We start from the raw sequence: 49,542 nt of genomic DNA, 5'->3' as shown, positions 1-49,542 counted from the left end.
TTACATTCCGAACCCGGAAGCTAAGCCTTTCAGCGCCGATGGTACTGCAGGGGGGACCCTGTGGGAGAGTAGGACGCCGCCGAACAATCATTGTGAATGAGCCCCGTGCCCTTGTGGCACGGGGCTCATTCGCGTATACGGACCCTGTCCCGGCTCCGCCGGGTCCTGCTGGCCGTCGGCCCTGAATCCCCGCTGGTGGGCGGGGCCGTGACGGTGCGACAGAGGGTTTTGCGCACCCCCTGATTCAGGGTATGCTTTAGCTCGTTGCCGCAGGGCAGCAAGGCCCCAATAGCTCAGTCGGTAGAGCGTCTCCATGGTAAGGAGAAGGTCTGCGGTTCGATTCCGCATTGGGGCTCAGACAGAAGGCCCCCGCCAAGAGGCGGGGGCCTTTCGCATGTCCCGGGGTCCTCCCGCGGCGCGTTGGCGCCGCACCGCCGGGAAGCGTCTCAGTCCGCCAGGGGCGGTTCGGGGACACGCATGGCCAGGATGGCCATGTCGTCCGAGGCCGGCTCGGCGGCGAACCGCTCCACGGCGCGCAGGATGCGTGCCGCCACGGCACCCGCCGTCAGGCCGGTGCAGTTGGCCAGGACCTCGGCCAGGCCGTCGTCGCCGAGCATGCGCGTGCCCTCACGGCGCTCCGTGACGCCGTCGGTGACGCAGAGCAGGACATCGCCGGGCTCCAGGGTGACCGACTGCTCGTACAGCTCCAGGTCCTCGATGACGCCCAGCAGCGGCTGGGGTTCGGCAGCCGCCTCGACCGAGCCGTCCTGGCGCAGCCGCAGCGGCAGGGGATGGCCGGCGCAAACCACCTTCAGGAGGGCGCTGCCGTCCTCCTGGGGCCACAGCTCGCCGTACAGGAGGGTGAGGAAGCGGCTGCGGGAGCCCTCGTCCAGGATCGCCGCGTTCAGGCGCTCCAGGACCGCCGGACCGCCGAAGCCCTCACGGGCCAGCAGGCGCAGCGCGTGGCGGGCCAGGCCCGTGACGGCCGCGGCCTCCGGCCCCGTACCGCAGACGTCGCCGATGGCGAAGCCGTAGGCGCCGTCGCGGATCGGGAAGACGTCGTAGAAGTCGCCGCCCACCTCGTTGCCCTCGCCGGCCGCGCGGTAGATGACCTCGATCTCGACGTTCGGGACGTCGGGCAGGCCCGGGGGCAGCAGGCTGCGCTGGAGGGACTGGCTGATGGCCATGCGCTCCGAGTACAGGCGGGCGTTGTCCAGAGCCAGGGCGGCCCGGCGGGACAGGTCCTCGGCCAGTTCCAGGATCTCCTGGCGGAAGTGGTCGTCGGAGGGTTTGCCGAGCGTGAGCATGCCGATCACGCGGTTGCGGGCGACGAGCGGGAGGACGACGGTTTCGCCGCCCACCGCGGCCGCCGTGGCCAGCGTCGTACGGATGCTCGCGCCGACCCCGCCCGTGTCGCCCAGGCCGAGTTCGCGCATCGAGGAGGTCAGGGCCGCCTGGTGCGCGGCCTCGGACGGGGCGGCCCAGACACGGGCGCCCGGGGTCGGGACCGGGTCCGGCGGGGCGATCTTGGAGAGCAGGGCCTTGAGGCCGTCGATGCGCTCCTCGTCCTCGTGCAGAACGTACGACAGGTACGGCTCCGACGCCTGGTCCGCGATCGTGTACACCGCACACCACGTGGCCAGTGTGGGCACCGTCATCTGTGCCATGAGGGCGAGCGTCTGGTCCCGGTCCAGCGTGCCGGCCAGCAGGTCGGACGCCTCCACGAGGAACGACAGCGAACCGCGGCGCAGCCGCTCCAGCTCGCCGAGCCGGGCCGACTCCACGGCCAGCGCGATCCGGTCCGCTGCGAACTGCAGCCGCAGCGCCTCCTCGTTCGAATACCGTCCGGCGGCCTCCGCGGCCACGCCCAGGGAGCCCGTCAGCCGGCCCTCGACCTTCAGCGGGACCGTGACGACGGAGCGCATGCCGGTGTCCGCGAGCAGCGGGACGGCGCCGGGGACCGCGTCGAGGTCCTCGTGGACGGCCGGCATCCGCGCGGAGCCGTACCGCCCCGTGCCGGCCTCCACGGGCACCCGGGCGAAGCGCTGACGGGCCGAGGGCAGGCCCGTGGTGGCCCGTACCTCCAGTTCCGTCTCGTCGTCCGTCGCCAGCAGCAGGAACGCCGCGTCCGCGTCGAGCATGTCGCGGGCCCGCTCGACCGTGCGCTGCAGCAGACCGTCGAGGTCGTCGGGGGCGGGGGAGCCGATGAAGACCTCGAAGGGGTCCGTCGAGCGGCTCTCGGCGGACGTGTCGGAAACCGGAGCGCGCACCGGCGACTGGAGGACCGCGCGCTCGTAGTCGCGCACCAGGAGGCAGACGGTCGACGGCTCGCCCTCGGGGTCGCGGACGCGCAGGTGCGAACCGTAGACCGGGATGATGCGCCCGTCCGCGCCGCGAACCCCGTAGCTGCCCTCCCAGCGGGACAGGCGCAGCGCGTCCGCGATCCCGGTGTTGGTGCCCGGTGTCTGCGGCCAGGCGGTGAAGTCCGTGAACGGTTTGCCGAGTACCTGTTCCGCGGTGTGCCCGAAGAGGTACGCGGCGTCGTCGTTCCACGCGGAGACGGCGCCGGCGCTGTCGGTCTGGACGACGGCGACCCTGACCCGGTCGTCGGCCACCGGGAGCAGACCCACGGGCAGCAGCGGGCCGGCCGAGCGGATGCCCACCGGGCGGTCGGGGAGGTCGAGCTGGAACCAGACGTGTTTGTGGGTCGGGGAGTACTCGACGCCCCAGCGGGAGGCCAGGGCCGCGCACAGCAGCAGACCCCGGCCGTTCTCGCGGTCGGGGCTGCCGATGTCCAGACCGGTGGACTGGAGCGGGATCTCCCGCTCCGGATAGTGGTCGGAGACCTCGACCCGGACGCCGTCCTCGGTGCGCAGGCAGAGCACGTTCGCCGCCGTACCGGCGTGGACGACGGCGTTGGTGACGAGTTCGCTGGTGAGGACGACGGCGTCGTCCACGACGTCCGTGTACCCCCAGCCCTGGAGGGTGTCCCGGACGAAGGCGCGGGCCGTCGCGACGGAGCGCCCCACCGGTTCGAAGGTGGCAGCCGCGCGCGCCGTGATCACAGCACTCCCCATTTGGTGTCTCGTCGCTTCCCCGAGTCCTGTGCCCGTTTCTCGCCGCTTCGATTCGCCTGCCAGGCTAGACGCTCGCTCCGGGTGCCGGATACACGAGGGGCGGGTTCGGGGCAAGGACGGGCAGGAAGGGGCCTGGGACCGGACAAGTGTGGGCTTCCTCATGCGGGGATGGGGGCCAACCCCGGGAGGTTCCACCCTGACCGGTTCCGGCCTGGTACGTTTCAACGATTTGACGTCCACATGGTCACCCGTCGACGGTGGGCGGTGGCGATGAGCTCCAGAGGAACTGGGCAAGCTCTCGGACAAGACCCGAGCGATTCGGTCAACCCCTGCGGGAGGGACACGGTGGAGTCTGACGTGGCGGCGCGGGGATCAGGTACGCGCAGTAAAGGCGGACAGTCCGTGAAGAAGCAGCGCAATGGAACGGTCGAGGTCGACGCCGCCGCACTGAACAGACTGCTGTCCGGTCTGGTGGCCATGCGCGACGGCAACTTCCGCAGGCGTGTGACCGTGTCGGGCGACGGGATCATGGCCGAGCTGGCGGCGGTCTTCAACGAGGTCGCGGACCGCAATGTGCACCTCACGGGCGAGCTGGCCCGGGTGCGGCGCGTGGTCGGCCGTGAGGGCAAGCTCACCGAGCGGCTGGAGACGGGGGCCTGCGAGGGGTCCTGGGCCGCCGCGATCGACGCGTCCAACGAACTGGTCGACGATCTCGCCCGCCCGGTATCGGAGGTCGGGAGGGTTCTGTCGGCGGTGGCCGACGGCGACCTGGAGCAGCGCATGGAGCTGCGCTCGCACACGGCGGACGAGACGGTACGGCCGCTGCGCGGCGAGTTCCTGAAGGTCGCCCGTACGGTCAACAACCTCGTCGACCAGCTCTCGGCCTTCACCGAGCAGGTGACGCGCGTCGCCGTCGAGGTCGGCACCGAGGGCAAGCTCGGCGGGCAGGCCCAGGTGCGGGGGATGTCCGGGTCCTGGAAGGACCTCACGGACTCCGTCAACACCATGGCGTACCGGCTGACCGCGCAGGTGCGCGACATCGCGCTGGTGACGACGGCGGTCGCCAAGGGAGACCTGTCGCGGAAGGTCACCGTCCATGTGGCCGGTGAGATGGCCCAGCTGAAGAACACCGTCAACACCATGGTCGACCAGCTGTCGTCGTTCTCGTCCGAGGTGACCCGCGTCGCCCGTGAGGTGGGCACCGAGGGCGAGCTGGGCGGTCAGGCGACCGTGCCGGGCGTCGCCGGGGTGTGGAAGGACCTCACGGACTCCGTCAACACGATGGCGGGCAACCTCACCTCCCAGGTGCGCGGCATCGCGGAGGTGACGACGGCCGTCGCCAACGGCGATCTGTCGCAGAAGGTGCGGGTGAGCGCGCGCGGCGAGGTCGCCCAGCTTGCCGAGACGATCAACCAGATGACCGAGACGCTGCGCACCTTCGCCGACGAGGTCACCCGGGTGGCCAGCGAGGTCGGTGGGCAGGGCGTGCTGGGCGGTCAGGCGCAGGTGCCGGGCGCGGCGGGGACCTGGAAGGACCTCACCGACTCGGTGAACACGGTCTTCCGGAACCTGACGATCCAGGTGCGTGACATCGCCCAGGTGACGACGGCGGTGGCCAGCGGTGACATGACGCAGAAGGTCACGGTGGACGTGGCCGGCGAGATGCTGGAGTTGAAGAACACCGTCAACACGATGGTCGACCAGCTTCAGTCCTTCGGGTCGGAAGTGACCCGGGTGGCGCGTGAGGTCGGTGTCGAGGGGCGGCTCGGCGGTCAGGCCGAGGTGCCCGGCGCGGCGGGTACGTGGAAGGACCTCACGGACTCCGTGAACACGGCGTTCCGCAACCTGACGGGTCAGGTGCGCGACATCGCCCAGGTGACCACCGCGGTCGCCAACGGCGATCTGTCCCAGAAGGTCACGGTGGACGTGGCCGGCGAGATGCTGGAACTGAAGAACACCGTCAACACGATGGTGGCGCAGCTGTCGTCGTTCGCCGACCAGGTGACGCGGATGGCGCGCGACGTGGGGACGGAGGGCCGGCTCGGCGGTCAGGCGCGGGTCGACGGCGTCTCCGGCACATGGAAGGAACTGACCGACTCCGTCAACTTCATGGCGGGGAACCTCACCTCTCAGGTCCGTCAGATCGCGCAGGTGACCACGGCGGTGGCCCGGGGCGATCTGTCGCAGAAGATCGACGTGGACGCGCGGGGCGAGATCCTGGAGCTGAAGAACACCATCAACACGATGGTGGACCAGCTCTCCGCCTTCGCGGAGCAGGTGACCCGGGTGGCCCGTGAGGTGGGCACCGACGGACGGCTCGGCGGCCAGGCCCAGGTGCCGGGCGTGGCCGGTGTGTGGCGTGATCTGACGGACTCGGTGAACGGCATGGCCGGCAATCTCACCGCGCAGGTCCGCAACATCGCGCAGGTCGCCACGGCGGTGGCGCGCGGTGACCTGTCGCAGAAGATCGACGTGGACGCGCGCGGCGAGATCCTGGAACTCAAGAACACGCTCAACACGATGGTCGACCAGCTGTCGAACTTCGCGGAGCAGGTCACGCGGGTGGCGCGCGAGGTGGGTACGGAGGGCATCCTCGGCGGTCAGGCCGAGGTGCAGGGCGTCTCCGGTACGTGGAAGGACCTCACGCAGTCCGTCAACGGCATGGCGAACAACCTCACCCTCCAGGTGCGCAACATCGCCGAGGTCACCACGGCCGTCGCCAACGGCGACCTCTCCAAGAAGATCACCGTCGACGCCCGGGGCGAGATCCTCGAACTGGTGACGACGGTCAACACGATGGTCGACCAGCTGCTGAACTTCGCCGACGAGGTGACCAGGGTCGCCCGCGAGGTGGGCACCGAGGGCATCCTGGGCGGTCAGGCCCGGGTGCGCGGTGCGACGGGCATCTGGAAGGACCTCAGCGACAACGTCAACCTGATGGCCAACAACCTGACCAGCCAGGTGCGGAACATCTCCCGTGTCTCGTCTGCGGTCGCCAACGGCGACCTCACGAAGAAGGTCACCGTCGAGGCGCGCGGCGAGGTCGCGGAGCTGGCCGACACCGTCAACACGATGGTGACGACGCTGTCGTCGTTCGCCGACGAGGTGACCCGTGTCGCCCGCGAGGTGGGCACGGAGGGCGAGCTGGGCGGTCAGGCCCGGGTGCCCGGCGTCTCGGGTACGTGGAAGGACCTCACCGAGTCCGTGAACTCGATGGCCTCCAATCTGACCGGTCAGGTCCGGCAGATCGCCACGGTCACCACGGCCATCGCCAAGGGCGATCTCACCAAGAAGATCGACATCGACGCCCGGGGCGAGATCCAGGAGCTGAAGAACACCATCAACACGATGGTCGACCGGCTCTCCTCGTTCGCCGAGGAGGTGACCCGGGTGGCCCGTGAGGTGGGCACCGAGGGGCAGCTGGGCGGTCAGGCGCGGGTGCGGGACGTGGACGGCACCTGGCGCGACCTCACCGAGTCGGTGAACGAGATGGCCGGGAACCTGACCCGCCAGGTGCGGGCCATCGCGGCCGTCGCCACGGCCGTGACCCGGGGCGACCTCAACCTGAAGATCGACGTCGACGCGGCGGGCGAGATCCAGGCCCTCCAGGACAACATCAACACGATGATCGCCAACCTGCGCGACACCACGGCGACCAACAAGGAGCAGGACTGGCTCAAGGGCAACCTCGCCCGGATCTCCGGCCTGATGCAGGGCCGGCGCGATCTGGACGACGTGGCCTCCCTGATCATGAGCGAGCTGACCCCGGTCGTCTCCGCGCAGCACGGGGCCTTCTTCCTGGCCACGGCGACCGGCGACACCGACGCGCTGGGCGCGGAGAGCGACAAGGACGGCTCGTACGAACTGCGGATGCGGGGCAGCTACGGCTACTCGGCCGGTTCCATGCCGACGTCCTTCCGGCCCGGTGAGACGCTCATCGGCACCGCGGCCGAGGAGAAGCGGACCATCCAGGTGGACAACGTGCCGCCGGGGTACCTGAAGATCTCCTCCGGGCTCGGCGAGGCGCCGCCCGCGCATGTGATCGTGCTGCCGGTGCTGTTCGAGGGCAAGGTCCTCGGCGTGATCGAACTGGCCTCGTTCCAGCCGTTCACCCACATCCAGCGGGACTTCCTCAACCAGCTCGCGGAGATGATCGCCACCAGCGTCAACACGATCAGTGTCAACACCACGACCGAGAAGCTGCTGGAGCAGTCGCAGGAGCTGACCGAGCAATTGCGCGACCGGTCGCAGGAGTTGGAGAACCGCCAGAAGGCCCTCCAGGCGTCCAACGCCGAACTGGAGGAGAAGGCCGAACTGCTCGCCCAGCAGAACCGCGACATCGAGGTCAAGAACACCGAGATCGAGGAGGCGCGCCAGGTCCTGGAGGAGCGCGCCGAACAGCTCGCGGTCTCGATGCGCTACAAGTCGGAGTTCCTGGCCAACATGTCCCACGAGTTGCGCACCCCGCTCAACTCCCTGCTCATTCTGGCCAAATTGCTCGCCGACAACGCGGAGGGCAATCTCTCGCCCAAGCAGGTCGAATTCGCCGAGACGATCCACGGGGCCGGATCCGACCTGCTCCAGCTGATCAACGACATCCTCGATCTGTCGAAGGTCGAGGCGGGCAAGATGGACGTCAGCCCGACCCGGATCGCCCTGGTCCAGCTGGTCGACTACGTGGAAGCGACGTTCCGGCCGCTCACCGCGGAAAAGGGGCTGGACTTCTCCGTACGGGTGTCGCCGGAGCTGCCGGCCACGCTGCACACGGACGAGCAGCGGCTGCTCCAGGTGCTGCGCAACCTGCTCTCCAACGCGGTGAAGTTCACCGACAGCGGCGCCGTGGAACTGGTGATCCGGCACGCGGGCGCCGAGGTGCCCGACGCCATCCGGGAGCAGCTGCTGGAGGCCGGTTCGCTGCGGGACGCGGACGGCGATCTGATCGCGTTCTCGGTGACCGACACGGGCATCGGGATCGCGTCGAGCAAGATGCTGGTCATCTTCGAGGCGTTCAAGCAGGCGGACGGGACGACCAGCCGCAAGTACGGCGGCACCGGCCTCGGGCTCTCCATCAGCCGCGAGATCGCCCGGCTGCTCGGTGGCGAGATCCACGCGGCGAGCGAACCCGGCCGCGGCTCCACGTTCACGCTGTACCTCCCGCTGCACCCGAGTGAACTCCCGCCTCAGGGCTACCCGCAGATCGCTCCCGGCCCGCTGGAGGTGCACGGTGCGCCGGTTGAGGGCGGCAGGCCGCCGGTGCCGGGCCAGACGCCGCCGCAGGGCCCTGCGGGAGGCGCACAGGGCTACGGACCGGGGTCCGGCGGGCCGGCGGCCGGCGGGGCGGACCAGGGCGGCGCGGCGGGCCTGCTGAGGCGCCGCCGCAAGGCACTGGGCGGTTCGGTGCAGCAGCCGGCGCTGCCGGCCCGCGCGGCCTCCCCGGAGTCCCCGCAGGCCCCGCAGGAGGCGTGGACGGCCGAGGGCCAGGAGGAGCCGGAGACCCGCAGGACGTTCCGGTTCAACGGGGAGAAGGTGCTGATCGTCGACGACGACATCCGCAACGTCTTCGCCCTCACCAGCGTGCTGGAGCAGCACGGACTCGCGGTGCTCTACGCGGAGAACGGGCGCGAGGGGATCGAGGTCCTGGAGCAGCACGACGACGTGGCGGTCGTCCTGATGGACATCATGATGCCCGAAATGGACGGGTACGCGACGACCACCGCGATCCGCCGGATGCCGCAGTTCGCGGGGCTGCCGATCATTGCGCTGACCGCGAAGGCGATGAAGGGCGACCGGGAGAAGGCGCTGGAGTCGGGCGCATCCGACTACGTGACCAAGCCGGTCGATTCCGATCATCTGTTTTCGGTTATGGAGCAGTGGATGCGCGGAGAGTGATCGTCGATTGGGCGAATCAATCGTGATTTGTTGACCGGCTGTGTCCGAAGGAGTGTGGGGAGGCGGATTCCGGGGAACCTTCTCGTCTCCCACCGCGTTTTCCCTGTGTGCACAGTGACATCGCGGTGACAGGGTGTGGTGACGGGCGGGGTGCGGCTACCATGACCGGCACAAGGACGGACGGCGTAAGGGAGTCGTCCCCTGGGGCGGCGCCCGGTGCAATTCCGGGGCGAGGAGGACGGGCCATGGTGCAGAAGGCCAAGATCCTCCTGGTCGATGACCGACCGGAGAATCTGCTGGCGCTGGAGGCCATCCTCTCTGCGCTCGATCAGACACTGGTCCGGGCATCGTCAGGGGAGGAGGCGCTCAAAGCGCTGCTCACGGACGACTTCGCGGTCATCCTGCTGGACGTCCAGATGCCGGGCATGGACGGATTCGAAACCGCGGCGCACATCAAGCGCCGCGAGCGGACCCGTGACATCCCGATCATTTTCCTCACCGCGATCAACCACGGCCCGCACCACACCTTCCGGGGGTACGCGGCCGGCGCGGTGGACTACATCTCGAAGCCGTTCGACCCGTGGGTGCTGCGGGCGAAGGTCTCGGTCTTCGTCGAGCTGTACATGAAGAACTGCCAGCTGCGCGAGCAGGCGTCGCTGCTGCGGCTGCAGTTGGAGGGCGGCCAGCCGGGCGCCGACCACGACAAGGAGCCCGCCGGTCTCCTCGCCGAACTCTCCGCGCGCCTCGCGGCCGTCGAGGAGCAGGCCGAGGCGCTCTCCAAGCAGCTCGACGACGAGTCGGCGGACGCCGCGGCCGTGGCCACCGCCGCCCATCTGGAGCGGAAGCTCACCGGGCTGCGCCGGGCGCTGGACGCGCTGGAGCCGGGCACCGGCGGCGGACCGGCACCCCTCACCACGTAACGGCCCGTCGGTTCCGACGGGCCGGGCGCCGCGCGCGGACCGGGTCCATGGCCTCAACTGACCGCCGGCCGACGCCGTTCGACAGCACCCTCGGCGGAACGGGCCGTGTCCTGGAGGCGTTTCGGTGCCGGAGCCGCCGTGAGGAGGCGTCAGTTCGCGTCCTTGGCAGGGCGACACGGTCGGGTGAACCACCACGCGCACGTGTTCACCGCAGCAGACACCGGTAACCTCGGCCCCATGGCCTCACGTACGTCCGGCAAGGGTTCCCAGGGCACGGCGGGCACCGCGAAGCGCGTCGGCGGTGGCCCGGGTGCGGCGAAGAAAGCCGCGCCCGCCAAGAAGACCGCGGCGAAGAAGGCCGCTCCCGCCAAGAAGGCGCCCGCGAAGAAGGCGGTGGCCAAGAAGGCCGCCCCGCCCAAACCGGCGCCCTCGCCCACCAGCGGCGTGGTGCGCCTGGTCCGCGCCGTCTGGCTCGGCGCGGCCCACGCCGTGGGCGCGGTGCTGCGCGGCATAGGGCGCGGTGCCAAGGGACTCGATCCCGCCCACCGCAAGGACGGCGTCGCGCTGCTGCTCCTCGGCCTCGCGCTGATCGTCGCCGCAGGCACCTGGTCCAATCTGCGCGGACCGGTCGGCGACCTCGTCGAGATGCTCGTCACCGGGGCCTTCGGCCGGCTCGACCTGCTCGTCCCGATACTGCTGGGCGCGGTCGCCGTGCGGCTGATCCTCTACCCGGAGAAGCCCGAGGCCAACGGCCGCATCGTCATCGGGCTCTCCGCACTCGTCGTCGGTGTGCTCGGACAGGTCCACATCGCCTGCGGGGCCCCCGGCCGCGAGGACGGCACCTCGGCCATGCAGGACGCCGGCGGGCTCATCGGCTGGGCCGCCTCCAAGCCGCTGATCTACACCATGGGCGAAGTGCTGGCCGTCCCGCTGCTCCTCCTGCTGACGGTCTTCGGGCTGCTGGTCGTCACCGCGACCCCGGTCAACGCCATCCCGCAGCGGCTGCGCCTGCTCGGTACGAGGCTCGGCCTGATCGATCCGGTGCCGGGCCCGGGGGAGTATGAGGAGGACGACGACGAGCGGTACGACGAGCAGTGGCGTGAGGCGCTGCCCGCCCGCTCCCGCAGGACCGCCGCCCGTGCGGCGGAGGCCACGGAGGTCTACGACCCCGAACGGGCCGAGGAGGACGCGCTCTCCAAGCGGCGCCGGCCGCGCCGGCCCTCCGTGCAGCCCGCGATGAACCGGACCATGGACGCGGTGGACGTCGCCGCCGCGGCGGCGGCCGCGCTCGACGGCGCGGTGCTCAACGGCATGCCGCCCTCGCCGGTCGTCGCCGACCTCACCCAGGGCGTCTCGGTCGACCGCGAGCGCGCGGGCACGCCGGTGCCGGGCGCCAGGGAGGCGGAGCCCGTCCGGCGGCCGGGGGAGCGGAGCGCCCCGCCCGCCGGCGGCGTACCCGACCTGACCAAGCCGGTCCCCGAGCGCGCGGAATCCACGCCGCTGCCGCCCCGGGCCGAGCAGCTCCAGCTCTCGGGCGACATCACCTACGCGCTGCCCTCGCTCGACCTGCTGGAGCGCGGCGGCCCCGGCAAGTCCCGCAGCGCCGCCAACGACGCGATCGTCGCGTCCCTGACCAACGTCTTCACCGAGTTCAAGGTCGACGCCGCCGTCACCGGCTTCACCCGGGGCCCCACGGTCACCCGCTACGAGGTGGAGCTGGGCCCGGCCGTGAAGGTCGAGCGGATCACGGCCCTCGCCAAGAACATCGCGTACGCCGTCGCCAGCCCCGACGTCCGGATCATCTCGCCGATCCCGGGGAAGTCCGCCGTCGGCATCGAGATCCCCAACTCCGACCGCGAGATGGTCAACCTCGGTGACGTGCTGCGGCTCGCGGACGCGGCGGAGGACGACCACCCCATGCTCGTCGCGCTCGGCAAGAACGTCGAGGGCGGCTACGAGATGGCCAACCTGGCGAAGATGCCGCACGTGCTGGTGGCGGGAGCCACCGGTTCCGGCAAGTCGTCCTGCATCAACTGCCTGATCACCTCGATCATGGTCCGGGCGACGCCCGAGGACGTCCGGATGGTCCTCGTCGACCCCAAGCGCGTCGAGCTGACCGCGTACGAGGGCATCCCGCATCTGATCACCCCGATCATCACCAACCCCAAGAAGGCCGCCGAGGCCCTTCAGTGGGTCGTGCGCGAGATGGACCTGCGCTACGACGACCTCGCCGCCTTCGGCTACCGCCACATCGACGACTTCAACCACGCGGTGCGCACCGGCAAGCTCAAGACGCCGGAGGGCAGTGAGCGCGAGCTGGCGCCGTATCCCTATCTGCTGGTGATCGTCGACGAGCTGGCCGACCTGATGATGGTGGCCCCCCGGGACGTCGAGGACTCGATCGTCCGGATCACCCAGCTGGCCCGCGCGGCCGGCATCCATCTGGTGCTGGCCACCCAGCGGCCCTCGGTCGATGTCGTCACCGGTCTGATCAAGGCGAACGTGCCCTCGCGGCTCGCCTTCGCGACCTCCTCGCTGGCCGACAGCCGCGTCATCCTCGACCAGCCCGGGGCCGAGAAGCTGATCGGCAAGGGCGACGGGCTCTTCCTGCCGATGGGCGCGAACAAGCCGACCCGCATGCAGGGCGCCTTCGTGACCGAGGACGAGGTCGCGGCGGTCGTCCAGCACTGCAAGGACCAGATGGCACCGGTCTTCCGCGACGACGTCGTGGCCGGCACCAAGCAGAAGAAGGAGATCGACGAGGAGATCGGCGACGACCTCGATCTGCTCTGCCAGGCGGCGGAACTGGTCGTGTCCACGCAGTTCGGCTCGACCTCGATGCTCCAGCGCAAGCTGAGGGTGGGTTTCGCCAAGGCGGGCCGGCTGATGGACCTCATGGAGTCGCGGAACATCGTGGGACCGAGCGAGGGCTCCAAGGCGCGCGATGTCCTCGTCAAACCGGACGAGCTCGACGGAGTGCTGGCACTGATCCGTGGGGATACGGGTTCGTAAGGATTTCGCGGGCAACCGTTTCGTCGAGCCGTACGTCAAGTTGAAGGGAAGGACAGCACGACGTCCCTCCCCGGGACGTTCCGGCGAAACCGACTCTGTTCGAGTCTGATGGCGTACAAAGTCGTGCTCCCGGTTGCCCCACTCTTTCGTACCCCCCCTAGACTGAACACCCAGCAGGTGGCTCACGCTCGAAAGGCGCCCCCGTGTCCATCGGCAACTCCCCCCAAGGCGACCGGCCTTCGATCGGTCGAGTGCTCCAGCAGGCCCGCATCCTCGCAGGTCTCACGGTCGAAGAGGTCAGCACGTCCACCCGGGTGCGCATCCCCATCGTGCACGCGATCGAGGAGGACGACTTCTCCCGCTGCGGCGGCGACGTGTACGCCCGCGGTCACATCCGCACGCTGGCACGAGCCGTGGGCATCGATCCGGAACCGCTGGTTTCGCAGTACGACGCCGAGCACGGCGGCCGTCCCGCACCCACCCCCGCGGCGCCCCTGTTCGAAGCCGAACGGATCCGTTCCGAACCCCGGCGGCCCAACTGGACCGCCGCCATGGTCGCGGCGATCGTCGCCGTGGTCGGCTTCGTCGGATTCACCTTCTTCAAGGGCGGCGACGACTCCCCGACCGCGGGCCGCGTCGCCGAGGGCCCGACCTCCGACAAGATCACTCCGAAACCGGCCGGCAGCAAGCACGCCGACCCCAAGCCCGCCCCCTCGGACAGCGCCATCGCCGCCGCTCCGCAGGACAAGGTCACGGTCCGGCTCAGCGCCACCCAGGGCAAGAGCTGGATCTCGGCCAAGGACCACAACGGCCGGTCGCTGTTCGACGGCACCCTCCAGCAGGGCGAGTCGAAGACCTTCCAGGACAAGGAGCGGGTCGACCTCGTCCTCGGCAACGCAGGCTCGATCGAGCTGTACGTCAACGGCAAGAAGGTCGAGGACCAGTTCCAGCCGGGACAGGTCGAACGGCTCTCTTACACCAAGGGCGACCCCGAGGTCGGCTGACCTCACCGACGCGGACGGACGGACGACGGCGGGCGCCGGCCTTCGGGCCGGCGCCCGCCGTCGTCACTCACGGTCACGGGCGAACCCTGCGCGGCGGGGCTGTCGTCGGGACAAAGTAGTCTTGAGCCCATGCCCGAACGCCGTACCGTCGCCCTTGTCACTCTTGGCTGCGCCCGTAACGAGGTGGACTCGGAGGAGCTCGCAGGCCGCCTGGCAGCGGACGGCTGGGAGCTCGTCGAGGATGCCTCCGATGCCGACGTCGCCGTGGTCAACACCTGTGGCTTCGTCGAGGCCGCCAAGAAGGACTCCGTCGATGCCCTGCTCGAAGCCAATGATCTGAAGGACCACGGCCGCACCCAGGCCGTCGTCGCCGTCGGCTGCATGGCCGAGCGCTACGGCAAGGACCTCGCCGAGGCCCTGCCGGAGGCGGACGGCGTCCTCGGATTCGATGACTACGCGGACATCTCCGACCGCCTTCAGACCATCCTCAGCGGAGGCGTCCACGCCTCCCACACGCCGCGCGACCGCCGCAAGCTCCTGCCGATCAGCCCGGCCGACCGGCAGGACGCCGCCGTGGCGCTGCCCGGACACGCCCAGCAGGCCGCCGCTCCCGTCCCCGCCGACCTTCCGGAGGGTGTCGCCCCGGTCTCCGGCCCGCGGGCACCGCTGCGCCGCAGACTGGGCACCAGCCCGGTCGCCTCCGTGAAGCTGGCCTCCGGCTGCGACCGGCGCTGCTCCTTCTGCGCCATCCCCTCCTTCCGCGGCTCCTTCATCTCCCGCCGCCCCTCCGACGTCCTCGGCGAGACCCGCTGGCTGGCCGAGCAGGGCGTCAAGGAGGTCATGCTGGTCTCGGAGAACAACACCTCCTACGGCAAGGACCTCGGGGACATCCGGCTCCTGGAGACGCTGCTGCCCGAGCTCGCGGAGGTCGACGGCATCGAGCGCATCCGGGTGAGCTACCTCCAGCCCGCCGAGATGCGCCCCGGACTGATCGACGTCCTCACCTCGACGCCGAAGGTCGCGCCCTACTTCGACCTCTCGTTCCAGCACTCCGCCCCCGGTGTGCTGCGCGCCATGAGGCGCTTCGGTGACACCGACAGCTTCCTGGAGCTCCTGGACACCATCCGGAGCAAGGCCCCGCAGGCCGGTGCCCGGTCCAACTTCATCGTCGGCTTCCCCGGGGAGACCGAGGCGGACCTCGCGGAGCTGGAACGGTTCCTCTCGCACGCCCGTCTCGACGCCATCGGCGTGTTCGGCTACTCGGACGAGGAGGGCACCGAAGCGGTCGGATACGACGGCAAGCTGGACGCCGACACGATCGCCGAGCGTCTGGCGCACATCTCGCAGCTGGCCGAGGAGCTGACCTCGCAGCGGGCCGAGGAGCGTGTCGGGGAGTCGCTCCAGGTGCTGGTCGAGTCGGTCGAACCGACCGAGGAGGAGTCGCGCGCCATCGGCCGCGCGGCCCACCAGGCGCCCGAAACGGACGGCCAGGTGCTCTTCACCGCACGCGAGGGGCTGGTCCCCGGCCGTATGGTCGAGGCAAAGGTCGTGGGCACCGAGGGCGTGGACCTGGTGGCCGAATGCTGTGAACTCGCGGAGGTAGCCAGATGACCGGAGTCCCGGCATCCGCGTCGGACGGGTCCGGCGCGACGCCGGTCCGCGGCGGAAAGCTGGGTGCTGCGGCCGTCAATCAGGCCAGTCTGTGGAACATCGCCAATCTGCTGACGATGGCCCGGCTGGTCCTGGTTCCCGGATTCGTCGTGCTCCTGCTCCACAACGGCGGATACGACCCGGCCTGGCGTTCCTTCGCCTGGGCGGCGTTCGCCGTCGCCATGATCACCGACCTGTTCGACGGGCATCTGGCGCGTACGTACAACCTGGTCACCGACTTCGGGAAGATCGCCGACCCGATCGCCGACAAGGCGATCATGGGGGCCGCGCTGATCTGCCTGTCATACCTCGGCGATCTTCCGTGGTGGGTCACGGGCGTGATCCTCTTCCGGGAGCTGGGGATCACGCTGATGCGGTTCTGGGTGATCAGGCACGGGGTGATTCCGGCCAGCCGCGGCGGGAAGATGAAGACGCTGGCCCAGGGGGTCGCCGTCGGAATGTACGTCCTGGCGCTCACGGGACCGCTGGCCACCCTGCGCTTCTGGGTCATGGCCGTGGCCGTCGTGCTGACGGTCGTCACCGGTCTGGACTACGTCCGCCAGGCGGTCGTGCTCCAGCGCCAGGGGATCGCGGCGGAGAGGGCCGCTGAGGCCGCCGCGGCCTCGGAAGGCTCCCCCGGCTCGCCCGTGTCCCGGGAGCCGTCCCAGGACGCGGCCCAGGCGCCCTCCGGGGACCCGGACAGGGACTCGGACCGGGGCGCCGCCTCCGGCGCCGCGGAGGCCGAGCGGTGACAGCCGCGGCCCGGGTGCTGCGGCTGCTCGTCGAGCGGGGGGAGACCCTCGCCGTCGCCGAGTCGCTGACCGGCGGTCTGGTGGCCGCGGAGCTGACGTCCGTCCCCGGGGCCTCCCGGGCCTTCCGCGGGTCGGTGACGGCCTATGCGACCCCCCTCAAGAGTGAAGTCCTGGGGGTGGACGCGGGTCTTCTCGCCGAGCGGGGGGCGGTGGACGCGGAGGTCGCGCGCCGGATGGCGGCCGGCGTACGCCGGGTGCTCGGCGCGGACTGGGGGCTGGCGACGACGGGTGTCGCGGGGCCGGAAGCCCAGGACGGACAGCCGGTGGGCACCGTCTTCGTCGCGGTCAGCGGACCCGCTGACGTCGGGAAAGTGGCCGGACTGCGGTTGAACGGCGGACGAGCGGACATCCGTAGAGAGAGTGTACGGAGCGTGCTCGAACTGCTCGCCGGCGAACTCGGCGGGTACGCGAGGGCACAGGATACGGAACACAACGGGGGGAATTGATGTTTGCAGCCCTGAGTGAACACGACATCGCTCCCCGCACGGCCGCAGCGCTAGGCGGTACGGTGGGGCGTGAAGGATGCGGCTACGCGGTCCGAGGAGGGAGCCACCGATGATTCTGCTCCGTCGCCTGCTTGGTGACGTGCTGCGTCGGCAGCGCCAGCGCCAAGGCCGTACTCTGCGCGAAGTCTCCTCGTCCGCCCGAGTTTCGCTCGGCTATCTCTCCGAGGTGGAGCGGGGGCAGAAGGAGGCATCCTCCGAACTGCTCTCCGCCATTTGCGACGCGCTTGACGTACGGATGTCCGAGCTCATGCGTGAAGTCAGCGATGAGCTGTCCCTGGCGGAGCTGGCCGAGTCGGCAGCGGCCAGCGATCCGGTACCTGTACCGGTGCGCCCCATGCTCAACTCCGTCTCTTCGGTGACGGGTGTACCGACGGGGCGGGTGACCATCAAGGCACCCGCGGAAGCGGTGGATGTCGTCGCCGCCTGACCCGTTCGGTCCGGTGTGAAGCCGGAAGCCCCGGCCTCCCTCACGGGTGGGCCGGGGTTTCCGCATGCCCGGACACAAAAATTCCTCGAATGACCGTTTTGCCTGATCTATGCCATCGTGGTGCCTGCCGGGCCGAGTCGTGTGCGCCGGGCCGACCGGAGCGGAGCGGGCGGCGCGAGGGAGTACGGCTGCGCCGTGCGCGCCGGTCCCGCACCGGTGCGCTCTCCCCTCGGGCGATCGCGCCGGTCTACGTTCGGTGGAGGAGGCGGCCATGGTGCGGCGATGGGTGCCGGCACTCGTGCTCGGCGGCGTGTGGTGGTGGGCCGTGCTGCGCCTCGTCCTGGAGCCCGCGCGCGCGGGAGTCGTCGAGGGCGCGGTGGCGGCGGGGGGCTGGGGACTCAGCCTGCTGCCCGTGCATGTGGCCGCGACGGCCCGGCCGATCGGGATATTCGACGCCGGGACGCGTCTGCTCAGGCGCTGCGCGGACAGCGCACGCGGGGTGGCTGGACGCTCCTGGCGCACGAGAGCGGCCACGGGGCGGTCCTGGGCCCCCGGGAAGGCGTGGCGGGCTGCTACCAGGGCATGGCGACGCCGCCGTTCGGGCGGAGGATCTGGCCGGTCATGAAGGACGAGGCGTCCGACGCCAGGTGCAGCACCGTGTGTGCGACCTCGTCGGGCTCGCCGACCCTGCCCAGAGGGGCGATACGCGCCATCGTCGCCTCCACCCGGTGCTGCTGCTCGGCGTCGTGGCGAGCGGTCATGGGGGTGCGGATCCAGCCCGGGGCGACCGCGTTGACGCGGATGCCGTGCGGGCCCAACTCGGTGGCCAGGGTCTTGGTCAGCTGGACCACGGCCGCCTTCGCCGCGCTGTAGCAGAACAGGCCGGGGCCGGCGGAGTCCATGGCGCCCGAGGCCATGGTGATCAGCGAGCCGGGCGCGCCCCGCGCCACCAAGGTGCGGGCCACCTCCTGGCAGGCGTACAGTACCCCCTTGAAATTGACGGCCAGCACCCGGTCGAGGTCCTCGTCCGCCGTCTCCAGCACGCTGCTGGTGTGCATGATCCCGGCCACAGCCGCCAGGACGTCCACCTCGCCCGCGGCCGCGACGGCGGACCGGACCTGGTCGCGGTCGGTGACATCGAGCGGATGGACGTGGGCTTCACCACCTGCCGAGATGATCAGCTCCAGGGTTTCCCCGAGGCCCTTCTCGTCCCGATCGGCACAGTGGACGGCGGCGCCCGCCTCCGCCAGGAGCACGGCGGTGGCGCGGCCGATACCGCCGGCGGCGCCGGTGACGAACGCGGAGCGGCCGGTGAGGTCGTACGCGGCGAGAGGCATGCTCGGACCGTACGACCGGATCTGACGGGTCGTCAACTGTGTGGGGCGGGTCCGGTCTGGCAGTGGGGGCACCAGTACGTGGGGCGGTTGTCCTGCTCCGCCGTGCGCACGGGGGTGCGGCAGCGCAGGCAGGGGCGGTGGGCGCGGCCGTAGACCCAGAGGTCGTCGACGGGGCGCCGGGGGCGCGGCGCGGGGCCGGTTCCGGTGCCGGACCGGACGGCGGCGGTGGTGATCCGGACGGGGCGGTCCCGGTTGGCTTCGAGGAGTTGCTTGGCCGTCGTCACGAGCAGGGCGGCCGTGCGCGGGGGCAGTTCGCCGACCGGCAGCCAGGGCGTGGCGCGGGCCAGGAAGCACAGCTCGCACTTGTAGACGTTGCCGATGCCGGCCAGGTTGCGCTGGTCCAGCAGGGCCTCGCCCAGCGGACGCTCGGGGGCGGCGAGCAGATTGCGCAGCGCGAGGTCCGGGTCCCAGCCGGGGCCCAGCAGATCCGGGCCGAGATGGCCGACGGCCTGTTCCTCGTCCTGGGTCCGCAGCAGTTCGAGGACCGGGAGGCGGTAGCCGACGGCCGTGTGCGTGGCGGTGGACAGGATCGCGCGGATCTGGTGCGCGGGGCCGCCGCGCCAGCGCTCGCCCTGCGCGAAGACCCGCCAGGCGCCGTCCATGCGCAGATGGCTGTGCAGCGTCAGACCGCCCTCGACCCGGGTCAGCAGATGCTTGCCGCGCGCGGCGACCTCCAGGACCTCGCGTCCGCTCAGATCGGCCGTGGCGAACCGGGGCACGCGCAGATCGGTCCGGGTGAGAACCTGACCGGCCAGCGCGCCGTGCAGCCGCTTCGCGGTCTGCAGAACGGTGTCTCCTTCGGGCATGCCTCCATGATGCGCGGGATGGGGGTGCGGGGGCGGGGAGTGGGCGTGGGTGGACGGGGGCCGGGTCGGAGGCTGGGGGGTGCGGCGCGGGTCGGTCAGCGGGTCCCGAGGGCTGGGGTGCTGCGCGGCGCGGTGAGGGGGGCGGAGGGCTGGGGGTGCGGCGCGGGTGGCGTGGGGCTGTTCGGTGGAGGCGGGTGCGGGCGCACCGGCTCGACGCGCGGAGGCGAGCGGGCGGCGGAGGTACCGGGGCGCCCGGTCCGGAGTCAGGCGCGCAGGCGCAGCCCTCTGGGGGTGGCGAGGAAGCCCGCTGTCTCCAGGGTGCGGCCCAGGGGGGAGGTGAGCGAGGAGACGCCGTTGACGCGCTCCACCGTGACCGTGCCGAGGGCGCCCGCGCGGGCCGCGGCGGCGAGTGCGGCGGCGGCCGCGCGGAGCGCGGGGTCGTCCGGATCGGCCGGCCAGGAGAGCAGGGTCTTGCCGCCGCGTTCCATGTACAGCGTCAGCGCGCCGTCGACGAGGACCACCAGGGCACCGGCCTTGCGCCCCGGCTTGTGCCCCGCACCGCTCGGCGGTTCGGGCCAGGGCAGGGCCGCCCCGTAGGCGTTGGCCGGGTCCGCAGCGGCGAGGACCAGGGCGCGCGCCTCGGCGTCCGGCTCCCGGCGGTCGAGCGCGGTGGAGACGGCGCGCAGCCGGTCGACCGCGCCGTCCATCGCGAACTGGGCCGCCCCCAGGCCCTCCACGACATAACCGCGGCGCGCCTGCCCGTTGTCCTCGAACGCGGACAGCACCCGATAGGCGGCGGAGAAGCCGCCCTCCACGCCCTCGGCCTGGACCGCGCCCCGGGTCACGACCCCGTGCCGGTCCAGCAGTGTGCGCGCCAGCGCGTGGGCCCGGTGCGTGGGCTCGGGGACGACGGGCGGCAGCAGCGACCAGCGGCCGGAGACCGTGGGAGGCCCGGTGCGCGAGACCGGGCGCGTGGCGGCGGTCAGCGAGCCGTAGCGACCGCGCGGCACCGAGCGTCTGGCGCGGTGCGCGGTCGAACCGGCGGTGCGCCCGGAGCCCAGAAACGCCCGCAGCGGAGCAAGGGTGTCGTTGGTGAGCCGGCCCGACCAGGCCAGGTCCCACAGGGCGTCCGCCAGGTGCGGGTCGGTGGCGTCCGGGTGGGTGGTCGCCCGGACCTGGTCGGCGATCTGGCGGAAGAACAGCCCGTATCCGCCGCTGAGCGCGGTCAGCACGGACTCGTGCAGGGCGGTGAGTTCGAGGGGATGCGGTGGCGGGAGCAACAGGGGTGCGCTGTCGGCGGGATAGAGGGCGAGCCAGCCGTCCTTGCCGGGAAGGGCGCCCGCTCCGGCCCAGACGACCTCGCCGGTCGTGGTGAGTTCGTCGAGGAGCGCCGGGGTGTAGCCGGCGACCCGGCCGGGCAGGACCAGCTTCTCCAGCGCGGACGCGGGGACGGGCGCGCCCTGCAACTGCTCGATCGTGCGGGCCAGTCCGTCGATGCCCCGCAGACCCCCGCTGCCCAGGTGCTGCCACTGGGGCAGGAAGCCCGCCAGGGCCGTCGCCGGCACGGGCTCCAACTCGTGCCTGAGCGCGGCGAGCGAGCGGCGCCGCAGCCGCCGGAGCACCGTGGCGTCGCACCACTCCTGGCCGATGCCCGCCGGGTGGAACTCGCCCTGGACGATCCGCCCGGCGGCGGCCAGCCGTTGCAGCGCTCCGTCGGTCACGGCCGTACCGAGTCCGAAGCGGGCGGCGGCCGTCGCGGACGTGAAGGGGCCGTGCGTCCGGGCGTAGCGGGCGAGGAGGTCGCCGAGGGGGTCCTTCAGCGGTTCGGTGAACGCCTCGGGGACCCCGACCGGAAGCGCCGTGCCCAGGGCGTCGCGCAACCGCCCCGCGTCCTCGATCGCCGCCCAGTGACCGGCGCCGGCGATGCGGACCCGGATGGCCCGGCGCGCGGACTCCAGCTCCGCCGCCCAGCTCTCCTGCGCGCCGCGCGCCGCCAGCTCCGCGTCGGTGAGCGGGCCGAGGACCCGCAGCAGATCGGCGACGCCCTCGACGTCCTTGATCCGCCGGTCCTCCGTCAGCCACTGGAGCTCCTGCTCCAGTTCGGTCAGGACATCGGCGTCGAGCAGCTCGCGCAGCTCCGCGCGGCCCAGCAGCTCGGCCAGCAGGCGGGAGTCGAGCGAGAGGGCGGCGGCCCGCCGCTCGGCCAGCGGTGAGTCGCCCTCGTACAGGAACTGCGCGACGTAGCCGAAGAGGAGGGAACGGGCGAAGGGGGACGGCTCCTGGGTGGTCACCTCCACCAGGCGGATCCGGCGGGCCTCCAGATCCCCCATCACCTCCGTGAGCCCGGGGACGTCGAAGACGTCCTGGAGGCATTCGCGGACCGCCTCCAGAACGATGGGGAACGAGCCGAACTCGGAGGCGACCTGGAGAAGCTGGGCGGCGCGCTGCCGCTGCTGCCACAGAGGGGTGCGCTTTCCGGGGCTGCGCCGGGGCAGCAGCAGCGCGCGGGCCGCGCATTCACGGAACCGGGAGGCGAACAGCGCGGAGCCGCCGACCTGGTCCGTGACGATCTGGGCGATCTCGCCCTGGTCGAAGGCCACGTCGGCGGCGGCCACCGGCGGCTGGTCGCTGTCGAAGGCCGCCCCGGCCGGCGGGGACGGGGCGGCTCCGTCCTCCGCCCCCGGGGTCTGCGCGGGGTCGAAGTCCAGGAGGTCCAGGCCCATCATGTCGGCGTCCGGCAGCCTCAGCACGATGCCGTCGTCGGCATGCATGACCTGGGCGTCCATCCCGTACCGCTCGGAGAGACGGGCGCCGAGGGCGAGGGCCCACGGGGCGTGCACCTGGGCGCCGAACGGGGAGTGCACCACGACGCGCCAGTCGCCCAGCTCGTCCCGGAAACGCTCCACGAGGACGGTCCGGTCGTCCGGCACATGACCGCAGGCGCGCCGCTGCTCGTCCAGATACGCCAGCACGTTGTCCACGGCCCAGGCGTCGAGCCCCGCCGCCAGCAGGCGGTGGCGGGCGTCCTCGTCGGACAGTCCGCCGAGCTCGCGCAGGAAGGCGCCGAGCGCACGGCCCAGCTCCAGCGGGCGGCCCAGCTGGTCGCCCTTCCAGAACGGCAGCCGTCCCGGGACGCCGGGGGCGGGCGAGACCAGCACCCGGTCACGGGTGATGTCCTCGATCCGCCAGGACGTCGTGCCCAGCGTGAAGACGTCGCCGACGCGCGACTCGTACACCATCTCCTCGTCCAGCTCACCGACCCGGCCGCCGCCCTTCTTGGGATCGGCGCCGGCGAGGAAGACCCCGAAGAGCCCCCGGTCGGGGATGGTGCCCCCGGAGGTGACGGCGAGGCGCTGGGCGCCGGGGCGGCCCGTGACCGTCCCGGCCACGCGGTCCCACACGACGCGCGGTCGCAGCTCGGCGAAGGCGTCCGACGGATAGCGGCCGGCGAGCATGTCGAGCACGGCGGTGAACGCCGATTCGGGCAGCGAGGCGAACGGGGCGGCCCGGCGGGTCACCGCCAGCAGATCGTCCACCTGCCAGCTGTCCAGGGCGACCATCGCGACCAGTTGCTGGGCCAGCACGTCCAGCGGATTGGACGGGATCCGCAGCGCCTCGATGGACCCCTCGCGCATCCGCTCGGTGACCACGGCCGCCTGCACCAGGTCGCCCCGGTACTTCGGGAAGACGACGCCGGTGGACACCGCGCCCACCTGGTGCCCGGCCCTGCCGACCCGTTGCAGTCCGGAGGCGACCGAGGGCGGTGACTCCACCTGGATCACCAGATCGACCGCGCCCATGTCGATGCCCAGCTCCAGGCTCGACGTGGCGACGACGGCGGGCAGCCGGCCCGCCTTCAGGTCCTCCTCGACCTGGGTGCGCTGCTCCTTGGAGACCGATCCGTGGTGCGCCCGCGCGAGCAGCGGTGGTGCGCCCTTCGCCGCGCCCGACTCCGCCATGATCTCGGCGGGGGAGTGGGCCTCGGGCATCGTCTCGCCCGTGGCGCGCTCGTAGGCGATCTCGTTGAGCCGGTTGCAGAGCCGCTCGGCGAGACGGCGCGAGTTGGCGAAGACGATCGTGGACCGGTGGGACTGGACGAGGTCCGCGATGCGCTCCTCCACATGCGGCCAGATCGACGGCTTCTCCGCCTGGGCCCCGGACTCCGGGTCGGTGGCCGGGGAGCCTCCCAGCTCGCCCAGGTCCTCCACGGGAACGACCACCGACAGGTCGAAGCGCTTGGCGGACGGCGGTTGGACGATCTCCACCTTTCGGCGCGGCGAGAGGAAACGCGCCACCTCGTCCACGGGGCGGACCGTGGCCGACAGTCCGATGCGGCGGGCCGGACGCGGCAGCAGCTCGTCTAGCCGCTCCAGGGACAGCGCGAGATGGGCGCCCCGCTTGGTCCCCGCGACGGCGTGCACCTCGTCGAGGATCACCGTCTCGACGCCGGCCAGGGCCTCCCGGGCGGAGGACGTCAGCATCAGGAAGAGGGACTCGGGGGTCGTGATCAGGATGTCCGGAGGCCGGGTCGCCATGGACCGGCGCTCGGCGGCCGGGGTGTCACCGGAGCGGATTCCCACCCGCACCTCGGGCTCGGGCAGCCCCAGACGCACCGACTCCTGGCGGATACCGGTCAGCGGCGAGCGCAGATTGCGCTCCACGTCGACGGCGAGCGCCTTGAGCGGGGACACGTACAGCACGCGGCAGCGCTTCTTCGCCTCGGCGGGCGGCGGGACGGCGGCCAGCCGGTCCAGCGCGGCGAGGAACGCGGCCAGGGTCTTGCCCGATCCGGTCGGCGCGACGACGAGGACGTCCGACCCCTCGCCGATCGCCCGCCAGGCACCCTCCTGCGCGGCGGTGGGCGCGCTGAAGGCCCCCGTGAACCAACCGCGGGTCGCGGGCGAGAACGTATCGAGAGCGGAGCCGGTCATGCTCCCCATCGTGCACCCCGCCACTGACAACGGCCCCGACGGCCGCGCCACGTGCGGGCCGGCGCGGTCCCGCCCGGCGCCCTGCCCCGGGCGGGCTGCGAGAATCGGCGCATGGCCGAGGCGGCGGGACCGACGGAGTGGGCGAGGCACTGGCAGTACGCCGAGCTGCCCGGCCTCGACCTGCTCAGGGCCCGCTACGTCCGGCACACCTTCCCGCGCCACAGCCACGAGGGCTATGTCATCGGCGCGGTCACCCAGGGCATCGAGGACGTCGCCCTGCCCGGCGGAACGGTCCACGCCGGCCCCGGCACCGTCGTCATGATCAACCCCGAGGTGCCGCACACCGCCAGGGCCGGTGTCCCCGAGGGCTGGGTCTACTCGACGCTCTATCCCTCCGAACGAGTGATCGAGACCGTCGCGGCCGACGTGACCGGCCTGCGCGGGACCGTCGGCTTCGGCGAGACCAGCGCGACCGACCCGTACGCCGCCCGGCTCGTCCGCGAGGTCCACCGGGCCGCGGAGGAGGGCAACGCGCTGGCCGCCGACAGCGTGCTCCGGGTCCTGGTCACCCGTCTGCTCACCCGGTACGGCAGCCCCCTGCCCGCCGTCGCCACCGCGCGGGCGGGCGCCCGGGACGTGGCGCTCGCACGGGCCGTCCTGGAGGAGCGGATGGCCGAGCCGCCGACCCTGGAGGCCCTGGCCGGTCAACTCGGCACCAGCCCCTTCGCCCTTTCGCGCGCCTTCAAGAAGCAGTACGGGATGCCCCCGCACGCCTGGCTCACGGACGCCCGCGTACGCCGGGCGCGCAAACTGCTCGACGCGGGCGCCCCGCCCGCCGCCGCGGCGGTTGCCGTCGGCTTCACCGACCAGCCCCATCTCAACCGTCATTTCACCCGGATCGTGGGAGTGCCACCCGGCGCGTACCAGCGTGCGCGCGGCGCAAGAACGTACAAGAACGCGCCGGACCGCCCCGGGTAGCGTGCCGGACGTGGCAGAACAAACAGCTCCCCCGCACCACGCGGCCGGGCCGGGCGGCCCGGCCCACCCCACCGCGGACAAGCCCGACGCGGCCGTCGTGCGCGACGCCCTCGGCGTCGGCGTGGCCGTCGGGCTCTCCGGCTTCGCCTTCGGCGTCACCTCGGCGGGCTCCGGACTCAGCCTGCTCCAGACCTGCGCGCTCAGCCTCCTCGTCTTCACCGGCGCCTCCCAGTTCGCCCTGGTCGGCGCCCTCGCCGCCGGAGGCAACCCGTACACGGCGGCGGCCGGCGCCTTCTTCCTCGGCGTACGCAACTCGTTCTACGGGCTGCGGCTGTCCCAGCTCCTCGCCCTTCCGCGCTCGGTGCGCCCCCTCGCCGCCCAGTGGGTCATCGACGAGACGACCGCCGTGACGCTGGCCCAGCCCACCCGCAGGGCCGCCCGGATCGGTTTCACCGTCACCGGGCTCACCCTCTACCTGCTGTGGAACCTCACCACGCTCGCCGGGGCCCTGGGCGCCGAGGCGCTCGGCGACACCGCGGCGTGGGGACTGGACGCGGCGGGCCCCGCCGTCTTCCTGGCGCTGCTCGCCCCGATGCTGCGGAGCACCACGGAACGCGTCACGGCCGCGCTCGCCGTGCTGCTCGCGCTCGGTCTGCTCCCCGTCCTGCCCGGGGGCGTCCCCGTGCTGCTGTCCGCGCTCGCCGCGCCCCTCGTCCTCTTCCTGGGCGGACGCGGCAGAGGAACGGAACAGGGCCCCACGGCCACCGCGGACACCGGACCGGAGGACGACCGATGAACGTCTGGATCGCGATCGCGCTGACCGCGGCCGGCTGCTACCTCACCAAACTCCTCGGCCTGCTGGTGCCCGCCGGCGCGCTGGAGAGGCCGCTGGTGCAGCGTCTCGCCGCCCTCCTGCCGGTGGCGCTGCTGGCCGCCCTGACCGCCCAGCAGACCTTCGCCGACGGAACGCACCTCGTCGTCGACGCGAGAGGCGCGGGCCTGGCCGCGGCGGCGGTCGCCTTGGTGCTGCGCGCCCCCTTCCTCGTCGTCGTGGGTGTGGCCGTGGTGGTGACGGCCGCAGTGCGCGCCCTCGGATAGGGCGCGCCGGGGCGTACGGGGCGCGCCCGCGTCAGTCCAGGCCGCGCCCGTACGCCCGCAGCGTGCGCAGCGCCCGGAGCGTGACCAGGGGGCGCCCCTCCAGGGCGGTTCCCGGGGCCCACTGGCGCCAGGTCACCGGCCAGCCGCCGTCCGGCTGCTGCTCGGCCGCCAGATGGTCCAGGGCGCGTTCCGTCTCGGTGTCCGTGAACCACCGGCGCGCGAGCGACTCGGGCGCGCGGGCGTAGTCGTACGGAAAGTGCTGCTCGCCCGGCGCGTACCCGGGCGCGACCGGGTAGTCGGCGCTCCGCTCCGGGTCCAGCACGACGAGCCGCTGGTCACGCACCAGCCGGCCGAGCCGGTCCGCGGCCGCCTCGGCGCGCGGCCGGTCCGGCGCACCGTCGAGGAAGGCGACCGCGGCCTCGATCTCGTAGGGGTGCGACACCTCCAGGGCTTCCACGGCGGCCCAGCAGAAGTCCGTGGCCCGGAAGAGCCAGGCATGCCAGACCGAGTTGCGGTGCAGCAGCCCGACGACCGGCCCGGTGGCCAGCAGCTCCGCCGGGGGATCGTCGACGACGGGGATGAACGGGGCGGCGGGGTAGCCGCGCTGCGAGGGAAGCAGTGCCGGTAAGGCACCCTCCTTGGTCGACACCTCGGTCAGATAGCGACAGACGCGTTCCACCCGCGGCCCGCCGCAGCGGTCGATGGAATCGAGGACGCTCAGCGCGTGCGCCGTGTGCAGCGGCTGACTCACGGGGCCGCGCAGATCGGGTTCGAGTGCGTGCCCGTATCCGCCGTCCTCATTGAGATAGGCGGCGAGCGCCGTTTCCACGGCGTCCGCGCTTCCGCCCAGGAAGTCGTGGGCGAACCGCCGCTGCTCAAGGACACGGGCCGTGAGCCAGATGAACTGCTCGGCGCGGGCGAGGGGACTTGTTCCGGTTCCAGCCATGGACCGACCGTAGGGCGGTAAGCGCTCTCGGCAAGGCCGGGCGGCCCGGCTGCACTCTCAGGAGCGGGATACTGAGGGCATGCGGTTGACGATTTTCTGGGAACGGATGGCCGACCACTTCGGCGCGGGGTACGCCGACTCCTTCGCGAGCGACCATGTGATGGCCGAACTCGGCGGACGCACGGTCCGCCAGGCGTTGGACGCCGGCTGGGAGGCCAAGGACGTGTGGCGTGCGGTCTGCGCGGCCATGGACGTCCCCGCCGACAAGCGCTGACGCACCGCCGCCGTCGCGGCGCGCGTCCTCCCGCCCGGGTCCAGGAACCGGCCCCGTCGGGGGTGAAGAGGGGGCGTGACCCGGCTCCCACCGAGTGCGGGGAGGGGAGCGTGGCCCAGCTCCCACCGGGGTGCGCGCCGGAGTGTCGCCGCGGTAGGCGAGACTTGCTCCGTGGCACCGACAGACGAGACAGCTCAGACCCAGACGCCCCTCGGCCCGCCCGTCCCGCCGGCTGCGCCACCGGTCTCCGCACCCGGCCCCGGACGCGCCCGCATGCCCGCCTGGCTGCCGCGCGCCATGGTGCTCGCGCTGGCCCTCTACGCCTGCTTCCGGCTCGGCAGCTGGGCGTTCGACCAGCTCATCGGGCTGCTGATCAACGTGCTGATCGCCTTCTTCCTGGCGCTCGCCATCGAACCCGCCGTGAGCCGGATGTCGGCGCGCGGTATGCGCCGCGGCTTCGCCACCTTCCTCGTCTTCCTCGGTGTGCTGATAGCGGGCGCGGGCTTCGTCGTCCTGCTCGGCTCGATGCTGGCCGGGCAGATCGTCGACATGGTCGAGGACTTCCCGGACTACCTCGACTCGGTGATCAACTGGATCAACCAGACCTTCCACACGGAGCTGTCGCGCGTCGAGGTGCAGGACAGCCTGCTGCACTCCGACTGGCTCCAGAAGTACGTCCAGAACAGCGCGACCGGTGTGCTCGACGTGTCCACGACCGTGCTCGGCGGACTGTTCCGGCTGCTCACGATCTTCCTGTTCTCGTTCTACTTCGCCGCGGACGGGCCCCGGCTGCGCCGCGCGCTCTGCTCCGTGCTGCCCCCCGCCCGCCAGGCCGAGGTGCTGCGCGCCTGGGAGATCGCGGTCGACAAGACCGGCGGTTACCTCTACTCGCGCGGCCTGATGGCACTCGTCTCCGGGATCGCCCACTACATCCTGCTGCTGGCCCTCGGAGTGCCCTACGCCCCGGCGCTCGCGGTCTGGGTCGGGCTGGTCTCGCAGTTCATCCCCACCATCGGCACGTATCTGGCGGGCGCCCTGCCGATGCTCATCGCGTTCACCGTCGACCCCTGGTACGCGTTGTGGGTGCTGGGCTTCGTCGTCGTGTACCAGCAGTTCGAGAACTACATGCTCCAGCCCAAGCTGACGTCGCGGACCGTCGACATCCATCCGGCCGTCGCCTTCGGCTCGGTCATCGCCGGCACGGCGCTCATGGGCGCGGTCGGCGCGCTGATCGCGATCCCGGCGGTGGCCACGCTGCAGGCATTCCTCGGCGCCTATGTGAAGCGGTACGACGTCACGGACGACCCCCGCGTGCAGGGGCGCCGCCAGGGACGCAGCGGCGAACCCCTGGCCGTGCGGCTGCGCCGGCTCTGGCACGCGCCGGAACCGGAGGACGGCGGGGATGCCCGGGGCGGCGGGAACGGCCCGGGGGAGGGGAACGGTCCGGGAGACGGGGACGGCAACGGTCCGGGAGAGGCGGACGGCAATGGTCCGGCGGGCTCGGGGACCGGCTCCTGAGGTCCGGTACGTCCGGGTTTACGGCGTTACGCTGGGGGCGACCCGGTGCGGCGTGGTGCGCTTGACACCAAAATCGAACATCCATTCTCATGGGATTCCGGCCGGGATTTCCCGGGCCCGACCGTGGAGTTGTCCACAGGCCGGGAGGACGTCGAGGCCCATTGTCAGTGGCAGGGGTTAGCGTCTTTGACGTGAAGCGATCGACTCAAGCAAATCGGGTGGAACCCATGGCAGGAACCGACCGCGAGAAGGCGCTGGACGCCGCACTCGCACAGATTGAACGGCAATTCGGCAAGGGCGCGGTGATGCGCCTGGGCGAGCGGCCGAACGAGCCCATCGAGGTGATTCCCACCGGGTCCACCGCGCTCGACGTCGCGCTCGGCGTCGGCGGACTGCCGCGCGGCCGTGTGGTGGAGGTGTACGGACCGGAGTCCTCCGGCAAGACGACCCTGACGCTCCACGCCGTGGCGAACGCGCAGCGCCAGGGCGGCTCGGTGGCCTTCATCGACGCGGAGCACGCGCTCGACCCGGAGTACGCGAAGAAGCTCGGCGTCGACATCGACAACCTGATCCTCTCCCAGCCGGACAACGGTGAGCAGGCCCTCGAGATCGTGGACATGCTCGTCCGCTCGGGCGCGCTCGACCTGATCGTCATCGACTCCGTGGCCGCGCTCGTCCCGCGTGCGGAGATCGAGGGCGAGATGGGCGACTCGCACGTGGGTCTCCAGGCCCGCCTCATGAGCCAGGCGCTCCGCAAGATCACCAGCGCGCTCAACCAGTCCAAGACCACCGCGATCTTCATCAACCAGCTCCGCGAGAAGATCGGTGTGATGTTCGGCTCGCCGGAGACCACCACCGGTGGTCGCGCGCTGAAGTTCTACGCCTCGGTGCGACTCGACATCCGCCGGATCGAGACGCTCAAGGACGGCACGGAGGCGGTCGGCAACCGCACCCGCGTCAAGGTCGTGAAGAACAAGGTCTCGCCGCCCTTCAAGCAGGCCGAGTTCGACATCCTCTACGGCCAGGGCATCAGCCGCGAGGGCGGTCTGATCGACATGGGTGTGGAGCACGGCTTCGTCCGCAAGGCCGGTGCCTGGTACACCTACGAAGGCGACCAGCTCGGCCAGGGCAAGGAGAACGCGCGCAACTTCCTCAAGGACAACCCCGATCTCGCCAACGAGATCGAGAAGAAGATCCTGGAGAAGCTGGGCGTCGGCGTCCGGCCCGACGCGGACCCGGCGGCGCCCGCCGCGGACGCGGCAGCGGCGGCCCCGGCCGACGCTGCGGCGAAGACCGCGCCGGCCACGACCGGCAAGGCCAAGCCGGCCAAGACGGCGGCGGCCAAGAGCTGACCCGGTGACGCGTCGCACGGAGTGGCCGGAGAGCGCCGACCCCGGCCGGGGCAACGGTCCCGCGTTCGCCGACGGACCTCCTTACGGGTCCGACGGCGAGCCCGGTTCCGCCCGAGAGCAGCGTCCCCGGGCCCGCCACGACACGGGGGCGGGCCAGGGGGCCGGGTTCGGCGAGGGGGCGGGGCGCCGTGCCCGCTCCCGGTCCAGGGACAGCGGCTCCCCCTCCTCGTCGAGGGCCGAGCGGGGGGAGCCGCGCGATCCGGTCGAGCAGGCGCGAGCGATCTGCCTGCGCCTGCTCACCGGGACGCCGAGGACCCGCAAACAGCTCGCGGACGCGCTGCGCAAACGGGAGATCCCGGACGAGGCGGCCGAGGAGGTGCTGTCGCGCTTCGAGGACGTGGGGCTGATCAACGACGCCGCGTTCGCCGGGGCCTGGGTGGAGTCCCGGCACCACGGTCGGGGTCTGGCGCGCCGGGCGCTGGTCCGGGAGCTGCGGACCAAGGGGGTGGACGCGACCCTGATCGACGAGGCCGTGGGACGGCTCGATTCCGAGCAGGAGGAGGAGACGGCCCGGGAGCTGGTCGCGCGCAAGCTCCGGTCCACACGGGGGCTGGACCGGGACAGACGACTGCGCCGCCTCGCGGGCATGCTCGCCCGCAAGGGGTACGGGGAGGGCATGGCCCTGCGCGTGGTGCGCAGAGCGCTGGAGGAAGAGGGCGAGGACACCGAGGGGCTGGACGAGCCGTTCTGACCGGCGGGGGAGAGTGAGGGGATGCGTACGGGGGTACAGGGCGCGGGGGATGGGGTGCGGTGGTGTCCGGCGCTGGGGACGCCGGGGCGTCGGGGCGTCGGCCCGTCCGCTGGTCTCTCGGGGGCTACTGTCCCGCGCGGGCCGCGCGGGCGATGGTGGCGTCGATCAGGGCGAGCGCGTCGGCGGCCGTGCGGTCGGGGTGACGGTTCCACGGGCCGATGAGCCCGGTCCAGCCCTGGGAGCGGAGTTCGGCGATCATCCAGGCCCCGGCCCGGTCGACGGTGTGCGCCGATCCGTGGCCGAGACGGTGCGCGGTGAGCATGGCCCCGCAGATGCAACGGGCGCCCCGGGCATTGCGGAGCCGGTAGGGGGTGTTCTGCCAGCCCCATTCGGTGAGGATGCGCCGGGCGTGCGCGAGGTGGACGGACGGGGGTACGTCCGGCTGCCCGATCCGCCGCCAGCTGTGCAGCCGATCCGGCAGCATCGCGCCGAGCCGTCCGGGCAGGGGGCGTGCGGGGGGAGCGGCGGGGGGAAGGGCGCGTTCGGCCTCGGCGACGAGCTGTTCCACAGGCACGGACAACAGGGAGCGCCAGTTCTCCGATGAGCCCGGTTGCCCTGCTGCGTCCTGAGGAGCGACGGGCTGCGGGGGCGGGCACAGGGCATCGGGGCGCGGGGGTTCGGGGTACCGGGGGCCGGAGTGTGAGGGGCCAGGTCGCGCCGATCCGGGGTGCGGGAGCTCGGGGGCCAGAGGGCCCGAGCCGGCGGGGGCGGGGCGGGAGGGGGAGGGAAAGGAAACCCCGTCCCCACCGATGGCACCGGTGACGAGCTGTTGCCAGGCCTCCGTGTCATGGAGACGGGCGGCCTGGGCATCGAGGTCCTCAGGGGTGAGGGCGGTGGTCGGCATGGGTGCGGGCTCCCCGTCGTCGCGGTCCGGTGGGAATCGGCCGGGTACGGCCGGCGGCGCGTCGCGCCCCCGGCCCCGTGCGGTCCCCGGCGTTGAGGCGAATGTCCGTCCGGTCCGCCGCCGGTTCCACCGGAGCGAGGCCATACGGGTGTGTCACGACGCGTTCCGGGGATCGTGGCCGGAGAGCCGGAGAGCCGGAGAGCCGGAGAGCCGGAGAGCCGGAGAGCCGGAGAGAGGGCGACCCCCGGACGCCCGGCTCCCGGGTCGGACGGACCGGCGCCCCGGGGGCCTTGGCGGTGCGGCGCGGAGGCCGGGATACGGGGGATAACCCCCGTACGCAGACGGCGGAGCACTCCAGTGCACAGACATCTGTGCACAGGGCAGTGTGTGGGGCATGCCAGAGAAGCCCGGTGGTACCGAGATCAGTGAGCTGGCGGCCCTGAAGGCCCTCGCCCAGCCGCGACGCCAGCAGATCCTCCAGCACCTCACCCTGCACGGCCCCGCGACCTCCGCGATCCTGGCCCGCGCCCTGGGCCTCAACACCGGTGCCACCAGCTACCACCTGCGCGAACTGGCGCGGTACGGCTTCGTGACCGGCGCCGAGGCGCCCCGGCCGGAGGCGACCGGACCGGCCGCGCGCCGGGCGCGGTGGTGGCGGGCGGTTCCCGGCGACCTCCGGTTCCCGCCCCCGTCCCGGCGCACCCCGGGGATGCGTGCCGTCATGGAGGAGCTGAACCACCACGCGTACGCCGCCGACCTCGAACTCTTCGAGAGGCTTCAGCGGGAGAGCGGCGTTGCGGCGGACGGCGTCGGCGGCGACGACTGGGCCGATGCCCACGCGTATTCGCGCGGGGCCTTGCGGCTCACGCTCCCCGAGGTCCGGGAGTTCTTCGAGGAGTACATCGCCCTGATGAACCGCTACAAGCGGCCCGAGGACGAGACCCCGCCGGGCGCCCGCACCGTCCACACCCGACTGCTCGCCTTCCCGGAGCCCCCCGCCGGCCCACCGCCGGCCGACGACCCGCCGCCCGCCGGAACCGCACCACCGACCGGCGAAGCCGCGCCCCACCAGACACCCACGCCCCACCAGGCACCTGCGCCCTACCAGGCACCCACGCCCCACCGAGCCGATACGCCCCACCACGCACCCGCACCCCGGCCCCAGGCGTTACCGGACGCCCGAGAGGCCGGCACGGACGACAACGACGGAAGAGAGACGGACGCATCATGATGCTGCGCTACGCCCTGCGGACGATCCGCCACCGTAAAGGGGGCTTCCTCGGCGCACTGCTGGCCCTGATGTGCGCCGCCGCCCTCGTCACCGCCTGCGGCACCCTTCTGGAGACCGGCCTGCGCGGCCGCATCGCCACCGAACGCTACGCGGCGACCCCGCTGATCGTCTCCGCCGACCAGAACGTGCACCGCACCACCGTGAAGCACAAGGGCAACGGGAAGACGAAGGTCAAGCACAAGGCCAAGCCGGTCGCGGAACGGGCCTGGCTGCCGGCCGCCACCGCGTCCCGGATCCGGGACCTGGAAGGGGTGCGTTCGGTCGTTCCCGAACTGACCTTCCTGGCCGAGCCGCTGGGGCTGCCCGAGGGGGCGAAGGACGGCGACCGCTCGACGTACGGCCACGCCTGGGAATCCGCCCGGCTCACCCCGTTCGCCCTGACCTCCGGCCGTGCCCCGGCGGGAGCCGGTGACGTCGTGATCGACCGGGACCTCGCCGAGCGGGCCGGACTCACGACCGGGGACCGGATCACCGTGCAGTCCACGCAGTCCCCGCGTACCTACCGCGTCAGCGGAATCGCCGCCCCCACGGGCGGTGCCGAGCTGAGCCGGCAGACCTCCCTGTTCTTCTCCGCGGCCGAGGCCCGGCGCCTCGCCGCCCGTCCCGGCCAGGTCTCCGCCCTCGGCGTTCTCCCCACGGCGGGCACGGACACCGCCGAGTTGAAGCGACGGGTCACGGACGCCCTGAAGGGCACCACCGCCCAGGTGTCCACGGGTGACGACCGGGGCCCGGTCGAGTTCCTGGACGCCGCCGGTGCCCGGATCAAGCTGGTCTCCATGGGTGGGGCGATGGGCGGCACCTCGCTCCTGGTCGCGGTGCTCGTGGTCGTCGGAACCTTCGCCCTCTCCGTCCAGCAGCGCCACCGCGAGCTGGCCCTGCTCCGCTCCATCGCCGCCACCTCGCGCCAGATCCGCGGCCTGCTGGGCCGCGAGGCACTCGTCGTCGGAGCGGTCGCCGGGGTGCTGGGCGCACTCGCCGGGCTGCCGCTCGCGGGGTGGCTGCACGGACGGTTCGTCGACGGCGGCGTCGTGCCCCGGACCCTTGAGCGGTCGGCCGGAGTCCTGCCCGCCCTCGCGGCCGTGGCCGTCACCCTCTTCGGCGCCTGGGCCGCCGCCCGGATCTCCGGCCGCCGCATCGCCCGCCTCCGGCCGGCCCAGGCCATGGCCGAGTCCGCCGTCGAACGCCGCCGCCCCGCCCGGGGCCGGACCGTCGCCGGGCTGCTCCTGCTCGCCGGCGGCGGGACCCTCGTCGGCGTCCTGAGCATCCTGCGCACCGAGGCCGCGTCGACCCCCGTCACCTTCCTCGCCGTCGTGGTCCTGGCCACGGCCGTGTCCCTGCTCGGCCCGCTCCTCGTCCGGGCCGCCGCCTTCCTGCTGGGCGGGCTGCTGCGGGCGACCGGCCACACCGGGGCGCTGGCGGCCGCGAACATCCGCGGGAACTCCGCCCGGATGGCCTCCGTCGTCACCCCGCTCACCCTCCTCATCGGCATGACCTGCACCGTCCTGTTCGTCCAGCCCACGCTGGGCGACGCCGCCCTGGCCCAGGCCCGGGAGGGCACCCGCGCCACCTGGGTGCTCGGCGCGCAGGGCCCCGGCGTCCCGCCGGCCGCCGCCGAGGCCGTGCGGACCACGCCCGGCGTCACCGCCGCGACCGAGATCGTCCGCACCACCCTCCGCGTCGGACTGGAGAAGTACCAGGCCCAGGGCGTCACCCCCGAAGGACTCTCCCGCACCTGGGACCCCGAGGTCACAGGCGGATCCGTCGCCGCCTTCAGCGGCAATCCCCGGTCCGTCGCCGTCAGCGAACTGGCCGCCGACCGCCTCGGCCTGCGCCCCGGCAGCGATCTCGCGCTCCACCTGGGCGACGGCACCCCGGCCACCCTCACGGTCGCCGCCGTCTACCGGCGTGGCCTCGGCTTCGGCGACCTCACCCTCCCGCACGACCTGCTCGCCGCGCACATGGACAACCCGCTGGCCGCGACCGTCCTGGTCGCCGGGAACGCCGGCCGGGCCGACCTGACGGCCGCGCTGAAGAACTTCCCCGGGGTCGCCGTCGTCACCCCCGAGGCCGCCGACCGCCTCCAGGCCGACCGGCAGCAGGAGAACGCCGAGATCAACCTGCTGGCCATGGGGCTCGTCCTGGCGTTCACCGCCATCGCCGTCGTCAACACGCTGGCCATGTCGGTCTCCGAGCGGTTCCGGGAGTTCGCCCTCCTCCGGCTGGCCGGGGCGACCCGCCGCCAGGTGCTGCGGATGCTGCGCACCGAGGCGCTGTCGGTCCTGGCCCTCGCCACGGTTCTCGGCTCCGCCATCGCGCTCGCGGTCCTCACCGCCTTCAGCGTCGGCATGACGGGCGCGGCGGCCCCCTCCGTGGTCCCGGTCGTCTACGCGACCGTGGTCGGCGCCGCCGCCCTGCTGGCCCTGATCGCCACCGCGCTGCCCGGCCGGATGGCGCTGAAGGGCCTGGCGGTGGACGCCGTCGCCAGCCGCTGAACACCGCGCCCCCGGCGGGGCTCCCGGTCATTCCTCGACCGGGAGCCCCGCCGCGCGCCATGCCTGGAAGCCGCCGATCAGATCCGTGGCCCGGTGCAGCCCGAGCCGGTGCAGCGATTCGGCGGCGAGGCTCGACGCGTAGCCCTCGTCGCAGATCACCACGACCCGGATCCCGTGGTCCACGGCCTCGGGCGCGCGATGGCTTCCGTCGGGGTCGAGCCGCCACTCCAGTTCGTTCCGCTCGACGACCAGCGCGCCCGGGATCAGCCCGTCCCGCTCGCGCAGCGCCGCGTACCGGATGTCCACGAGAAGGGCGCCCCGGTCGGCGGCGGCCTTGGCCTCGTGCGGGCCGATCCGTTCGTACCCGGCCCGCACCCGCTCCAGCAGGGCGTCGATGCCCACCGGGCCGTCTCCCCTCCCGTGCCGCGCGGCGCTCACTGCCAGTCCTCGGGGATCTCGGTCTGTTCGAGGCGGAGCACCGCGCCGGTGCGGCTGTAGCGCCGGATCCTCGGCAGCGGCGGATAGTACGCGTGGACGGAGACGGCGTGCTCCGTGGCCGACTCGTTCAGCACCTCGTGCACATGGTGGCGGCCGAAGGCCCGGCCCTGGCCGGCCGTCAGTTCACGGGTGCGGTCGATGCCCTCGGACAGTTCCAGGGTCTTCCAGCCGTCGGTGGGCAGCCGGGCCGCGAGGGAGTGCTCCCGCAGGGTGCCGGCGGCGGTGAGGAAGGCGCCCCGGGAGTCGGCGTGGTCGTGCCAGCCCGTCCCGGTCCCGGGCGGCCAGCCGATCAGCCATGCCTCGCTGCCCCCGGGCCCGTCCAGCCGGATCCAGGTGCGACCCTCCGGATCGAGGGGGAGCGAGGCGACGAGCGCGGTGTCCGCGGCGGTGCGGCGGACGAAGTCGAGCAATTGCGCGGCGTCCGGGCCGGTGACCGGCGGACGCACGGTGGCAGGGGGGAGGGGAGCAGACATGGGAACCGTCCTGGGAGTTCGCTGGGGCCCCGGCGTGTGTGCGTCATGGCGCGGCGGCACGGCGGAGCGGGGGAGGGGCGAATCAGCGGGACGGGCGACACACGCAGCCCGCGTAACGGAGCAGGTCCATATGGACCCTCCGCCACAGGCGCACATCGGTGTCGGTCATGACCGGGAGTAGACCATGTGCGCCCGCGGGGGTCAATTGACGTCTGCGGTCCGGTCGGAGCGTACGGAGGGCGTGAGCGGTCCGCCGCGCGCCGCGTCCACCGCGGCGAGGAGCTCTGCCGGCCGGACTCCGCCGAACGCCGCGACGAGATGGCCGTCCGGTCTGACCAGCAGCACGGTGTGCGCGGAGGCGGCGGGGTACTCCTCGGCGACCAGGACCTCGGCGGGCACCGGAAGCCCGTCCACCGTCTCGACGAGACGCGGCATCACCCCGGCCCGCATCCAGTGCCGCCGGTCCCACACCCCGGTCCCCGGAGCCACCAGCACCACCAGGAACCTCCCCTGCCCCAGCCGTTCCCGGAGCCGTACGCGCGTGCCGTCCGGTGCCGTGACCCGTACATCGGTCACCGGCGCACCGGGGGGCGTACCGACGGCGACGTGCGCCTCGGCGCGCGGGGGCGCAAGGGGGGAATGGGAGTAGGAAGGGGGCGCACCCAGGGGGCCACAGCCCAGATGTCCGTCGGTGAGCAGGGTGTCGTGCCCCCGTGCGCTCCCCGGGACGAGCGTCCGCAGCCCGCCGCCGCCCCGCAGTATCGGCAGCGACTGGTCGGCGGCGCGCAGCCGTGCGGCGACCGCGGCCCGCCGTTCGGACTGGTAGCTGTCGAGCAGCGCGTCCGAGGCGCCCTGGTGCCAGGCCACGGCGAGCTTCCACGCCAGGTTCTCCGCGTCGCGCACCCCCTCGTCCAGCCCCTGGGTGCCCAGCGCCCCCAGCAGATGCGCCGCGTCCCCGGCCAGGAAGGCCCGCTTCACCCGCCAGCGCAGAGCGAGCCGGTGGTGCAGCGTGTGGACCCCGGTGTCCAGCAGTTCGTACGGGGGCGTCTCGCCGCACCAGCCGGCCAGGGTGTCCCTGACCCGGGTGACCAGGGCGTCCGGGGTGACCAGTTCGCCGCGCGGCGGAAGCAGCCAGTCCAGCCGCCAGACCCCGTCGGGCAGCGGCCGCGCGGTGACCTCGGCACCACCGGTGCGCCAGGGCGGCGAGCGGTGCAGGACGGCCTCGCCGGGCCACGGCAGCTCGGTGCGCAGCGCGGCCACGGCCTGCCGCTCGACCGCCGTGCGCCCGGGGAACCGGATCTCCAGGAGCTTGCGCACGGTGGACCTGGCGCCGTCGCAGCCGACCACATAACTCCCGCGCCACCAGGTCGAACCCGGCTCCCGGGTGTGCACCGTGACACCGGCGGGGTCCTGCTCCAGCGTGTCGATCCGGCTGGGTCCCGCGGTCCGCACCAGTTCGTGCGCGGCGACCGCGTCGCGCAGTCCGCGGACGAGCGCGTGCTGCGGCACATGGACCGGGGCGACCGGCATCCCGCCGTCCGGGGAGCCCGTGCCCAGGGCCAGATGGCGCATCACCTGTCCGCGTCGCAGCGACCGCCAGCCCGACCAGCGCAGCCCCTCGTCCTGGAGCGACTTGCAGCCGAGCCGTTCCACCAGGTCGGCGGTGTCCTCGCGCAGGACGACGGTGCGGGCCGGACGGATCTCCTCACGTTCCGGATCCTCGTCGAGGAGCACCGAGGGCACCCCCTGGGCCGCGAGCGCCAGCGACAGCACCAGGCCGACCGGCCCGGCACCGACGACGATCACCGGGTCCATGGCGCGGCCTCCGGGGCACCCGTGGTCGGACGCGGGGTGGCGCACGTACGGAGCGAAGGGGCCGTGACGGCCCCCCGGGCGGGGGGCGGTGTCGACGGGGATGCGGCGGCGGGAGCTCGGTGCGCGGTCACAGAACGTATGCAACCTACTGCCGGTGCGTGCGTCAAGTGACACCCGGACGCGGCGAGGGGCAGGGGCGTGCGTGCCCCTGCCCCTCGTGCGACGTCCGTCGACGCGGCGTCAGTTCTCGTTCGAGTCCATGAGCAGCACCGGCTCACCGGCCGTCGTCGGTGCGCCCCCCTTGCCCCCGCTCTTCTTCCGCTGCCGGAGCCGGCGCTCCAGCCAGCTCGCGAACGAGGTGAGGGAGAAGTTCAGGGCGATGTAGATCAGGGCGATGACGGTGAAGCAGGCGATGGTGTTCGCGCCGTAGTTCGCCGACATCGGCCGGACGGAGGCCAGCAGCTCGGGGAACGTCATCATGGCGCCACCCAGGGCGGTGTCCTTCACGATGACGACGAGCTGGCTGACGATCGCGGGCAGCATGGCGGTGACCGCCTGCGGCAGCAGCACGAAGACCATGATCTGGCCCTTGCGCATGCCGATCGCCTTGGCCGCGTCCGTCTGGCCGCGCGGCAGGGTCTCGATGCCGGTCCGCACGATCTCGGCGAGCACCGAGGCGTTGTAGAGCACCAGACCCGTGATGACGGCGTACAGCGGACGGGTGTCCGTGCTGATGTCCGTGTACTCGGAGTACACCGCGTTCGCGATGATCATCAGGATCAGCACCGGGATCGCGCGGAAGAACTCCACGACCACCCCGGCCGGGATCCGTACCCACCGGTGGTCCGACAGCCGGCCGATTCCGAACAGGGCGCCCAGCGGCAGCGCGATGAGCAGTGCGTAGAACGCGGCCTTCAGCGTGTTCTGCAGGCCGGGCCAGATGTACGTCTCCCAGGGCTGGGGACTGGTGAAGAACGGCTTCCACTTGACCCAGTCGAGCTGGTGCTTCGAGTCGAGGCCGTCGTACACCCACCACACCACCGCCGCGGCGGCGACCAGGAAGAGGACCGTGTAGAGGATGTTCCGCCGCTTGGCGCGGGGGCCCTGGGCGTCGTAGAGGACGGAACTCATCGCTTCACCGCCACCTTCTTGCTCACCCAGCCGAGGAGGAGGCCGGTCGGGAGGGTCAGAACGATGAAGCCGAAGGCGAAGACGGCTGCGATCAGCAGCAGTTGGGCCTCCGCCTCGATCATGCCCTTCATCAAGTACGAGGCCTCCGCCACACCGATCGCCGAGGCGACCGTGGTGTTCTTCGTCAGCGCGATCAGCACGTTCGAGAGCGGATTGACGACGGAACGGAACGCCTGCGGAAGGATGATCAGCCGTAGCACCTGGGTGAACGTCAGGCCGAGGGCCCGCGCCGCCTCGGCCTGGCCGACCGGCACCGTGTTGATGCCGGACCGCAGGGCCTCGCAGACGAAGGAGGCCGTGTAGGCCGCCAGGGCGAGCACCGCGAGCCGGAAGTTGATGGCGGTGAAGTCACTGGCCCCGAGGTTCACACCCAGCGTCTGGTTCAGGCCCAGCGACGCGAAGATGATGATCACGGTCAGCGGGGTGTTCCGGACGACGTTGACGTAGCCGGTGGCGAAGCCGCGCATCAGGGGGACCGGGCTGACCTTCATGCCGGCCAGCAGCGTTCCCCATATGAGGGAGCCGAGGGCGGAGTAGACGGTGAGCTTCACCGTCACCCAGAAGGCCCCCAACAGGTCATAACCTTCAAGAAAGTCGAACACGATCTCCCGTGCTTCCACGTGTAGGAGGGCACGGCGCGCCGCCGTCAGCGGCGGCGCGCCCGGTCAGCCCTGCTTCACTTGACGACGTTGCCGATCTTCGGCGCTTCCTCGTTCTTGTAGCCGGCCGGACCGAAGTTGGCGTCCACGGCCTTCTTCCACGAGCCGTCCGAGACCATCTTGGTCAGCGCGTCGTTGATCTTCTTCTTGAGGTCGGCGTCGCCCTTCTTCAGACCGATGCCGTAGTTCTCGTTGGTCATCTTGAAGCCGGCCAGCTTGAACTTGCCCTTGTTGGCGTCCTGCGAGGCGTAACCGGCCAGGATGCTGTCGTCCGTGGTCAGGGCGTCGACGACCTTGTTCTCCAGGCCGGTCAGGCACTCCGAGTAGCCGCCGAACTCCTGGAGCTGCGCCTTCGGGGCCAGCTTCTCCTTGACGTTCTTCGCCGAGGTGGAGCCGGTGACCGAGCAGAGCTTCTTGTTGTTCAGGTCCTCGGGCGACTTGATCGAGTTCTCGTCCGCGCGGACCAGGATGTCCTGGTGGGCGAGGAGGTACGGGCCCGCGAAGTCGACCTTCTGCAGACGCTCGTCGTTGATCGAGTAGGAGGCGACGATGAACTTGACGTCACCCCGCGAGATCGCCGTCTCGCGGTCGGCGCTCTTCGTCTCCTTGAACTCGATCTTGTCGGCGGGGTAGCCGAGCTCCTTGGCGACATAGGTGGCGACGTCGACGTCGAAACCGGTGTACTTGCCGTCCGGCGTCTTCAGGCCGATGCCGGGCTGGTCGATCTTGATGCCGATCGTGATCTTCCCGCCGCCGCCCGAACCGGACGAGTCGTCCTTCTTGTCGTCGGAACCGCAGGCGGAGGCGGTCAGGGCGAGCGCGAGCACGGCGGCCGAGGCGGCGGTGACCTTACGAAGCTGCATGGTGAAATTCCCTAGGGTTGACGCGATGTGAGTGATCAGCCGGTCCGTGGGACCGGTGCCGAAGCCTCGTCAGTGGTGCAGGATCTTCGACAGGAAGTCCTTGGCGCGGTCACTGCGCGGATTGCTGAAGAACTGGTCCGGCGTGGCCTCTTCGACGATCTTCCCGTCCGCCATGAAGACCACACGGTTCGCGGCGGACCGGGCGAAGCCCATCTCGTGCGTGACCACGACCATGGTCATGCCCTCACGGGCGAGCTGCTGCATGACCTCCAGCACCTCGTTGATCATCTCCGGGTCGAGCGCGGAGGTCGGCTCGTCGAAGAGCATGACCTTGGGGTCCATCGCCAACGCCCGTGCGATCGCCACGCGCTGCTGCTGGCCGCCGGAGAGCTGGGAGGGGTACTTGTCGGCCTGGGCGCCGACGCCCACCCGGTCGAGCAGCGCGCGTGCCTTCTCCTCGGCCGCCTTCTTGTCCGCCTTGCGGACCTTGAGCTGGCCGAGCGTCACGTTCTCCAGCACCGTCTTGTGCGCGAACAGATTGAACGACTGGAAGACCATGCCGACGTCGGCGCGCAGCCGCGCCAGCTCCTTGCCCTCCTGGGGCAACGGCTTCCCGTCGATCGTGATCGCGCCCGAGTCGATCGTCTCCAAGCGGTTGATCGTGCGGCACAGCGTGGACTTCCCGGACCCGGACGGCCCGATGACGACCACGACCTCGCCGCGGGCGATCGTCAGGTCGATGTCCTGGAGCACATGCAGCGCGCCGAAGTGCTTGTTGACGTTGCTCAGCACCACCAGGTCGCCGGCCGCGGGTGCAGCGTCCTCGACGCCCTTGGTCACTGAAACTCCGCTCATCGGCTTCTTGCTCCGTCCTCCTCGGTTGGCAAGGACCTTAGTGACGCAGTGCGACCAGCGTCATTACATCTGAGCGGAAATTGAGCATAACGATCCGGCGGCAACCGGACACTATGCGTGAACGGGACGACCCCCGGAACCCCCGGGGCGTACCGGGTGCATAACGGAAACCCGGATGCAACGGGCAGGCCCTTGACTGGTCCACCGGTCATCGGCGTGGATGCCCTGGTACACCCTGACGTGAAACGCCCCGGTACGGGGAAGTGACCAGGGGCGTACGCGACCGCACACCGAGACCACACCCGAGGAGAGAGGGGGCCCATGAGACTGCTGCTTGTCGAGGACGACAACCACGTGGCCGCCGCCCTGTCCGCGATCCTCGCCCGGCACGGCTTCCGGGTCGTGCACGCCCGCAGCGGCGAGGAGGCCCTCCAGGCGCTCCTGCCCGCCGACACCGAGCCCTTCGGCGTCGTCCTCCTGGACCTCGGCCTGCCCGACCAGGACGGCTACGAGGTGTGCGGGAAGATCCGCAAGCGCAGCTCCGTGCCCGTGATCATGGTGACCGCGCGGGCCGACGTCCGCTCCCGGATCCACGGCCTCAACCTCGGCGCCGACGACTACGTCACCAAGCCGTACGACACCGGAGAACTCCTCGCGCGCATCCACGCGGTCAGCCGTCGCAAGACGGCCGGCGAGGACACCGCGCCCACCCCGCTCGCCGCGCTGCGCCTGGGCCATGTGCACATCGAGCTGCCGACCCGCCGGGTCAGTGTGGACGGCAGCGAAGTGCAGCTCACCCGCAAGGAGTTCGATCTGCTGGCGCTCCTCGCCCAGCGCCCCGGAGTGGTGTTCCGCCGTGAGCAGATCATCAGCGAGGTGTGGCGCACCAGTTGGGAGGGTACGGGGCGCACGCTGGAGGTGCACGTGGCCTCGCTGCGCTCCAAGCTCCGGCTGCCGGCCCTGATCGAGACGGTGCGCGGCGTCGGTTACCGGCTCGTCGCCCCGTCCGCGTAGAGGCGACCGTTCCCGTTGCGCACCCGGCTGCTTCCGCTGCTCATCGTCCTCATGGCGAGCGTCCTGCTGGCCCTCGGCTTCCCCCTGGCGGTCAGCGTCGCGGCGGCCCAGCAGCAGCGCGTCGTCATCGACCGCATCGACGACACGGCCCGCTTCGCGGCCCTCGCCCAGTTCATCACCGAGCGCACCAACGGCTACGACGAGCGCCGCCGCACGCTCCAGACCGAACTGGAGACCTACGCCGGGGTCTACGGGATCCGGGCCGGTGTCTTCTACCGCGACGACAGCGCGATGGCCAAGGCCCCCGCCGCCTGGGTGCTGCCCGCCGAGGGCGAGGGCCGGGAGGCGTTCAAGGAGGCGCTGCTCGGCCGGCGCAGCCACGACCCGCCGCAGGTCTGGCCCTGGCAGGACGGACGCGTCGTCGTCGCCTCCCCGGTCGTCCGGGACGGCGACGTGATCGCCGTCGTCGTCATCGACTCGCCCACCGGCGGCCAGCGCTCCGGCACGCTCCGCGGCTGGCTGCTGATCGCCGCGGGCGAGGTGGTCGCGATGCTGGTCGCGCTCGGCGCGGCGAACCGGCTCACCGGCTGGGTCCTGCTGCCCGTACGGACCCTGGACGCCGCCGCGCACGACATCGCCAGCGGGCGGATGCGCTCCCGGGTCGCGGCCTCCGGCGGGCCGCCGGAACTGCGGCGCCTGGCCCGTTCGTTCAACGAGATGGCCGACAACGTGGAGGACGTGCTGGAACAGCAGCGCGCCTTCGTCGCCGACGCCTCGCACCAGTTGCGCAACCCGCTGGCCGCGCTGCTCCTGCGCATCGAGCTCCTCGCCCTCGAACTGCCCGAGGGCAACGAGGAGATCGCCTCCGTGCGCACCGAGGGCAAGCGCCTCGGCCAGGTCCTCGACGATCTGCTCGATCTGGCGCTCGCCGAGCACGCCGACGCCGATCTGCGGCTCACCGACATCGGGGCGCTGACCGCGGAGCGCGTCGCCTCGTGGCGGCCGGTGGCCGAGGAGAAGGGCGTACGGCTCCGGGCGGAGGACCTGCCCGCCGTCACCGCCTGGGCCGACCCCATCGCCCTGTCCAGCGCGCTCGACGCCGTCATCGACAACGCGCTCAAGTTCACCCCCGAGGACGAGGAGGTCCGGATCTCCGTCGCCCCGGGCGCCACCCAGGCCACCGTCGTCGTCGCGGACCGCGGCCCCGGCCTCACCGACCAGGAGATGGAACGCATCGGCGACCGCTTCTGGCGCAGCTCCCAGCACCAGAACATCAGCGGCTCCGGCCTCGGCCTCTCCATCTCCAAGGCGCTCCTCGCCGCGGGCGGCGGCACGCTGACCTGCTCCCGCAACACCCCGCACGGGCTGTGCGTGACCGTTTCGGTGCCCCGGGACGACCCCCGGGGCTGAGGGCCCCCGTCCCCGTCAGGGCTTGACCGAGCGGTAGTACCGCTTGGCCCCCTCGTGCAGCGGCAGCGGATCGGTGTAGATCGCCGTGCGCAGGTCCACCAGCTGCGCCGCGTGCACCTCGCGCCCGATCCGGTCCCGGCTGTCGATCACCGTACGGGTGAACGCCTCCGTCATCACCGGGTCCGTGCGGTCCGTGGTCACCAGCACATTGGCCACGGCCACGGTGGGAACGGCCTGACCCTGCTGGGCGTCGCGGTAGGCGTCGGCGGGCATCACGGCGGAGCGGTAGTAGCGCGTCGAGCCGCCGGCCGCCTGGAGCCGCTTGACGAGCGACTCCTCCAGGGGCACCAGCCGGATCGGATAGCGGGCCGCGAGATCCGCCACCGCGCTGGTCGGCAGCCCGCCGGACCAGAAGAAGGCGTCCAGCCGGCCCTCCTCCAGCAGCTTCGGCATGGTGTCGATCCCGGCCGGCACCGCCGTCACGTCCCCGACCGGGTCCAGACCGGCCGCCGTCATGATCCGGTCCGCGACCAGCCGCACCCCCGAGCCCGGCTGCCCGACCGCGACGGTCTTGCCCCGCAGATCGGCGACCTTGCCGATGTCGGAGCCGCGCTTCACGACGAGCTGGATGTAGTCGTCGTACAGCCGCACACAGCCCCGCAGCCGCTCGAAACCGGGCTTGCGGTCCCGGAGGTACGTGGCGACCGCGTCGGTGGTCGCGATGGTGAAGTCGGCCCGGCCCGTCGCCACCCGGGCGATGTTCTGCTGCGAACCCTCGCTGGTCTGCAGGTGTATGGAGACCTTCGGCAGATCCCTGTCCAGGGCGCCCCTGAGCCGCTCGCCGTAGCGCTGGTAGACGCCGCTGCGCACCCCGGTGCTGAAGGTCAGCGAGCCCGTCGGCTCCGGTTCCCCCAGGGGCAGCAGCCACCACAGCAGCAGTCCGAGCACGACGGCGAGGACGGCGCCCGCCCGCAGCGAGCGCCGCCGGACCGTTCGGGAGAGCGCCGGGAGCATGGCGGCGATCCTGCCAGGTCCGTCCCGACCCTGACCAGGGGCGGTTCGTCACATCCCGACGCCCTGCCCCCGCCGCGACGGGAGGGGTCCGCGCAGCGCCTACCCTTGTCGCATGAGCAGCGGCAACCGGAGCGAAGCAGTGGACGTCAGAAAAAGCTATGAGGTGCGCACCTACGGGTGCCAGATGAACGTCCACGACTCCGAGCGGCTTTCGGGTCTGCTGGAGGACGCCGGGTACGTACGGGCGCCCGAGGGCTCCGACGGCGACGCCGACGTCGTCGTCTTCAACACGTGCGCCGTCCGTGAGAACGCCGACAACAAGCTCTACGGCAACCTCGGCCGCCTCGCCCCGATGAAGACGAAGCGCCCCGGCATGCAGATCGCCGTCGGCGGCTGCCTCGCCCAGAAGGACCGCGACACCATCGTCGAGCGGGCCCCCTGGGTCGACGTCGTCTTCGGTACGCACAACATCGGCAAGCTGCCCGTCCTGCTGGAGCGCGCCCGCGTCCAGGAGGAGGCCCAGATCGAGATCGCCGAATCCCTGGAGGCGTTCCCCTCCACGCTGCCCACCCGCCGCGAGTCGGCGTACGCCGCCTGGGTCTCGATCTCCGTCGGCTGCAACAACACCTGCACCTTCTGCATCGTCCCGGCGCTGCGCGGCAAGGAGAAGGACCGCAGGACCGGCGACATCCTCGCCGAGATCGAGGCCCTGGTCGCCGAGGGCGTCTCCGAGATCACCCTGCTCGGCCAGAACGTCAACGCCTACGGCTCCGACATCGGCGACCGCGAGGCGTTCTCCAAGCTGCTGCGCGCCTGCGGGCGGATCGAGGGCCTGGAGCGGGTCCGCTTCACCTCGCCGCACCCGCGCGACTTCACCGACGACGTGATCGCCGCCATGGCCGAGACGCCGAACGTGATGCCGCAGCTTCACATGCCCATGCAGTCCGGCTCCGACCGGGTCCTGAAGGCCATGCGCCGCTCCTACCGGCAGGAACGCTTCCTCGGGATCATCGACAAGGTGCGGGCCGCGATGCCCGACGCCGCGATCTCCACCGACATCATCGTCGGCTTCCCCGGGGAGACCGAGGAGGACTTCGAGCAGACCATGCACGCGGTCCGCGAGGCGCGGTTCGCCAACGCCTTCACCTTCCAGTACTCCAAGCGCCCCGGGACCCCGGCCGCCGACATGGAGGGCCAGGTCCCCAAGGAGGTCGTCCAGGAGCGCTACATGCGCCTGTCCGCCCTCCAGGAGGAGATCTCCTGGGAGGAGAACAAGAAGCAGGTCGGCCGCACCCTGGAGGTCATGGTCGCCGAGGGCGAGGGCCGCAAGGACGGCGCCACCCACCGGCTGTCCGGGCGCGCCCCCGACAACCGCCTCGTGCACTTCACCAAGCCGGACGAGGACGTGCGCCCGGGCGACGTGGTGACCGTCGAGATCAGCTACGCCGCCCCGCACCACCTGCTCGCCGAGGGCGCCCCCCTCGCCGTGCGCCGCACCCGCTCCGGCGACGCCTGGGCCCGGCGCAACGCCGCCGAGGCCGCCAAGCCCGCCGGCGTCATGCTGGGCCTGCCGAAGATCGGCGCGCCCGAGCCGCTGCCCGCCGCCTCGGCTCCCGGCTGCGGCTGCGACTGACCGCACCGACGGGCCTCCTCGGGGGCACGGACGCGAATCGGCCCCTCAGGGGTACGGATCCGAACCGGCCCCCTAAGGAGTGCGGACCCGCACGCCCGGCGCGGGCGGGTCCGCACTCCGGCGCACGCGGGGGGTACGCGGCCGGTGACAGGGGGCCAGTACGCTGCCCCCCATGCTTGTCGCCGCCGCTGTCTGCCCCTGTCCGCCGCTGCTCGTCCCCGACGTCGCCGCCGGTGCCGCGCCCGAACTCGACTCCCTGAGGGCCGCGTGCACCGACGCCCTGGGTGTCCTGGCCGCCTCCCGCCCCGACCTCCTCGTGGTGGTCGGCCCGGCCGGCCTCGCGGGACGCGGCCCGCACCCCGAGGGCGCCACGGGCGACTTCCGCGAGTTCGGCGTCGATCTCGGCGTACGGCTCGGACGCGACCTCGCGGCGGCGGCCGAGCGCCCGCTTCCCCCGTCCCTCGCCGTCGGGGCCTGGCTGCTGGCGGACGCCGGATGGGCCGCCTCCCCCGTGGAGGCGCTCGGGGTGGGCGAGCCGTTGGAGACCGCCCGCTGCGTGGCGGAGGGGCGCGCGCTGGCCGCCCGCGCCGACCGGGTCGCCCTGCTGGTCATGGGCGACGGCAGCGCCTGCCGCACCTTGAAGGCCCCCGGCTACCTCGACGAACGTGCGGCCGGATTCGACGCCTCGGCCGCCCGGGCCCTCGCCGCCGCCGATCCCGAGGCCCTGATCGCGCTGGACGAGTCCCTGGCGTACGAACTGAAGGCCGCGGGCCGCGCGCCCTGGCAGCTGCTCGCCGGCGCGGCCCAGGGGGCCCGGCTGGGCGGGCGCCTGCTGTACGACGACGCGCCCTACGGTGTGGGCTATCTGGTCGCCGCCTGGTCCTGACGGGCGGGACCGCCCGCACGCGCGACGGCCGCGGAGCGCGAGGCTCCGCGGCCGTGATCGTCCACAGGACCCGGGGTCAGGAGGCGGGAGGCGTACTGCCGGGGGCCGGTGGCTTGCCGTCGCCGTCCTTCTGGGACAGCTTCTCCCTCGCGTCCTTCGCCTTCTGCGTACCGGACACGATCTTGTCGCTGTACTTGCCCTTGGTCTTCTCGTCGACCGTCCGCGCGGCCTTGTCGAGCCCCTGGTCGATCTTGTCCCCGTGCTGCCGCGCGAGGTCGCTGACCTTGTCCTTGGCGGGGCCGAGCTTCGCCTTCAAACTGTCCATGAGGCCCATCGGGCACCTTCTCTGCTGGGGGCTGCGTGCGCGTGCTCTCTCCGGCCCCGCCTACCCGCCCCGCCTCGCCGTACTCCCGCCGCCGACGGATACGGACGGTGGAAGCCGACGGGGAACCGATGGCAGAACCGTGAGAAACCACCCATATGTAGTCGTCAGTTTACCCGACGGCTCGTCATACGGCGTCCGGCCGCCCTTCCCGCATCGCCCGTTCGGGAACCGTCCCGAGGTTTGCGAGACTGTGCCGGTGACAAGTCCAGCTCCCGCACCGCGGGTCATCGCCGTCGTCGGTCCCACCGCAGCCGGAAAGTCCGACCTGGGGGTGTTCCTCGCGCAGCGGCTCGGGGGCGAAGTGGTCAACGCGGACTCCATGCAGCTCTACCGGGGCATGGACATCGGCACCGCCAAGCTCACCCCGGCCGAACGCGGATCCGTCCCGCACCACCTGCTGGACATCTGGGACGTCACCGAGACCGCCAGCGTCGCCGAGTACCAGCGCCTGGCCCGCGCCGAGATCGACCGGTTGCTCGCCGAGGGCCGCACGCCCGTCCTGGTCGGCGGTTCCGGCCTCTACGTGAAGGGCGCGATCGACGCCCTGGAGTTCCCCGGCACCGACCCGGACGTCCGCGCCGCGCTGGAGGCGGAGCTCGCCCTGCGCGGCTCGGGCGCCCTGCACGCACGGCTGGCCGCCGCCGACCCCGAGGCGGGCCGGGCCATCCTGCCCAGCAACGGCCGGCGCATCGTCCGCGCCCTCGAGGTCATCGAGATCACCGGCAAACCCTTCACCGCCCACCTCCCCGGCGACGACGCGGTCTACGACGCCGTCCAGATCGGCGTCGACGTCGCCCGCCCCGAACTCGAC

The 49,542-nt window shown here is 72.0% G+C and carries 39 protein-coding genes, 1 tRNA gene and 1 rRNA gene (1 of these 41 only partly in view); 25 read left to right on the top strand and 16 right to left on the bottom strand.

From position 1 onward, the window contains the following. Nucleotides 1-85: ribosomal RNA gene (gene rrf, locus ACWCXC_RS13875) — 5S ribosomal RNA — on the top strand; the annotation flags it as partial. A gap of 197 nt (nt 86-282) precedes the next feature. Then, a tRNA-Thr gene (locus ACWCXC_RS13870) sits at nt 283-355 on the top strand. 91 nt (nt 356-446) lie between these two features. Here ACWCXC_RS13870 and ACWCXC_RS13865 read toward each other — a convergent pair. Then, nucleotides 447-3,077 carry a SpoIIE family protein phosphatase gene (locus tag ACWCXC_RS13865; protein WP_450888800.1) on the bottom strand — a complete coding sequence of 877 codons (2,631 nt, stop codon included), beginning with the start codon at nt 3,075-3,077 and terminating at the stop codon, nt 447-449. Nucleotides 3,078-3,479: 402 nt separating this feature from the next. On the opposite strand from ACWCXC_RS13865, the gene ACWCXC_RS13860 reads away from it, so the two are divergent. The 9 genes from ACWCXC_RS13860 (at nt 3,480) to ACWCXC_RS13820 (ending at nt 17,922) form a co-directional block, all read left to right on the top strand. Continuing rightward, nucleotides 3,480-8,966, top strand: a complete 5,487-nt coding sequence (locus ACWCXC_RS13860; RefSeq protein ID WP_450685780.1) for a HAMP domain-containing protein — start codon at nt 3,480-3,482, stop codon at nt 8,964-8,966. Nucleotides 8,967-9,211: 245 nt separating this feature from the next. Beyond that, complete coding sequence (locus ACWCXC_RS13855) at nt 9,212-9,886, top strand: response regulator (protein ID WP_450685781.1); 675 nt, start codon at nt 9,212-9,214, stop codon at nt 9,884-9,886. A 237-nt stretch (nt 9,887-10,123) separates the two neighbouring features. Continuing rightward, nucleotides 10,124-12,898, top strand: coding sequence for a DNA translocase FtsK (locus tag ACWCXC_RS13850; RefSeq protein ID WP_450888797.1), 2,775 nt, complete (start codon nt 10,124-10,126; stop codon nt 12,896-12,898). 203 nt (nt 12,899-13,101) lie between these two features. Next, nucleotides 13,102-13,902 carry a helix-turn-helix domain-containing protein gene (locus tag ACWCXC_RS13845; RefSeq protein WP_450888795.1) on the top strand — a complete coding sequence of 267 codons (801 nt, stop codon included), beginning with the start codon at nt 13,102-13,104 and terminating at the stop codon, nt 13,900-13,902. A 129-nt stretch (nt 13,903-14,031) separates the two neighbouring features. After that, nucleotides 14,032-15,513: a 30S ribosomal protein S12 methylthiotransferase RimO gene (gene rimO, locus ACWCXC_RS13840; RefSeq protein ID WP_450888793.1), complete on the top strand. Its 1,482-nt coding sequence runs from the start codon at nt 14,032-14,034 to the stop codon at nt 15,511-15,513. Next, on the top strand, nt 15,510-16,304 hold the full coding sequence (gene pgsA, locus ACWCXC_RS13835) for a CDP-diacylglycerol--glycerol-3-phosphate 3-phosphatidyltransferase (protein WP_450888791.1): 795 nt from the start codon (nt 15,510-15,512) through the stop codon (nt 16,302-16,304). The genes rimO and pgsA overlap by 4 nt, the downstream gene beginning before the upstream one ends. After that, the gene (locus tag ACWCXC_RS13830; RefSeq protein WP_450681898.1) at nt 16,301-16,810 is read left to right on the top strand and encodes a CinA family protein; all 510 of its coding nucleotides are present in this window, start codon (nt 16,301-16,303) and stop codon (nt 16,808-16,810) included. The genes pgsA and ACWCXC_RS13830 overlap by 4 nt, the downstream gene beginning before the upstream one ends. A 109-nt stretch (nt 16,811-16,919) precedes the next feature. Beyond that, on the top strand, nt 16,920-17,297 hold the full coding sequence (locus ACWCXC_RS13825) for a helix-turn-helix domain-containing protein (protein ID WP_383646622.1): 378 nt from the start codon (nt 16,920-16,922) through the stop codon (nt 17,295-17,297). Nucleotides 17,298-17,568: 271 nt separating this feature from the next. Continuing rightward, nucleotides 17,569-17,922: a hypothetical protein gene (locus ACWCXC_RS13820; protein WP_450681899.1), complete on the top strand. Its 354-nt coding sequence runs from the start codon at nt 17,569-17,571 to the stop codon at nt 17,920-17,922. On the opposite strand, the gene ACWCXC_RS13815 is transcribed toward ACWCXC_RS13820, so the two are convergent. The 3 genes from ACWCXC_RS13815 to ACWCXC_RS13805 all read right to left on the bottom strand — a co-directional run bounded on the left by ACWCXC_RS13815 (nt 17,870) and on the right by ACWCXC_RS13805 (nt 24,431). Beyond that, a complete protein-coding gene (locus ACWCXC_RS13815) occupies nt 17,870-18,634 on the bottom strand; it encodes an SDR family NAD(P)-dependent oxidoreductase (protein WP_450681900.1) in 765 nt (254 codons plus the stop codon). The genes ACWCXC_RS13820 and ACWCXC_RS13815 overlap by 53 nt on opposite strands. A 32-nt stretch (nt 18,635-18,666) precedes the next feature. Then, nucleotides 18,667-19,500 carry a DNA-formamidopyrimidine glycosylase family protein gene (locus ACWCXC_RS13810; protein WP_450681901.1) on the bottom strand — a complete coding sequence of 278 codons (834 nt, stop codon included), beginning with the start codon at nt 19,498-19,500 and terminating at the stop codon, nt 18,667-18,669. A 263-nt stretch (nt 19,501-19,763) separates the two neighbouring features. Next, on the bottom strand, nt 19,764-24,431 hold the full coding sequence (locus ACWCXC_RS13805; RefSeq protein ID WP_450888787.1) for a DEAD/DEAH box helicase: 4,668 nt from the start codon (nt 24,429-24,431) through the stop codon (nt 19,764-19,766). Between the two features lie 111 nt (nt 24,432-24,542). On the opposite strand from ACWCXC_RS13805, the gene ACWCXC_RS13800 reads away from it, so the two are divergent. The 3 genes from ACWCXC_RS13800 to ACWCXC_RS13790 are packed head-to-tail and all read left to right on the top strand — an operon-like array spanning nt 24,543 to nt 26,507. Then, on the top strand, nt 24,543-25,409 hold the full coding sequence (locus tag ACWCXC_RS13800) for an AraC family ligand binding domain-containing protein (protein ID WP_450888785.1): 867 nt from the start codon (nt 24,543-24,545) through the stop codon (nt 25,407-25,409). A 10-nt stretch (nt 25,410-25,419) separates the two neighbouring features. Next, complete coding sequence (locus ACWCXC_RS13795) at nt 25,420-26,205, top strand: AzlC family ABC transporter permease (protein WP_450888783.1); 786 nt, start codon at nt 25,420-25,422, stop codon at nt 26,203-26,205. Next, entirely contained in the window at nt 26,202-26,507 is a 306-nt protein-coding gene (locus tag ACWCXC_RS13790; protein WP_450681905.1) for an AzlD domain-containing protein, read from the top strand. Before ACWCXC_RS13795 ends, ACWCXC_RS13790 begins: the two co-directional genes overlap by 4 nt. Nucleotides 26,508-26,538: 31 nt before the next feature. Here ACWCXC_RS13790 and ACWCXC_RS13785 read toward each other — a convergent pair whose 3' ends face one another. Beyond that, nucleotides 26,539-27,453, bottom strand: coding sequence for a hypothetical protein (locus tag ACWCXC_RS13785; RefSeq protein WP_450681906.1), 915 nt, complete (start codon nt 27,451-27,453; stop codon nt 26,539-26,541). 79 nt (nt 27,454-27,532) lie between these two features. Between ACWCXC_RS13785 and ACWCXC_RS13780 the strand changes: the two genes are divergently transcribed. From ACWCXC_RS13780 to recX, 4 genes are all read left to right on the top strand, one after another. Further along, complete coding sequence (locus tag ACWCXC_RS13780) at nt 27,533-27,727, top strand: DUF3046 domain-containing protein (protein ID WP_450681907.1); 195 nt, start codon at nt 27,533-27,535, stop codon at nt 27,725-27,727. 273 nt (nt 27,728-28,000) lie between these two features. Beyond that, nucleotides 28,001-29,245, top strand: coding sequence for an AI-2E family transporter (locus tag ACWCXC_RS13775; protein ID WP_450681983.1), 1,245 nt, complete (start codon nt 28,001-28,003; stop codon nt 29,243-29,245). A gap of 227 nt (nt 29,246-29,472) precedes the next feature. After that, complete coding sequence (gene recA, locus ACWCXC_RS13770; RefSeq protein ID WP_450681908.1) at nt 29,473-30,597, top strand: recombinase RecA; 1,125 nt, start codon at nt 29,473-29,475, stop codon at nt 30,595-30,597. A gap of 4 nt (nt 30,598-30,601) precedes the next feature. Then, on the top strand, nt 30,602-31,348 hold the full coding sequence (gene recX, locus ACWCXC_RS13765; protein ID WP_450888780.1) for a recombination regulator RecX: 747 nt from the start codon (nt 30,602-30,604) through the stop codon (nt 31,346-31,348). A 124-nt stretch (nt 31,349-31,472) separates the two neighbouring features. On the opposite strand, the gene ACWCXC_RS13760 is transcribed toward recX, so the two are convergent. Beyond that, entirely contained in the window at nt 31,473-32,252 is a 780-nt protein-coding gene (locus ACWCXC_RS13760; protein WP_450888778.1) for a DUF6197 family protein, read from the bottom strand. Nucleotides 32,253-32,646: 394 nt separating this feature from the next. Between ACWCXC_RS13760 and ACWCXC_RS13755 the strand changes: the two genes are divergently transcribed. Next, a complete protein-coding gene (locus ACWCXC_RS13755) occupies nt 32,647-33,483 on the top strand; it encodes a helix-turn-helix domain-containing protein (RefSeq protein ID WP_450681911.1) in 837 nt (278 codons plus the stop codon). Then, on the top strand, nt 33,480-36,035 hold the full coding sequence (locus tag ACWCXC_RS13750; RefSeq protein ID WP_450888776.1) for an FtsX-like permease family protein: 2,556 nt from the start codon (nt 33,480-33,482) through the stop codon (nt 36,033-36,035). The genes ACWCXC_RS13755 and ACWCXC_RS13750 overlap by 4 nt, the downstream gene beginning before the upstream one ends. Before the next feature lie 27 nt (nt 36,036-36,062). On the opposite strand, the gene ACWCXC_RS13745 is transcribed toward ACWCXC_RS13750, so the two are convergent. The 8 genes from ACWCXC_RS13745 to ACWCXC_RS13710 all read right to left on the bottom strand — a co-directional run bounded on the left by ACWCXC_RS13745 (nt 36,063) and on the right by ACWCXC_RS13710 (nt 42,389). Further along, entirely contained in the window at nt 36,063-36,473 is a 411-nt protein-coding gene (locus tag ACWCXC_RS13745; RefSeq protein WP_450681913.1) for a rhodanese-like domain-containing protein, read from the bottom strand. Then, a complete protein-coding gene (locus tag ACWCXC_RS13740; protein WP_450888774.1) occupies nt 36,470-37,006 on the bottom strand; it encodes a cysteine dioxygenase in 537 nt (178 codons plus the stop codon). The genes ACWCXC_RS13745 and ACWCXC_RS13740 overlap by 4 nt, the downstream gene beginning before the upstream one ends. Before the next feature lie 82 nt (nt 37,007-37,088). Next, a complete protein-coding gene (locus ACWCXC_RS13735; protein WP_385340336.1) occupies nt 37,089-37,136 on the bottom strand; it encodes a hypothetical protein in 48 nt (15 codons plus the stop codon). Nucleotides 37,137-37,207: 71 nt separating this feature from the next. Then, nucleotides 37,208-38,821 carry an FAD-dependent monooxygenase gene (locus tag ACWCXC_RS13730; protein WP_450888772.1) on the bottom strand — a complete coding sequence of 538 codons (1,614 nt, stop codon included), beginning with the start codon at nt 38,819-38,821 and terminating at the stop codon, nt 37,208-37,210. 240 nt (nt 38,822-39,061) lie between these two features. Then, nucleotides 39,062-39,952: an amino acid ABC transporter permease gene (locus tag ACWCXC_RS13725; protein ID WP_450888770.1), complete on the bottom strand. Its 891-nt coding sequence runs from the start codon at nt 39,950-39,952 to the stop codon at nt 39,062-39,064. Beyond that, nucleotides 39,949-40,614, bottom strand: coding sequence for an amino acid ABC transporter permease (locus ACWCXC_RS13720; RefSeq protein ID WP_450888768.1), 666 nt, complete (start codon nt 40,612-40,614; stop codon nt 39,949-39,951). The genes ACWCXC_RS13725 and ACWCXC_RS13720 overlap by 4 nt, the downstream gene beginning before the upstream one ends. Before the next feature lie 74 nt (nt 40,615-40,688). After that, a complete protein-coding gene (locus ACWCXC_RS13715) occupies nt 40,689-41,534 on the bottom strand; it encodes a glutamate ABC transporter substrate-binding protein (RefSeq protein ID WP_450888766.1) in 846 nt (281 codons plus the stop codon). Between the two features lie 69 nt (nt 41,535-41,603). Beyond that, on the bottom strand, nt 41,604-42,389 hold the full coding sequence (locus ACWCXC_RS13710) for an amino acid ABC transporter ATP-binding protein (RefSeq protein WP_383646561.1): 786 nt from the start codon (nt 42,387-42,389) through the stop codon (nt 41,604-41,606). Between the two features lie 321 nt (nt 42,390-42,710). On the opposite strand from ACWCXC_RS13710, the gene ACWCXC_RS13705 reads away from it, so the two are divergent. Continuing rightward, nucleotides 42,711-43,403 carry a response regulator transcription factor gene (locus tag ACWCXC_RS13705; RefSeq protein ID WP_450681918.1) on the top strand — a complete coding sequence of 231 codons (693 nt, stop codon included), beginning with the start codon at nt 42,711-42,713 and terminating at the stop codon, nt 43,401-43,403. A gap of 15 nt (nt 43,404-43,418) precedes the next feature. After that, on the top strand, nt 43,419-44,813 hold the full coding sequence (locus ACWCXC_RS13700; protein WP_450681919.1) for an ATP-binding protein: 1,395 nt from the start codon (nt 43,419-43,421) through the stop codon (nt 44,811-44,813). A 15-nt stretch (nt 44,814-44,828) separates the two neighbouring features. Here the strand turns inward: ACWCXC_RS13700 and ACWCXC_RS13695 are convergent, their stop codons facing one another. Further along, nucleotides 44,829-45,827: a TAXI family TRAP transporter solute-binding subunit gene (locus ACWCXC_RS13695; RefSeq protein WP_450681920.1), complete on the bottom strand. Its 999-nt coding sequence runs from the start codon at nt 45,825-45,827 to the stop codon at nt 44,829-44,831. 112 nt (nt 45,828-45,939) lie between these two features. On the opposite strand from ACWCXC_RS13695, the gene miaB reads away from it, so the two are divergent. Beyond that, nucleotides 45,940-47,460, top strand: coding sequence for a tRNA (N6-isopentenyl adenosine(37)-C2)-methylthiotransferase MiaB (gene miaB, locus ACWCXC_RS13690; protein WP_450681921.1), 1,521 nt, complete (start codon nt 45,940-45,942; stop codon nt 47,458-47,460). A gap of 172 nt (nt 47,461-47,632) precedes the next feature. Continuing rightward, nucleotides 47,633-48,346: a class III extradiol dioxygenase subunit B-like domain-containing protein gene (locus tag ACWCXC_RS13685; RefSeq protein WP_450681922.1), complete on the top strand. Its 714-nt coding sequence runs from the start codon at nt 47,633-47,635 to the stop codon at nt 48,344-48,346. Nucleotides 48,347-48,422: 76 nt separating this feature from the next. Here ACWCXC_RS13685 and ACWCXC_RS13680 read toward each other — a convergent pair whose 3' ends face one another. After that, on the bottom strand, nt 48,423-48,680 hold the full coding sequence (locus ACWCXC_RS13680) for an antitoxin (protein WP_450681923.1): 258 nt from the start codon (nt 48,678-48,680) through the stop codon (nt 48,423-48,425). Between the two features lie 247 nt (nt 48,681-48,927). Between ACWCXC_RS13680 and miaA the strand changes: the two genes are divergently transcribed. Further along, nucleotides 48,928-49,542, top strand: the 5' portion of a protein-coding gene (gene miaA, locus ACWCXC_RS13675) for a tRNA (adenosine(37)-N6)-dimethylallyltransferase MiaA (protein ID WP_450681924.1). 324 nt of this gene lie beyond the right edge of the window; only the first 615 of its 939 coding nucleotides appear in the window; it begins with the start codon at nt 48,928-48,930; its stop codon lies off the right edge, out of view.

Source organism: Streptomyces sp. NPDC001515 (assembly GCF_053597115.1).
The sequence above is the reverse complement of the archived record's forward strand: the minus strand, read 5'-3'. Positions and strand labels throughout refer to the sequence as shown.

What these genes read in the sequence shown, in the direction of transcription:
- ACWCXC_RS13855 (WP_450685781.1), top strand. Translation starts at nt 9,212, where the DNA reads ATGGTGCAGAAGGCCAAGATCCTCCTGGTCGATGACCGACCGGAGAAT.
- recA (WP_450681908.1), top strand. Translation starts at nt 29,473, where the DNA reads ATGGCAGGAACCGACCGCGAGAAGGCGCTGGACGCCGCACTCGCACAG.
- ACWCXC_RS13705 (WP_450681918.1), top strand. Translation starts at nt 42,711, where the DNA reads ATGAGACTGCTGCTTGTCGAGGACGACAACCACGTGGCCGCCGCCCTG.
- ACWCXC_RS13775 (WP_450681983.1), top strand. Translation starts at nt 28,001, where the DNA reads ATGCCCGCCTGGCTGCCGCGCGCCATGGTGCTCGCGCTGGCCCTCTAC.
- ACWCXC_RS13815 (WP_450681900.1), bottom strand. Translation starts at nt 18,634, where the DNA reads ATGCCTCTCGCCGCGTACGACCTCACCGGCCGCTCCGCGTTCGTCACC.
- ACWCXC_RS13695 (WP_450681920.1), bottom strand. Translation starts at nt 45,827, where the DNA reads ATGCTCCCGGCGCTCTCCCGAACGGTCCGGCGGCGCTCGCTGCGGGCG.
- ACWCXC_RS13710 (WP_383646561.1), bottom strand. Translation starts at nt 42,389, where the DNA reads ATGAGCGGAGTTTCAGTGACCAAGGGCGTCGAGGACGCTGCACCCGCG.
- ACWCXC_RS13865 (WP_450888800.1), bottom strand. Translation starts at nt 3,077, where the DNA reads ATGGGGAGTGCTGTGATCACGGCGCGCGCGGCTGCCACCTTCGAACCG.
- ACWCXC_RS13805 (WP_450888787.1), bottom strand. Translation starts at nt 24,431, where the DNA reads ATGACCGGCTCCGCTCTCGATACGTTCTCGCCCGCGACCCGCGGTTGG.
- ACWCXC_RS13760 (WP_450888778.1), bottom strand. Translation starts at nt 32,252, where the DNA reads ATGCCGACCACCGCCCTCACCCCTGAGGACCTCGATGCCCAGGCCGCC.
- ACWCXC_RS13785 (WP_450681906.1), bottom strand. Translation starts at nt 27,453, where the DNA reads ATGGCTGGAACCGGAACAAGTCCCCTCGCCCGCGCCGAGCAGTTCATC.
- ACWCXC_RS13740 (WP_450888774.1), bottom strand. Translation starts at nt 37,006, where the DNA reads ATGTCTGCTCCCCTCCCCCCTGCCACCGTGCGTCCGCCGGTCACCGGC.
- ACWCXC_RS13715 (WP_450888766.1), bottom strand. Translation starts at nt 41,534, where the DNA reads ATGCAGCTTCGTAAGGTCACCGCCGCCTCGGCCGCCGTGCTCGCGCTC.
- ACWCXC_RS13780 (WP_450681907.1), top strand. Translation starts at nt 27,533, where the DNA reads ATGCGGTTGACGATTTTCTGGGAACGGATGGCCGACCACTTCGGCGCG.
- ACWCXC_RS13685 (WP_450681922.1), top strand. Translation starts at nt 47,633, where the DNA reads ATGCTTGTCGCCGCCGCTGTCTGCCCCTGTCCGCCGCTGCTCGTCCCC.
- ACWCXC_RS13820 (WP_450681899.1), top strand. Translation starts at nt 17,569, where the DNA reads ATGGTGCGGCGATGGGTGCCGGCACTCGTGCTCGGCGGCGTGTGGTGG.
- rimO (WP_450888793.1), top strand. Translation starts at nt 14,032, where the DNA reads ATGCCCGAACGCCGTACCGTCGCCCTTGTCACTCTTGGCTGCGCCCGT.
- ACWCXC_RS13750 (WP_450888776.1), top strand. Translation starts at nt 33,480, where the DNA reads ATGATGCTGCGCTACGCCCTGCGGACGATCCGCCACCGTAAAGGGGGC.
- miaB (WP_450681921.1), top strand. Translation starts at nt 45,940, where the DNA reads ATGAGCAGCGGCAACCGGAGCGAAGCAGTGGACGTCAGAAAAAGCTAT.
- ACWCXC_RS13850 (WP_450888797.1), top strand. Translation starts at nt 10,124, where the DNA reads ATGGCCTCACGTACGTCCGGCAAGGGTTCCCAGGGCACGGCGGGCACC.
- ACWCXC_RS13790 (WP_450681905.1), top strand. Translation starts at nt 26,202, where the DNA reads ATGAACGTCTGGATCGCGATCGCGCTGACCGCGGCCGGCTGCTACCTC.
- ACWCXC_RS13730 (WP_450888772.1), bottom strand. Translation starts at nt 38,821, where the DNA reads ATGGACCCGGTGATCGTCGTCGGTGCCGGGCCGGTCGGCCTGGTGCTG.
- ACWCXC_RS13810 (WP_450681901.1), bottom strand. Translation starts at nt 19,500, where the DNA reads ATGCCCGAAGGAGACACCGTTCTGCAGACCGCGAAGCGGCTGCACGGC.
- ACWCXC_RS13755 (WP_450681911.1), top strand. Translation starts at nt 32,647, where the DNA reads ATGCCAGAGAAGCCCGGTGGTACCGAGATCAGTGAGCTGGCGGCCCTG.
- ACWCXC_RS13725 (WP_450888770.1), bottom strand. Translation starts at nt 39,952, where the DNA reads ATGAGTTCCGTCCTCTACGACGCCCAGGGCCCCCGCGCCAAGCGGCGG.
- ACWCXC_RS13825 (WP_383646622.1), top strand. Translation starts at nt 16,920, where the DNA reads ATGATTCTGCTCCGTCGCCTGCTTGGTGACGTGCTGCGTCGGCAGCGC.
- ACWCXC_RS13800 (WP_450888785.1), top strand. Translation starts at nt 24,543, where the DNA reads ATGGCCGAGGCGGCGGGACCGACGGAGTGGGCGAGGCACTGGCAGTAC.
- pgsA (WP_450888791.1), top strand. Translation starts at nt 15,510, where the DNA reads ATGACCGGAGTCCCGGCATCCGCGTCGGACGGGTCCGGCGCGACGCCG.
- ACWCXC_RS13680 (WP_450681923.1), bottom strand. Translation starts at nt 48,680, where the DNA reads ATGGGCCTCATGGACAGTTTGAAGGCGAAGCTCGGCCCCGCCAAGGAC.